This window comes from Thermodesulfovibrio sp., assembly GCF_049969575.1.
GTDB lineage: Bacteria > Nitrospirota > Thermodesulfovibrionia > Thermodesulfovibrionales > Thermodesulfovibrionaceae > Thermodesulfovibrio > Thermodesulfovibrio obliviosus.
Window position 1 is genome coordinate 1 of sequence record NZ_JBMFOO010000010.1, and the last position, 40,599, is coordinate 40,599.

Genomic DNA, 40,599 nt, shown 5'->3' on the forward strand with positions numbered 1-40,599 from the left:
CCGCAACTCATCTGATTGTCCAATCTTTTGAAACATTCTCTTTGATACCTCAGACACGAAGTCACGAACGGTTTCATTGCTTACACCTTGGACTGCTTTTTTCCCAATAGCAAATTCAAAAAGCTTTTGATAATCTTCGCTTATTGCTTTTCCTGACTGTGCCTCAACTTTTGATCTCCATATTCGTGAGGCTGCCTCCTTAATGCTAAATTGCCCAGTATCTACCCGAACAGGGATAAGACTACCATCCGGGCCTAATAAATACTCAGTATTTGAAGTTTTAAGCAACTCAATACCTGGAGCAATCTGTTGCATCTGAGCATTAAGCAACTGTCCCTGCATCACCCTGTCTTCAAAAGTAGGTCCCGAAGTAAGTCTACCAGACCTTGCGGCTGCCAATATACCCAGTACCCCTCCTGGTCTCATTCCTCCAGCACCCAGTACTCCCAAAGCCTCTTTAGTAGAAAGACCTGTAGAACGTGCTTGCCCAAATAGTTTGTTTCCTACTGTAGCAGTATATGCTATGTTACTTCCTTCGTTAAGAAACTTTGCTTGCGCGATGTCATCTGCTGAAAAAACATCTCCAACCAGCGCTTCTCCTGCTAAACCTCCTGTTCTTACATTAATAAGCCCTCTAACCAAATTCTTTTCACCTATCGCTTTTCCAACATTTGCCCATGCTTGCTTTGGAACCAAATCAGAGGACATCACATGTCCAGGATTGGTTAAAACTCCAGATCCAGCAGATGCACCTGATGCTTGTGGTGCTCCTGCTAGGGTACCTGCAAGCATTGCAAGTGCAGTGCCTCCAAATTTTATAAGCATAGCTGTCAGAATACTACTTAGCATTAATCCAAACCATCTCAGAGCACCAAACAATGCTGCTACTTTAGTTGTATATGATGGAAACATGAGCATTGCTGTAAGTCCTGAAGCACCATCAGCATCTTTAAGACTTTCACTACTGTTGAAAGCAAACTCCATTGCAAAACTATGAACCACTGCATCTATAATACCCCATGCAGTAAGCCAGATCAGCATTCCAGCCATGACTGAAAATGCTCTACCTGCCAAAGGGGTTATTACAAGTAAAGCAAACAAGGGAGTAAGCCCTATAGCAAGGGCTGTCAGTGTTTCTTTGATAACAGGAACCCATGAGTTAGCATGAGCTGCCATACCAATAAATGAAGACATGGATTGTGATGTAGCCAAAGTTTTTATGGCATTTTCAGGAGAAGTAGATGAAACTACTTCAAGTATATTTTGAGCCAGAATCTGCTGACTTAGGAAAGAATTACTACCTAATAGATTTGTTATCCCTCCGCCTAATGCATCCTTTGTAACATAAGGTAAAAGACTTTATGGAGAGTTAACACATGAACTGTAACTATTAACATCAGCTGTTGAGTAACCCGCAGCTTTACATGCTTGCTTAATAACATCTGAATGTCAATGATTTGCTTGAGATGTAAGTATCTTTTTAGCTTCATAGATAAGTCTGGTTTTTATTTATGCTGTTTTTTCATCTACTTTAAGGATGGAGAAACGATAAAAATCAACCCTGAACTGATAAAGTCAGGTTTAGCCTTTTCATAAAGAAGATATCCTATTTTGAGTAGATTTTTATATGAGGCAACGAAAATTTCAAATAGATTTTCAATGAGGCAATTCGCTGGATTGACAAAATTATAAAACTCATATAAAATTAATAAACTTTGGTCTGAAGACCGGTTTAACCTGATTTAGAAAGTAAAAAAAGTGGTCATGAAGGCCACAGTTTTGGGCAGAAGCCTGAAGCTGTGGCTTTTTTATTTGGATTATGATAGCAACTGAAATAAAGAAAATCTCATACTGGAATGAGTATGTAAGATGGTATAAGCTTTGGCGTGAGCACAACAGTTATCATGAGCCAATAAAAAACTTTATCTTCAAATTTATTCAGCCAAAAATAAAAATCCTTGATATTGGTGCAGGAGATGGAGTGTTAGCTTTTCCTTTAATAAAAATAGGCAATTATGTAACTGCCCTTGAACCTTCTCAAACTATGCAAGAGTATCTTTACGAAAACTCATTCAACCATGGAGTTAAACTAAAAATTGAACCGCGAAGGTTTGAAGATTTAGAAAGTAGTGAACTCAGAGAATTTGATCTTGCTTTAGCCTGTAACAGTCTTCATCTTACTGATTATGGAATTGAAGGCTCAATCGTCAAACTTTTTAGTTCTCAAATAAACAGTGTTTTCCTTGTTACTGAAAAAACTTTCAGTATTGATAAGATTAGCTCAAATTATCCTGAGTATTCATTGATTTTCAATCATTCCTATATCTGTGAAAGTTCCTTTGCCTATCACAGTCTTGATGAAGCTTTTGAACACTGGCAGTTCAAATACAAAAGAGAGCTTTTCAGCTGGGAAAAAGAAAACTTAATGAAATCACTTTGTTTTGAAAAAGACCATTTCTGGCTTAAAGACCATGCCTTTGTAAATATATTTTACTGGAGGAGGATAAAATGAGGAGATTGGAAAAGCAGACTCCTTTAGGTACACCAAGCTTTTTACTTCTATAAAAGTCTTTGAAAATTCATAGTCAATATGTCTTTGTCCTCTTTCAGTTTTAGCATGGGGAGACATTCTTTCTCCAAAAAGACTGTAGGGCTTAACCTCCAGATAAATTTTTTCTTCATTGCTTTTAGAGACCCTTACTTCCTTAGAGAATACTTGAAAATCCCTGTTTGTCAATTAAGTATGGAGTAAAACATATTTCCCTTCTTTTTACACGCCAAAACAGTAAATGGAAGCTTTTGGTCCAGAGGCAGAAGACTTTTTTGAGTAGCCGTTGATTTTTACGGCTTTAGCTGAGCCACTTTAACTATTAAAAATCTCTTGACAAATTTTTTTAAAGTGGATAAAATTAATCAACAATAAATTTTAGGAGGGAGGTATGGATACAGTTTTATTAAGTAGGCTTCAGTTTGCCATAACTGCAGGTTTTCATTTTATTTTTGTTCCTCTTACATTAGGACTTTCGGTTCTTACAGCTTACATGGAAAGCAGATATGTGGCAACAGGAGACAAGGATTATCTGAGAATGGCTAAGTTCTGGGGAAGGCTTTTTTTAATTAATTTTGCCTTAGGAGTTGTTACAGGAATTACTCTTGAGTTTCAGTTTGGAATGAACTGGGCAGAATACTCCCGTTATGTTGGTGATATTTTTGGTTCACCTCTTGCAATTGAGGCAACTCTGGCATTCTTCCTTGAATCAACATTTATTGGCGTGTGGATTTTTGGATGGAACAGAATCTCTCCAAAGCTTCATGCTCTTTCAATATGGCTTGTGGCAGCGGCAACAAACTTGTCTGCTTTGTGGATTTTGATTGCCAATGGCTGGATGCAACATCCTGTAGGATATGTTTTAAGAAATTCAAGAGCAGAGATGGTTGATTTCTGGGCAGTTGTAACTAATCCCTATGGAATATTGAAATTCTTTCATACTGTAATGTCAGGCTGGGTCGTAGCAGGATTTTTTGTTCTTGGAATATCAGCATATCATCTTTTGAGGAAAAATGAAACAGAGTTCTTCAAAAAATCTCTTAAAATAGGAGCCACCTTTGCTCTTATAAGTTCAATTTTAGTTGCTTTTGTTGGACATTTTCATGCCCATGAGGTTACTCGCACTCAACCTACGAAGATTGCTGCAATGGAATCTTTATGGGAAACAACTCAAGATGCACCAATGTATTTATTGCTTGTTCCAGATCCTAAAAATGAGAGGAATTCTATTGAGGCGATCAAAATTCCATCCATGTTAAGCATTCTGGCAGGTCAGAAGGAAATAAAAGGTTTAAAAGAGTTTCCTCCTTCTGAAAGACCTCCTGTAACTCTTACATTTGTAAGCTTCAGAGTTATGGTGGGGTTAGGTTTTCTTTTTATTCTACTGTCTCTATGGGCATTGATTACATTTAAAACCATTGAAAACAAGACAGCTCTTTTAAGAATTCTTCTGTGGTCAATTCCTCTTCCTTACATTGCAGCACAGCTTGGATGGATTGTTGCAGAGGTGGGACGGCAACCCTGGATTGTTTATGGATTGCTTAAAACCGCTAATGCTGTATCAAAGTCAGTTGAGCCTGCTCAGGTAGTGGCTTCTTTAATAGGATTTACATTATTTTATGGTGCTCTTGGAATAATTGATATTTACCTTCTTGCAAAATATGCAAGAAAAGGTCCTGAACCGAAGGAGGTGTAATCATGGAGTTTCAAATTATCTGGTTTATTTTATGGGGATTACTATGGGCAGTTTACTTTGCCCTTGATGGATTTGATTTAGGAGCTGGAGTGCTTTATCCATTTATTGGAAAAACTGAAGTGGACAAGAAAGCAGTATTACATGCAATTGGTCCTGTATGGAACGGCAATGAGGTATGGTTGATAACAGCTGGAGGTGCCACTTTTGCTGCTTTTCCTACAACCTATGCCTACATGTTCAGCTGGCTTTATACTCCGCTTTTAATTATACTTTTTGCCCTTATATTCAGAGGAGTAGCAGTAGAACTCAGAGGTAAGGCAACTTCAGAATCAATGAAAAAATTCTGGGATTTCTGGGTATTTGTAGGAAGTTTCATACCTGCTTTGCTCTTTGGTGTTGCCTTTGGAAACATATTTATGGGACTGCCCTTTGATGACTCTGGATACTATGGAACACTTTTCAGTTTACTTAATCCCTATGGCTTGCTTGTTGGCTTGCTCTTTTTATTTACCTTTATAGTTCATGGTGGATTGTGGGTTTCATTGAGAGTTCCTGATGAGCTTGCTGAAAGAGCATTATCAAAGGCAAAAAAATTCTGGTATCTACAGGTAACTGTAGCTGTGCTATTTTTAATTTTCACAGCTGTTTTTACAAATCTTTACAATAATTTCATAAAATTACCATTATGGTTTGTTGTTCTTGTAGTGAGTATAGTTTGTCTCCTTTTAACTGGTTTTTATATTATGAAAAAGAAAAATGGACGGGCTTTTGTATCTTCTGCCCTATTCATTATTACTCTTGTTTTTAACGGTATTATCGGTCTTTATCCAAATCTGATTCCATCATCAATTGATTCAAAATACAGTCTTACAATCTTTAATTCATCATCCAGTGTTTATACCCTTAAGGTTATGACAATTGTTGTGATAATCTTTATTCCTATTGTTCTTTTTTATCAGGCATGGACATATAAGACTTTTATGTACAAAATTACAGAAGAAGAACTTAAGGAGGAAGGCTATTAAGGGATTACAGATCACAAGAGAAACAGACTATGCAATAAGAACTGTGCTTTATCTTTCAGCACAAAACAACTATACTGCAAAAGCTGAGGATATTTCAAAACAGATGCAAATACCAAAGAGTTTTCTGATGAAAATACTAAAACAGCTTGACAGGGCAGGATTAGTCATACTTAAAAGAGGAGTTACAGGAGGAGTAACATTAAGTAAAAATCCAGAAAAAATAACTCTTTATGATGTGATTGTTGCAATAGAAAAAACAGTGGCACTTAATAGATGTGTTATTAATAAAAGAATTTGCGGGCTTGTCTCTCACTGCCCTGTTCACCCTGTATGGTTTAAAATAAAAGATAGGTTAATTCAGGAATTGAAAGAAATTAATTTTGCAAAAGTACTGGCACAGGAGACTGTCTCTTAGGCAGTCTCCTCAAAAAAAGAACCTCTTTGGTGCCCGCAGAGAGAGGCTTACCAAAGAGGTTCTTTACAAGATTAGCTTATTTGAGCAGAGCCTCTATATTCTGCTGGGTTCCATAGGGATCTTTAAACTCTTGTTCTGGCTTGAAATTGAGCTTCTTTTCACCACGATTATTCAGATACTTTTTAAGTTCAAGATCAATATTAACAGGAACCTGAACCTGTGCCTTTGCAAGCATTGTTCTTAAAACTGCCTCAGATTTTGATGCATAAGAGATAGCATCACCAAGTATTCTCATTGCTTCTGTTGGATTATGGAATCCAATAGAATTTTCAGCTCCTATGAAAACTACTCTGTAAAGAGCTTCAAGATATAGATCCTTTGCTTTATTGTAAAGAGTTTGGTCAAGCTGCTTTCCACCTTCTTGTGCTTTGTTGGCTATCTCAAATAATTTCGCAGTAACAGCTGTTTGATATCCTGCTCTTAGTAGCAGACTCATTGTTCTGTCCTGTATTGTTAACACTCTCTGTTTTAGCCATTCAGGAGTTTCACCGTGACATTGCAGACACGCTTTCATATCAGACTTAAGAGGACTCATTATTCTGTGTTCAGAGACTTTGAATCCTCCCATCTTTTTATAAGGCATATGGCAGTCTGCACAGGATACTCCAGCATTCCAGTGGGTTGAATTATTTGAAAAGAATTCAAACTCAGGATGCCTTATATAAGCCAGTTTAAATCCTGTAACAGCCTGCTTCCATTCGCCATATGAAGGATCACTTTTTAAAACTTTAATTATATTTTCAATAGTAATACCTCCCAGTTTGCTACCCTGCCAAGGGAAGAAAACACCTGTTGGTTTCATATCTTTATCTCTTGGAACAACATAGGTTACATGACACTGGGCACAAATTATGCTGCGCATCTGCTGATGGGATATGTTTGAAACATCAACTCCCATTGTCTGCAATGCCTTGACAAGAGTAAATCCTCTTCTTATCTGAAGAGAAGCATCTTTTGGATTGTGGCAGTCAATGCAGGAGTCACCAAGTTTCCTATGTTTCTCTGGTATCCAATTCAAAACTTCTTTATAAGGTCTATTATAGTAAGCAAGTCCATATTTTGCTTCAAGCTCTGGTGCATAGGAAGTTTTACAGGTAAGACAAACACCGCCAGGTTTTAATCTGGAAGGATCAATTTCAGACTGGTCAATTAATCTGTAAAAGTGAGCTCTCGGCTCATTGTATTCAATACCAAATCCCCATCCATTGTAAAGTAAAGCCATAAAAGGATATTCAGAAAGTTTGTCGTATATCACTTTGTCTGTATCCCATCCTCTTTTGTATTTACTTTTACCAGCAGGTGTTGGCTCCTGTGATTGTTTATACATCTCATAATGGATTGGATAAACTTTTCCCCATACCTCAGGGTCTACTTCATTTTCAGGAATAGCTGTTGCTCTGAATTCCTTTGGTTTTTCTGGTTGACATCCAAAGAGAAATATAATAAAAAGTAAACTTACGATTAAAAATAAACTATATCGTTTCATAAAAATACCTCCTTTAGATTGTTTCTCTTAATCCTGCCTGTTTATGAGATATTCTTTTATGACAATCCCAGCAGACTCTATCTGATACAGTAATTCTTGAAACCATCTCTCCATGACATCTCAAACAGTTTTGTTGAATTGTCTTTTTTGCATGAGCTGAAGCCTTGATTGGCTCAGGAACTGCTCCAGTATGAAAGGCTATAATATCCCTGCTCCCATCAACTGCTTTCCAGAAATAAAAGCTTACTTTTGAATCATTTGGAAGATGGCAATCCACACATTTAAGAGAATTATGCAGTCCCCCTTTCATTAAACTTAAATACTGCTCTTGCATTACATGACAACTGGCACAGTACTCTGCAGTGTTGGTTTTTGCAAGGATTTTAGGAGATAGAAGAACTACCATAAATAAAAGAAAAACTATACCAATTGCGTAAACTCCATATTTTGAAACTTTACTGTTCATGGTCACCTCCTTTCTCTTTTTGTCCTAAGTATAATATAATTCTTGAGGACTCTCAATAATCTTGTGTCCTATAGTTTCTTCAATATTCACTCTGTTAGGTGTAAAACAGGCACAATCAATTTTAAAGTATCTTGCTGAGATTTTTTGGATACCTTCTTCAACCGTTTCAAAGTTTGCATCAGTAAGTTCTCACCAATTTCTGCTTCCAACGCATGATTCTTCACCAACAACTTGGGGCTAAAGGCAATTGATAGCATGATTAACACACAGAATAAGGAATTTTTATTAACAAAAAAACAGTAAAAGAGATGCTAAAAATGCGTTCTCAAGAATTGGTAGAAGCACAATAAATTTTGTTAAGCTCCTGCTTTATTATTTCAAGGGCATTAATAACTTCTTGAAATGTAGTGAATTTACCAGTGCTGATTCTTATTGAAGAAAGAGCTTCTTGTTCAGACAATCCCATTGAAAGCAGAACATAACTCGGTTTTCTCACTCCTGCATGACAGGCTGAGCCTGCTGAAATTGCAACTTTCTGTGAAAGTCTTTCAACAAATTCATCAGCTAATATTCCTTTAATTGAGATATTCAGAGTATTGGGAAGTCTTGGTGAACCTGCTCCATTTAATTTAGCATTGGAAATTTCAAGGAGTCCTTTAAGCAAGGGCTCTGTTACTTCAAGAAGATGCTTGCTTATTTCATCAAACTCTTCATAGATTATTTCTGCTGCCTTCCCTACTCCTGCAATATATGGAGTATTTTCTGTCCCGGGTCTTAATCCTTTTTCATGGGATGCACCAAAAAGCAAAGGCTTTATAAAAAAATCTTTTCTCAGAAAAAGCGCTCCAATTCCCTTTGGTGCATAAAATTTGTGTCCAGCAATAGAGAGCATTGTAACAGGAAGTTCTCTAACAGAAACACGAACTTTTCCAATGCTCTGAGCACAGTCAGTATGAAAAGGTATTTCTTTCTCTGCAAGCATTTCGGCGATCTCCTTTACTGGCTGAATTACTCCAGTTTCATTATTTGAATGCATTATTGTTACAAGAATTGTATCCTTTTTTATTGCCTTTTTAACATCATCTGGATCAACCATTCCTTGAGAATTAACTGGCAGGAAAGTAACATCATAACCCATACGTGCAAGTTGTTTACATGGATTGACAACTGAAGGATGCTCAATCGAAGATGTAATTATATGTCCACCATTAAAACAAAGGGTTCTACCAAATATGGCAAGATTGTTTGATTCTGTTGCGCCTGATGTAAAAATTATTTCTTCTGGTTCTGCATCAATAAGTTTTGCTACTTTTACCCTTGCAGATTCAATAATCTCCTTTGCTTTTTTTCCAAATTTATGCGAACTTGAAGGATTCCCAAATTCTTCAAATGTTTTTATTATTTCTTCTTTTACTCTTGGCTCTACAGGAGTTGTTGCATTGTAATCAAGATAAATCATCTCTATTAAAATCCATATGCCCCCTGCAGGGATCGAACCTGCGACACCAGGTTTAGGAAACCTGTGCTCTATCCTACTGAGCTAAGGGGGCTAAAAAAATTATAGCAAAAAAATAAATGAAAATGCCAAATTTTACAGAACAAGAGGTTGAAAAAATAACATGTTTTAGGTTATAAAAAATAGTTATGAAAAAGATGGTGTTAATCATCCTTTTTATTTTTGCTCTTTCAAATCTGTGTTATTCTGAAGATAATAAAGATACTGCTTCTTTTAAACAGGACGAAAAAAATGAAGTAATATTTTCAGGTACTGAAGATTTTAAACTTTTACCAGATACAAAAGAAAGCTTTATTGGAAAGGTAGAGAAGCATATTAGTTTATTTTCAGAAAAATTAAAAGAAAAGTTTTCTGTATGGCTCAGTCGCTCTACAAAGTATATTGAAAAAATGAAAGAAATATTAGTTGAAAAAGGATTGCCTGAAGACCTTGTTTATTTGCCTTTAATAGAAAGCGGATTTAATATGAATGCTCGCTCAAGAGCAAAAGCAGTTGGTCCATGGCAGTTCATTGAAAGCACTGCAAAAAGGTATGGTTTAATAGTTGACTGGTGGAGAGATGAAAGAAAAGATCCAATTAAATCAACTGTTGCTGCTGCAGAATATCTTAAAGACCTTTACAAAATGTTTGGAGACTGGTCTTTAGCTCTGGCAGCTTATAATGCTGGTGAAGGCAGAATTTATAAAGCCGTAAATAGGGTTGGAGAGAATGACTACTGGATGCTTCTTAATACAAAGTATTTACCAAAGGAAACAAAAAATTATGTTCCCAAATACATTGCTGCGATAACAATTGCCAAACAACCTGAAAACTTTGGCTTTGAAAATATAAAAGAACATAAAGTGCTTACATATGATGAGGTTGTAATCCCTTCTCCTACTGATCTTGATGTAATTGCCAGGTGTGCAGAAGTTAATGTAAATACCATTAAAGAACTAAATCCAGAACTTAAAAGATGGTCTACTCCAATGAATGTTAAACAATACATTATCAGAATTCCTGAAGGCAAAAAAGATATTTTTCTTTCCAATTTTGAAAATATACCCGCTGAAAAAAGATTCAGTTATGATAAGTATATAACAAAAAAAGGTGATACGGTTTATAAAATTGCCAGGAAAACAGGTTACTCTACCACTGTTCTTTATGAAATGAACGGAACGGAAATTTTTAAAAATCTCAAACCTGGAACTGTAATAATGATTCCTCCAAATGACAAATTTACACGTTCAAAGGAAGATAAGTTTTACGAAAAAAAGCCTGTAAAAAATAAAAACAAAAAAATAAAAAATAAGAGTAAACAGGTCAAAAAAATTAAGAAAAAAGCATAAATTAGTTATTACTTTGTAATTTTTGCAATTCCTCTTTGGCAATTCCAATTAATTCAGAAGAAGGAAATTTGTTGATAATTTCTTCATAATACTTTTTTGCTTCTTCTTTGTTGTCAATTTTTGCCAATTCAAATAAAGCAACATCTTTCATTACAGTTGATCTGCTATTTACAATCTCCTTTAAAGTTTTAATTGCCTGCTGTTTTTCATTATTTTTAAGATAAATCATTGCAATTTTAAATTTTGCAAGATTTGAAAAACTCTCATCATCAGAGTTTGCTACTTTATTTAAATACTCAATAGCTTTTCTCTGGTCTTCTGCTAAGGAGTAAGAATATCCAGCATTCAAAAGATAAATGATTTTTTTCTTTTTTTCATAGGCTTTTGCAAATAAATCACCTGCCTGAGAAAATTTCTTTTGAAACAATGCTTTATATGCTTCATATTCAAGCTCTTTTGCATCGCTTTCCTGTTTAATATTGTAAATATAAAAACCTGCTATTAAAACAGCTATTCCAAGAAATATAAACATTCCTATTACAAGCTTCTTTTTTTGAGCAAATAATTTTTCCTTAAGGGTTTCTACATCTTCTACCTTTTGTTTCATGAAACTTTCCTCCTTACGATTTCTTCCATATTCTGAAATACTTTATGAATTTCTTTTTCTGTTAAGCCAGCACCTTTTAATACTTTTATAGCAAATTCTTTTGAAATAAGATCCATGGGCGAATGGGAATCAGTATTAATAACAAGTTTTGCTCCTTTGTCTAAGGCAATCCGTGCAACATGACCATTGCTCAAACTGTGACCTCTTCTTGATGTAATCTCAAGATATATATTTCGTTCTGCTGCCAGAGCTGCTTCTTGTTCAGTTATCAAACCAGGATGAGCGAGTATATCAATGTCTGACTGCAAAGCTGCCATGTTTGTTCCTTCTTTAACAGGTTCTACAAGAGTCTCACCATGAACAATAACTATTTTTGCACCAAGCATGCGTGCTTGTTTTACTAAATCAGGAATAATCTCAGGACAAACATGCGTGAGTTCTGCACCTGGAAGTAAAGTTAAAGCAGTAAAAGGCTGAATTTTCTCCATTACTTTTACAATTCTTGGAACAATAAAATCAATGTTTGATGGATCTACATGATCAGTGATTGCAAGAGCTCTGTAACCAATTGCTTCAGCTCTTCTGATGATTTCTGCTGGAATTAATTCTCCATCACTGAAAACACTGTGAATGTGAAGATCAATCATTTTATAAACTCCAGCATTTTTTTAAACTCATCTGTTCCGGCTTTTTTTAGAATTTGAAATACTAATGTTTCAGTGCATGTTATTACTGCTCCTGCATCTTTCATAAGGTTAATCCCGATTTCCCAGTCCTGTTTTTTTCTGCTACACACAGCATCACATGGTACAAAAACATAATAATGCCTTAAAAGAAAGTCAAGTGCTGTTTGACATACACATACATGGGTTTCCATTCCAGTAAGAATGATTTTTTGCCTGCCAAGTTCTCTTATTTTAATGGCAAATTTTTCTTCTCCAAAACAGCTAAAATATATTTTTTCAATAGCTTGTTCACTTAAAAGATTTCCTATTTGCTCAAGAGTTTTTCCTAATCCTTTAGGATACTGCTCAGTAAAAACAACAGGAATTTGATAAAGCTTGCAAAGCTCAATTAAAACAGTGATATTTTTTATTGTTCTCTCAATAATCTCTTCTTTCATAGCTCTGGCAAGCTTTTCCTGCATATCAACTATTACAAGTAAAGCCTCCTCAGCAGTTATAAAAAACTTTTCAGCAGTCAATTCATACCTCCTCTGCAAGTTCTCTTAAAAGTTTTATTATATCATCTATTCTAAATGGTTTGGTAACATACCACTTAACTCCTAATTCTTTAGCTGTTTGTTTGTCTACTTCTTGCCCCTTTGCTGTAAGCATAACAATTTTCATGTTCCATGAAGGAGGTTGTTTTTGTAAAACTCTGCAAACTTCAAACCCGCTCATCTTTGGCATCATAATGTCTAATAACACTATATCAGGTTTTTCCTTTTTTATTAATTCAAGACCTTCTTCTCCGTCACAGGCTTCTATTGCTTGAATATCAATGTCCTCTATTTCATCAATTATTTGAAGAATTAATTCTCTTATGATAGGTTCATCATCAACTATTAATATTTTCAATGCCTTCCTCCTTTCTTTTTAAAGGGATCGTAAAATAAAAGATGCTACCTTTGCCCAATTGACTTTCAACCCAGATTTCTCCTCCATGAGCTTCTACAATCTGTTTTGAAATTGGAAGTCCTAATCCTGTTCCTTTTGGTTTGCCTCTTATCAGGTCTCCAACTTGTTTAAATTTCTCAAAAATCCTGTCTTTTTCTTCTTCAGGAATTCCTATGCCAGTGTCTTCCACAGATACAAGGATCTCATCTCCATTAAGCTGTGCTTTGCATTTTACATATCCTTTCTCAGTAAATTTTAATGCATTTGATAGCAGATTAATAACAACCTGAATAAGTCTTTCTTTATCAGCATTTATCTCTGGAAGGCCTGGTTGAATCTCCATATAGAAGGGAAGTCCTTTCTGTTCAAAAAGTGATGAAACAGCCTTGTATGCATCTGTTATGACTTCATTTAATGAAATCTCTGTGAAATTCCATATAGCCTTACCTGACTCAAGTTTTGAAATGTCAAGAACATCATTTATCAATGAAGTTATCCTCTCTCCTTCAGAAAAAATGATGTTAAAATTTTTGTTAATCTTGCTTACTGCTTTGGATAACTTTGAATCATTAAGATCAAGATGGGGGAGAATATTTTCAACAAATTTTTTATTTATCATCTCAATAAACCCAAGTATTGAAGTAAGAGGAGTTCTTAATTCATGGCTTACCACTGTGATAAACTCAGTTTTAAGTCTATCAACTTCTTTTTCCTGAGTAATATCTCTTATTAAGATAACAGAACCAAGAATTCCTTTTGCCTCTGATTCTTCAGAAAAATACTCTTTTTTAATGCTTTTTGCAACCGCCTTTCCAATTCTTTGATTAACAAGATTTATTTCAGTGGAGACAACTTCTTCAGTATTAAGTGATTTTTTTGCCAATTTATCAAGCTCCTTTCCAAGAATTTCTACATTTTTACCTATCATTTCAAACTCTGCTTTACCAAACATCTCTGAAGCAGCAGGATTAATGTGATTAATTACTCCATCTTTGTCAACAACAATAAGTCCATCTGCCATGTTGTCAATTATAGTAGTCAGATAGGCAAGAGTATCCTGAAGCTCAACAACAGCATCTTTAAGAGCAAACTCATATCTGTCAAATACTTCGTTTATATTATTCGCCATTGATTGCATTGTATTGGCAAGAAGGCCTATCTCATCTTTTGATTTAATATCTACCTTAGCGTCAAAATCATGGGCAAGTAGTTTTTTGGCATATTCAGTCAACTGATTAAGTGGCTGGGATATTTTGTTTACCATAAAATATGCAAGAAAAACACTGAAAATAAAAATTAAAGAAAGAAGTGTAAGCTGCTTGCCAAGCACAGCCCACATTTTTTGATTAATGTTGTTTTTATTCATGCCCACATGAACATAACCCACAGCTCCTTCTGTGATTGGAGATACTATATCTAAAAAATCTCCTGCCCCATAAATACTTACATCTTTTATGCCTCTTTTGTGTATCTGAGCAATTTTTTTAATCTCTTCAGGAATTGCTGGAATAAATGTATGGGAAATTATTTCACCTGTTGAGTCAACAACGAAAACATATGAAACTCCTTCAATTTCAAGAAATTGGTCTATCATAGCCTGAACAGTGGCTGAATCAAGATTGAGAATGGTTTCAGCAGAAGATGAGGCAATGCTGCTTGCAATAGCAGTTCCTTTTGATTTGTATTCTTCAGTGAGATTATTATAAAGATGCCAGCCAGAAAAAATACTTATAGTGACAAATATGATAGCAAAGAGAAATATTATTCCTAAGAGAGTTTTCTGAAAAAGCTTTGACATTCTCATTTTTTCCATTCACTCCAGTCTTTTATTGGAACAAACTTACCATTTTTGTAAGTTGTATAATATACTCTATCCAGTGCTTGATGCTTGGTTTTAGAAAAACTTATTTTTTCATCAATGCCTATATCAAGATTTTTAATGTGTTCTACCACTGTTTTAATATTTTGTCTTTTTGGTGTTTTACCAAGTCTTTTAAGAACTTCAACAATGACTTTTGCATTGAGAAAGCCTTCAAAGCTTACAAAGCTATATTTAAGAGGTTTATAGTCTACTTCCATCAATTCTGGAGGTGGCATTGGATTATACTTATCCATAAAAGCTCTATACTGCCTTACAGCTGGCAAACTCATATCTTCATAGCTTGGCACTACCTGAGAGTTTATTAAATTATAAGTGTACTTTTTACCTGTTTTTTTCTCTTCCTCAAGAAGAAGATTTATCATAAATTCACTGCCTACAAAAGATACATTTGCAATAGGAACATCCCATCCCATGTCTCGTGCATCTCTTATAAATCCTGCACAGGCTGCATAGGCACCAACAGATATTACAGCATCTGCTCCAGCATTTTTCAGAATCTCAACCTGTTTTTTAAAGCTCTCTGAATATTTAGCACCTCTTTTATATGTTGCCTCTGCCACTATTTTATAACCATACTTTGCAAGGGTTTTTCTCACACCATCCCATCCACTTCTTCCATAGGCATCAGCTTGATAGAAAATTCCTATTTTTTTTCTTCCAATCTTTATAAAATTTTCAACAAGTCCACCTGTTTCCTGCTCATAGGATGCTCTTAAATTAAATACATATTCATCATAGGGAGGCTTTCTGTGAGGAAGAGCTCCTGTAAAAGGGAAAAATAAATAAATATTTTTGTTGCTATAACTTTTTAATATTGGAAGTATTCTTGTTACAGTTGGAGTTCCAACATAGTTAAAAAGCGTAAACACTCTATCTTCTTCAACAAGTTTTATAGTGTTTTTTATTGTAGGAATCGGGTTGTATCCATCATCATATGCTTTAATAACGATTTTTTTTCCGTAAATACCACCATTTCTGTTAATATGTTCAAAATATGCCATTGCTCCTCTGTAAAGCTCTATTCCAAGCCCTCTTGTAGGACCTTTAAAGGCAGCAGACATACCAAGGTCTATAGTATCACTGTGGTGTTCTGCAAATACAAAGGATGGAATTAATAAAAGGACAATGATAATTGAAAGAGTTTTTAAAACTGAACCTGACATCTTTTTACTCCATTGCCTTCATCCTTTATCCATAAAAGAGTTTTATTATTTCTTCTACACCAATTTTTAACATCATTTTCAAAAGTTGGGCAGTCTGCAATAACCTCAAGAATATCCCCTTTTTTCATTTTCAATGCTTTGATTGTCATCTGAATTGTTGGCTGTGGACATTTCAGCCCCCGAGCATCAAGCAAAATCACTGCCATCGTTTACCTCCTCAAGTGCTTTCAATATTCCGTCTATTTCAGCTAAAAATTCTTCAGAAGTATAGCCATCAAGCTCGATTGCTTTTGAAGCACAGGCAGGTACACATATTCCACATCCTTCACATAAAACTTCAACAATTTTTGGTCTATTTTTTTCAAGTTCAATTGCTCCATAGGGACATAGAGATAAACATATTCCACAACTGCTACATTTATTATAGTCTATTTTTGCTATAAATGGCTGTTTTATTATTTTGTTGTCTTTCAAAGATGAAATAAGCTTTCCAACCTGAGCCATTGCATCAGTTATTGCTTCCTCTGTTGTCATTGGTTCTTTAACAGAACCAGTTAAAAATACTCCTGAGGGTTCTTCTAAGTTTTTATCTGAAACAACTGCAGGGCATAAAACAACAATATCACAGGGAAATTTTTTCTTTTTTAAAGAGACAATCAACAAGTTTTTTCTGTTAATTTTTAAATTTTTCAAATTTTCATATCTAAAAATTTTTGTTAAAGGATCTTTTATCGCCTGCTGATAAAGTTTGTATGCCTTTTTGCCTGGTAGCACTATCTCCTTAACAAAATGAATTATTTCAGCATCTGGCAAAGTATGTCTAATGATTCTGTTAAATTTAAAAGCATACTGACAGCATATTTTACTACAGTAAGGATAATAATTTTCATCAAGACTTCCAACACAATGAATTATGGCAATCCTTTGAGGTGACTGCCCTGAACTTGTTATTATTTCTCCTTTTGTGGGTCCTTCAGAATTTAAAATTTCTTCAAATTCCAGTGCATTGTAAATATCTTTGAATTTTCCATAGCCAAGCTCAGGAATGGCTTTACAATCCATAAGCTCAAATCCTGTTGCCCATAGTATGGCATTGATTTTTATATTTTCTTCCTTTTCTGATTCATGGAAATTTATTGCATCTACAGGACATTCCTTTATGCATAAGTTACAGTCCTCTCCTTTAAGCGCAAGACACTTCTCAGGATTTATTCTTGCCACTGCTGGAAGCTTCATTGGTTCTACTCTGATAGCATTTACTGGACAGACTTCTTCACATTGCGAGCAACCAATACATTTTTCAGGATTAACATAAACTGGCTTTGATATCACTTTTGCAAAAAAACTTCCAAAAAATCCTTTTAATTCTTTTAATTCTGAATTTAATCTCAGTTCTATATTAGAATTTAAAACCTCCTCAATCATTGGATGAACCATACAGGGTCCGCAGGAAAGGTCTGGAAAGAGTTTTTCATACTTAACGATTTTACCGCCGAGGGAGTCTTCCTTTTCAATTAGATAAACTTTCCGACCAGCTTTTGAAAGAGCAAGTGCTGCTTTGAGCCCTGCTATACCTCCTCCAACAACCATTATGTCTTTTGAAACTGGAAATTCTTTTTCAAAAAGCGGTCTTTGTTTTTTCAGTCTTTCCAGTGCTCCATTGAAAAGTGCATATGTTTTTTTAAGTGCTCCTTGTTTATCTTTAGTAGCCCATGCAACCTGTTCCCTGATATTAACGAAATTTATCATGTATGGATTAATTCCTGATTCTGCTACAATGCTCTGAAATAGAGATTCTTTATTTTTTGGAGAACAAGCAAGGATAATTAAGCCATCAGGTTTTTTTAGAGTTAATAAATTTTTAATTTCTTTTTGAGTTTCCTCAGAGCAAGCTAATTCAAATTTTTCAAGCCATTCAACTTTATTAATTATTAGCTGATTAAGTTTTTCAAAATCAATCTTTTCAGTTATCTGCCCTGCACAGGCACAAAAAATAGCCCCGATTTTCAACACTGCCCTCTTACTGGAATAAATTTAAGATTATTTTACCACAAAAGAGTCAATCTTCTACGAATACTTCTATGGCTATTTCAGGGCAAACAACTGCGCACATTGCACATCCTATGCAACTTTCAGGGTTTGAAAATTTGGCAGGGAAATAACCTGAGGAATTAAACTCTGATAATATTTCAATGCATCCCTTAGGACATGTTAAAATGCAGTATTTACAGCCTTTACATCTTTCTGAATCAATAACGATTAAACCTTTTTTAACCTTTGTTTGCATGGATTTAATTTTAAATGTTTTAATGTTTTAATGTCAAATGTAAGGAGGAAGGACGGAAAGCACCTTCCTCCTTGATTTGATTAACAGCCTTCAACAGCTTTTTTCTTCTTTGGTGCAGGTGTTGCTTCTTTACCCTTTTCCTTTTTTACAACACCATCTTTTACTGTAACTTTGTCTCCCACTTTAATACCTTTTACATTTTTAACTTCTACTGTAACTTCCTTGCCATCAGCCTGCTTGATTGTAAGTTTTTTTCCTTCAATCTTTGTAACCGTTCCCTGTACTGCCTCAGTTTTCTTTACATCTGCAGCAAAAGATGTAAAAGCTACTGCAAATACAAATGTTAAAACCAATAGTAATGCTACCGCTTTTTTCATTCTGTCACCTCCTTTCTTTTCAGAATTTGTTAAATTATATCAATAAGAAGACAGTTTTGTTAACTGTCCAGCATAAACTATTGCTGCTCTTAAAATTAAAGTTCCAGCAAGAACTAAAATAGCTGCAAAATTCATTCTAAAAATTTGAGCCTTTGTAAACTCACCATGAATGCCATCTTCAAACTCTTTTAATTCACCGAGTTTTATTCTCAATGCCAATGGAAGGAGTAGAAAAATAGCAATCAAAGCAATTGTAAATATGAAGTGTTCACTTGTAAGAGAAAAAAATGGTGCAATAGCTTTTTTATACGGTGCGGTGGAAGTGTAAAGTCCATAGAAAAACAATGCTATCACCACAAGCTCTGCAACAATTAACCATATATCAATTTTTGTAAATAAAAATTTTATCTCTGCTTTTTTAGCTATTATAACAACCATTGCAGCACCTGATGAAAGAGCTGAAACAAGAAACAGAATTGGCAGTGTTGCATTATTCCATAGAGGAATTGCTGCAAAGGAACTTAAAAGCACACCGGTGTATATTCCAAGAAATATTCCAAGAGCAAAATTGAGTTTTGCAATAGGTCTCATTTTTGGTGCAAGCTTTTCAGAAATTTTTATAAGAAAAGACAATTTTAAACGATGTCTCTGCTCTTTTGGAATAACAGCTAAAATGTAAAGAACATTAGCAAAAAGCACTACTGGCACTCCCCAGGTACCCCAGGACATAAGAGATAGTGGCTGAAATGTCAAATAACCCCAGAAAAGATGTAAAGGAGAGCCAAGATCAAAAATTATAAACTGCGCACCAACAGCAAGAACTATAAAGGCAATTAATGGAGCTCTAACACATTGAGCAAGTTCTTCAACAGGTTGTTTCGGAATTCTTAAGTTTGCAATTGAGCACATCACAAGCATTCCAGCAGAAAGACCTCCAAGAAATAAATAAATGATAATTCTCCAATCCCATACTTCTAAGTGAGGAAAGGTTATTGTATTTGTTCCTGTTATACTGAGTTCTATCATCATAGACCTCCTGCAAATTTTTTATTAATGTAAAATACTCTTGGACGAGTCCCTGCAAATTCAAGTCTAACAGTGGCATCATGCTTTTTAAGAAGTTGAGACACTTCACTGTTTGGATCATCAAGATCGCCAAATATTCTTGATTTACCAAGACATGTTTCTACACAGGCAGGTTTTTTCCCTACTTGAAGTCTGTGCTCACAGAAAGTGCATTTGTCAGCCACTCCCTCTGGAGTTGAATATCTTGCATCATATGGACAGGCTAAAATGCAGGCTTTGCATCCAATGCATTTTTTCTTGTCAATCTGAACTGTTCCATCCTCTGCTCTGTGGGATGCTCTTGTTGGACAGGCATCTATACAGGGCGCATTTTCGCAGTGATTGCAAAGTTCTGATCTTAACTCCATTCTTAAATATGGGAATTCTCCCCTTGTCTCTTCAACGACTCTCGTTCTAAAATATCCATCTGCAACATTATTTTCTTTTTTACATGCAATAACGCATGCCATGCATCCAATACATCTTTCAACATCTATAACCATGGCATATCTTGGCATATCAGACCTCCTTAGCAATTTTTACAAAATTAACTCTCATACCAACACTTCCAGAAATCGAGTCAATATCATATCTCGTTATCAACTGCTGATCATCAGCACCCCTAAGGTATGCTCTATGTAGAAGTTTTGATGTAGTGCTAAATCCATGAACAAGATAAATACAATCTGGTCTGATTCTCTCTGTAATTTTTATCCGAACTTTATTGGATTTCACACCATCTTGATTTATCAATATAATGTATTCTCCATTTTTAAGTCCCATTTTCTTTGCAACCTTTGCATTTACCCAGGCAACATTTTCCTTCATTAGTTCCCAAAGAGATGGATTATTCGTTGTTCTTGAAAAAGTATGAACTGGAGCTCTTCCATATATTAATCTAAACCAGCCTTCTGCTGGCTGAGGATGCTTTGTATACTTTGGAACAGGATCAAATCCTTTTTCTTTTAATTCTTTACTGTAAAGTTCAATCTTTCCTGAGGGTGTTTTGAATTTTGGCTGATTATCAGCTGTTATGTAAGGCTTTTCACTTTCTGGAAAACTTATGTATCCATTTTTTACAAGCTCACTATAATCTATCCCCCAGGTTTGACACTTCATTTTTAAGAAATCTTCAAAGGTATTCCATGGGAAGTATTCTTCAAGACCAAGTCTTTTACCGAGTTCCTTTGCTATCCACCAGCCTGGCTTGGTATCATACATTGGCTGTACAACAGGCTGGCGAATTGAAACTCCAAAAGCTCTTTCCTTAACAGTGAATAAATCATCGTGACGCTCAAGATAGGTGCATTCAGGAAGCACGACATCAGCAAGCATTACTCCATCATAGGGCATCATGTCAACTGCTACAAGAAGGTCAAGTTTCTGAACAGCTTGCAATGTATCCCTTTGATTTGGCATTGCTTTCATTATGTTTGTTCCTGTAATAAACCAAGCTTTTATTGGATAGGGTTGTTCTGTTAATGTAGATTTAACAATTGCATGGGTTACTCCTTCTTCTCCTGCAAAAGGATAATTGCCTTTGTTTATTGCTGGTTTTTGTGGTGCTGGATAATCTTTTTCTGAAAGAAACACTGGTTCAAGTTTTTTCTTTGGACTGAGATATATTCCACCAGGTCTTCCATAGGCTCCAAGAAGTGCTGTTAATATGGCAACAGCACGCTGACGCTGAACATTGTCTGAATACCAGGCAGTGTGTCTTCCAGGATGTATCAAAACATGAGGTTTATTTTTCCCGATTATTCTTGCTGTCTGAACAATTAAGCTAACTGGAATCTCCGTTTCCTTCTCTGCCCATTCTGGCGTATATTCCTTTACAGCCTGGGCAACTTCATTAAAACCTACAGTGTATTTTGCTACATATTCTTTATCATAAAGTTCTTCCTGAATTATCAAGTTTATCCAGCTAAGTAAAAGTGCCAGATCAGTGGCTGGTTTTATTGGTAACCAGTATTTTGCCTTACTAGCAGCAGTTGAAAATCTTGGATCTACAACTATTACAGTAGCCCCCTCACCCACTGCCTCAGCAAATTCCTGACACTGAGAGTTATGAGCATTTTCTCCGAGATGACTACCTATGAGCACCACTACTTTGCTGTTTTGAATATCGAGTCTTTCAGGATTGCCAACATCTTCTCCATAGGTGACTTCAAAGGCAACACCTCGAGCTCCTCTACACAAAGCAAAGGAAGGCATTGCAAAATTTGGCGAACCAAAAGCCTGAAGAAGATGCATAAAATAGGTTGATATTGTTCCATGTGTAAGAAGAGCTATTGATTCTGCTCCATACTGTGCTTTAATTTTCTGCATTTTATCTGCCACAAATCCAAGTGCTTCATCCCATGAAACTTTTTTAAACTTTGCCTCTCCTCTTTTGCCTGTGTTTATAAGTGGAGTTTTTAATCTGTCTGAGTCATAAAGAAGGCCTATTCCACCATGACCTCTTGCACATAATTTACCACGAGAATTTGGATGAAGCGGATTTCCATCAAGCTTTACAACTTTACCATCCACAACCTTTGCAATAACGCCACACCGCCAAAAACACATCTCACATGTAGTGGGCACATATTGGGGTAATGAGACAGGCTTTTTACCAAGACCTAAAACAGAAGTTACCACTGAAGTTCCAGCTACAGCTACACCACCTGTTGCAGCTGCAATTTTTAGAAAATCTCTTCGGGTAATGGTCATACCTTCACCCCCTTATTTTTGTTATACTATGTATAAATAATAGTAGCTAAAAAATTTTTTGTCAATAGATTTTTTAAATAGGATATATGGGTATGGAAAAAATTGCTTTAAATGATAATAATTTGCATAACCAAAAAAGAAGGCTTTTTTTAAAAAAGATAATAAACTTTATTTTTTTAATTGCTGGGCTTTTATTTGCAGTTACTGGTTTAATTTTTTTAAAGCCTAAAAAACCAAAAAATAGACCTCTCAATTTTTTTGAAATCTCAGAGGATAAAATTCCTAAGGAAGGTGTAAAAAAAGTAGACATTGCTGTGGAGGAAGGAAAGTTAATAAAAATATTTCTGGTTAATAAAAATAATTCAATTATCGCTATTAGCCCTGTATGCACCCATCTTGGCTGTTTTGTAAATTTTGACAGAACCGTAAATGAATTCATATGTCCATGCCATGGTGGTAGATATGATATAGAAGGGAAGGTAATTGATGGTCCTCCGAAAAATGCTCTTCATAGACTTCCTATTAAGATGGAAAACGGTAAAATTTTTATAGGGATAAAACTATGAAAGTTGTTGATTGGTTTCTTGACAGATTCAGATTAAAATCAGCCCATAGAGGAATTTTTGAAAGAGATATTCCAGAGGGAATTAATTATTTTTACTGTTTTGGTGGAATTGCCTTTACAGCATTTTTAATATGTTTGCTCTCCGGGCTTTTTCTATCATTTTACTATACTCCTTCTGAAAAAGAAGCTTATTTAAGCATTCAGAAAATTCATGAAGAAGTATATCTTGGAAAACTAATGCGGGGAATTCATAAATGGTCTGCTAATGTGCTTATTGTAAGCCTTATAATTCACTCAATAAGAGTTTTTATTACCAGGAGTTATAGGCCTCCCCGGGAATTAAACTGGATTGTTGGAGTTATTATATTCATAATTGTGATGTTTGAAGGCTTTACTGGTTATCTTCTTCCATGGGATCAGAAAGCCTATTGGGCAACTGTTGTAGGAACAAACATTATTGGAAGCATACCAATAGTGGGAGAGACTCTTTTACTAATTGTAAGAGGCGGATATGATGTAACAGCAACTACTCTTTCAAGGTTTTACAGTTTTCATGTGCTGTGGTTTCCCATGATTATAATTCTTCTTTTATGGGCACATTTTCATATGATTAAAAAACTTGGCATATCAAAGCCTTTATGAAAAAGAAATTTTACCCTGATTATCTTATTGAAATTCTGTTCTTTGCAATTATTACTTTTGAAATAATTCTTATACTGGCATTCCTTTTTCCTCCTGTGATTGGCAGAGAAATTGATTTCACAGCAGCCTATCAACCTCGTCCTGAGTGGTATTATCTCTGGCTGTTTTATCTGTTAAAATTTTTCTCAACTGATAAAATTTTCATCGGTGGAGTTTTACTGCCTTTTACATTAATAGCCTTTCTCATGTTAATTCCATGGCTTGAGAAAAAAATTGGATGGAAATTAACATCATTTATCGGACTAATTTTTCTACTTCTATTTATTGTAACCACCATAATTCAAGCTTTATCATAATAGCCCATAGGGGTATATTGAAGCTGCTTAGTCATCTCTCTCGAACAAATTAAGCCATTCTTTAAAAATTTTTACCTTTTCCTCACCGTATCTTGAAAGGTCTTTTATTATTTCCTCCACAGTTCTTACTCTTACAGATCCGTCAGATTCTTTTGAAAAGAATTTGTCTGCATAGGCAATTATTTTTTCTTCCATTGTAACAGGAACCATGTCTCTATGAGGCAGGGGAAGATTTTTTTTGATTATCTCTTCCATTGTTATTCCAACTCCTGTATGTCTTTCACAGACAAGAGCATGCTTTTGAAATCTCTCTTTTTCAAGAATTTCCCGACCAAGATATCCATGAGCAATATAGGGAAATCTTCCATGACAGTCAAGTTTTGGAGTATTTGTCATAAAAATCCCAATATCATGAAGCATCGCTGCTTCATAAATAAACTGTTTGTCTACATTAAATTTTTCTGCGATTTTTAAAGCCTTTTCTGCAACTGCTTTTGAATGATTTATGAGTATTTTATATGCCATGCTCTGAGGATTGTAGTATTTTTTTATGATTTCAAAAGGATCCATAAAATTTATTATATCATGAACTTTTTAATTGAGCTGGTAAGATTTTAAGAAAAATAACTCCTCCTGCGAGGCATATCAAAGAGTAAATTTCAAGCACTGTCTTAACTCCAAATTTTTCAACTAATGCTCCAACAAGAAGATTGCCTATAGGTGTAAATCCAAGAAAAACAAAGGCAAAAAAGCTCATTACTCTCCCTCTAAGTCTTTGCTCTGTTAGATGTTGAATAAAACTGTTACTTACAGTAAAAAAATTAACAAAAGCAACGCCAAGTAAAAATGCAAATCCAATTGTTAAATAAATATTATGAGAGAGGGTAACTCCAAAAAGTCCTATTGGAAACAAAAGAGAAGCTCTGAAAATATGGTTCAATTTCTCCGGTATGTCTCGCCTTAAAGCTATGAAAATACCTGACAGAAGCGAACCTACGCCAACGGATGACACTATCATACTAAATCCCTTTGCTTCCACTTTTAATATCTCTCCAGCTATTATCGGCAGTATAGTCATAAAAGAAAGTCCGAATAATGTAAAAATTCCCACAGAGCAAATTATATTTAAAATTTGTCTGTTTTTAAGAATAAAATACAATCCCTCTTTTAAACTCTCTTTAAAGGAAACATGGATTGAGGAAGTTGAAAAATTTAATTTAATACTGAAAAGAATAAAAATAAGTGGAAGAAAGCTTAATGCATTTAAATAAAAACACATGTAAAAATTTAAGTGAGCTACAATAAATCCTGCAAGCATTGGTCCTACGATTCTTGCAATATTAAAAGATATTGACTGCATTGCTACAGCAGAAGTAATCATGTCCGGATAGACTATTTCAGTTATAAAAGCCTGCCTTGCTGGCATATCAAAAGCTGTAGCTATTCCGAGAACACAAGAAGCAATAGCAATATGCCAGATATTTATAAGGTTTAAATGAATTAGTACTCCAATTACCACAGCAGGCAGAGCTGAGAAAGTCTGAGTGACAATTAAAATATTTCTTCGTGGATATCTATCAGCTACCACACCTCCAAATAAAGTAAAAAGCAGTGTGGGAAATGAAGCAAGAAAGGAAATCAAACCAAGATAAAAGGCAGATTTTGTAAGAACATAAACAAGCCAGCTCTGTGCTATATGCTGCATCCATGTGCCACTTAGAGATATGACCTGACCTATCCAGTAGGCTCTAAATTCTTTAATTTTCAAAGGATGGGACATTTTTTATTATATCATTTTAATAAAAAAGAACCTCTTCGGTGCCTAAGAGAGGCTTACCAAAGAGATTCTTGACAGGATAAGTTTACTCTATCCTTTCACCACGATGTTGACCAGCTTGCCTTTTACAGGGATTACTTTAAGGATTTCTTTACCATTTATCCATTGCTTTACTTTTTCATCATCAAGGGCAATTTTTACCACTTCTTCATCACTTAATCCTTGTGGAATCATTATCTTTGAACGAACCTTGCCATTTATCTGAACAACAAGCTCTACCATTTGCTCTTTTGCAAGCTCTTCATCATAGGAAGGCCATGATTCATTGAGGATAAAACCTTTTTCTCCCATTTCATGCCAGAGTTCCTCAGCAATGTGAGGTGCAAATGGGCTTAGAAGAAGGAGGAAGTTTTTAAGGGCGAATTTAAATACTTTGCGGTCTTCATCAGTTTTTGGTTCATAGTTGTAAACCTCATTAACAAACTCCATGAGCCTTGCAATGGCTGTGTTAAACTGGTATTCCTTTTCTATGTCAAGGGTAACACGCTTTATTGTGCGATGAATAAGGCTTAAGAGACTGAAAGCTGAAGGCTGAAGGCTAAAGGGATCAATGCTTTCAGTATGAGTCTCCTCTTTAAGCCATCCATGATTTTTATAAAACAGGGCATACACTCTCTTTAAAAATCTATGTGCACCTTCAACGCCCTGGGAAGACCATTCAAGGTCTTTTTCAGGCGGTGCTGCAAAGAGTGTGAAAACCCTTACTGTATCTGTTCCGTAAGTTTCAATCATCTCATCAGGATCAACAATGTTTTTCTTTGACTTTGACATCTTCTCCACTCTTCCTGTTTGCACATGTTTTCCACAGTGGATGCATTTTCCATCTTTCACTTCCTTTGGAAAAAGCCAGTCATGCTCCGGGCAGCGGTAACTTTCCATGCAGACCATTCCCTGTGTAAGAAGTCTTTGAAATGGTTCATCAAAGGGAACAATTCCTAAATCACGAAGCACCTTTGTGAAAAATCTCGCATAAAGAAGATGTAGCACAGCATGCTCCACTCCACCGATGTACTGATCAACAGGCATCCAGTATTTTATTTTTTCTTTATGAAAAGCCTCCTCATCTTGCAAAGAGCAGTATCGGACAAAATACCATGAAGAGTCAACAAAGGTATCCATTGTATCTGTTTCTCTGCGAGCATCTCCCCCACAACGAGGACAGCGTGTTTTATAAAATTCTTCAACATATTTAAGAGGAGACTCGCCCTTCCCTGTAAGATTCACATTTTCAGGAAGTATCACTGGAAGGTCTTTCTCAGGTACAGGAATAATGCCACAGTTGTCACAATAGATTATGGGAATTGGTGTTCCCCAGTAACGCTGCCTCGAGATTCCCCAGTCACGAAGCCTGTAATTAACAGTTTTTTTACCAAGCCCTTTGTCCTCAATGTAGTCTGCAACTGCTTTTTTACCCTCTGCTGATGGAAGCCCTGAAAAAGCTCCTGAATTAACCATAACTCCTTGTTCTTCGTATGCCTCTTTTAAAGGCTCAGGCAAATCTTTATCAACAGGCTTTATGACGACTTTTATAGGAAGCCCGTATCTTACAGCAAATTCAAAATCCCTCTGGTCGTGGGCTGGAACGCTCATTATTGCTCCTGTTCCGTATTCCATCAAAACAAAGTTGGCAATCCATATGGGAACTTTTTCTCCGTTAAGGGGATTTATTGCATATTTTCCAGTGAATAAACCTTCTTTAATCTCAGGCTCACGCTGAAGCCTTCTTATTCTCTTTAAAGCTTCCCTGTCCTCGCAGAGCCTCTCTGCAAAGGGATGCTCTGGTGATATACACATGAATGTTACACCGAATATTGTATCAGGACGGGTTGTAAAAATTCTTAATGCATCATTCATTCCATCAATTGGAAAATCAACTTCAACACCTTCACTTTTCCCAATCCAGTTACGCTGCATTGTAAGAACCTTTTCAGGCCATCCAGTAAGTTTATCACAATCCTGAAGCAGTTCTTCTGCATAGGCAGTAATTCTTAAAAACCACTGCTCAAGCTCCTTCTGTTCAACCTGAGACTCACATCTCCAGCAGGTTCCATCAATTACCTGCTCATTGGCAAGCACTGTGGCACAGGAAGGACACCAGTTGACAAAGGATGATTTTCTGTATGCAAGCCCTTTTTCGTAAAGCTTGAGAAATATCCATTGATTCCATCTATAGTATTCAGGAGTGCATGTGGTAACTTCACGCCTCCAGTCATAGCTCAAGCCAAGTTTTATAAGCTGACTTTTCATGTAATCAATGTTTTCGTAAGTCCATTTTGCAGGATGTACTCCGTGCTTTATGGCAGCATTTTCTGCAGGAAGGCCAAAGGCATCCCATCCCATTGGATGAAGCACGCTGAAGCCTTTCATCCTTTTGTATCTTGCAATAACATCACCAATTGCATAGTTCCGGACATGACCCATATGAATTCTTCCACTTGGATAGGGAAACATCTCAAGACAATAAAATTTTGGTTTTGATTTTTCTTCATTTACTTCAAAAATTTTTTGTTCAAGCCATATTTTTTGCCATTTTGTCTCTATTTCGCCTGGATCATAATTCGATAGCATGCCTCTTCCTCCCCAGTTTTTTTGGTTATTATATAGAGAAAAATGCTAAAAATTCAAACATTTTACTGAAAAATCATGAATAAGCCTAAAAAAATTAGAATAAAGCCAATGGCATAATTCATCCATTTAAAAAATTTCATAAATCTTTTCAAATATTGCATCAGGGCATTGATTAATAAAGATAATACTAAAAAAGGAATTGCTATACCAAGTGAGTATGCTCCAAGCATCTTTAATCCTGTAATAACGCTGCCACTCATGCCTGAATAGATTAAAATACTTCCAAGCAAAGGTCCTATGCAGGGTGACCATCCTGCTGCAAAACCCAAACCTATAAGAAAGGCTCCCAATGGGCTACCAAATTTTTGAATTTTCAGATTTAATCTGAATTCTCTTAAAAAAATTCCTGATCTTATGAGTCCTAAAAGTAAAAAACCAAACAGAATAAGAAAAACTCCACCAATAATTTTCAAATAATATTGATAGTCAAAAAAAAGACTTCCGATAAGAGAACTTCCAGCACCAAGAGCAAGATATACAGTGGAAAAACCGGCAATAAATAAAAGAGTGTGAAATAAAATACGGAGTTTAGAACTACCCTGAGATATTTCAGTTATTGAGAGTCCTGAAAATAGTGAAATGTATACAGGGAGTAAAGGCAAAATACATGGAGAAAAAAAGCTTAAAAATCCACCTGCAAAAGCTGCAATCAGTGTTATCTCATTCATCTACCGCACTCAGAAGGGTCTCCCTTGAGTTTGTCAATTGCATGGGCAAGTGCATCCATTATTGTCTGCAGGGATTCTCTTACAGCTTTCGGGCTTCCAGGAAGATTTATTATTAAGGTTTTTTCTCTTATACCTGCAATTGCTCTTGAAAGGATTGCAGTCTTTGTTTTCTTGTATCCTTCCCATCTCATAGCCTCTGCAATTCCAGGAACCTCCTTTTCAATAATTTCACGGGTTGCATCAGGGGTTACATCTCTTGGGTGAAGCCCTGTTCCACCATTTGTGAAAACTAAATCTGCCTGAGTTGTTGCTTCAAGAATTGCCTTTTTTATTTCTTCCTTTTCATCAGGAACTATTTTGTAAAAAACAACATCTGCCCATGAATGAACCATCTCCTCAATAACTTTTCCGCTCATGTCTTGTCTTTCACCTTTTGAGCCTTTATCAGAAACAGTAATTATGGCAACTTTGTACTTCATAGCTTTAATATCTCATCTCCAACTTTAATTTTTCCTCCTTTTAAAACCCTTGCAAAAACTCCTTCTTTTGGCATAATGCAGTCACCAACAGTTTTAAAAATCTCACATTTACTATGACAGCTTTTACCGTGCTGAGTAATCTCAAGGATACATTCTCCGATCTTTATCTTTGTTCCTATAGGAAGGCTTATTAAATCAACTCCTTCAGTGGTAATGTTTTCTGCAAAATCTCCATAATTGAGATTTAAACCTTTTGCCCTCATTTTCTCAATACTTTCAACGGATAGAAGACTAATTTGCCTGTGCCAGTGGGAGCCTGCATGGGCATCTCCTTCAATTCCAGAGTTTTCAATAACAATTGCCTCTGAAACAGATTTTTTTGTTGTTCCTTTGTTTTTGCTTATGTTTATTGAAACAACTTTACCAATCATAATAGCATTATAAAACAAATTTAAGAAACAATCAAAACAGGTTTTACAGAATTTTTTATAATACTTTCAGCAACACTTCCAATTATTACCGACTCTGTGTAGGACCTTCCTTTAGAACCAATTACCACCAGATCTATGTCCTTTATTTTTTTTAGGATTTCTTCCGCCGGATTGCCTGAGACAACCTCATAATTCAGGCTTTTGTTTATTTTTTGAATCTCCTCACGAGCTTGTTGTTTTAGATATTCGATATATTTTTCTATCTCTAAAGGTTCTTCAATAATCCCTTTTATCTTCTGCTCTGGCACAACATGTAAAATCTTTAATTCAGAACCCCATTTATTTGCTATTTTCCTGGCAATCTCTAAAGCTTTTAATGAATAAGTAGAAAAATCTAAAGGGCATAGAATTTTTTTTATTTTTATAGCCTCAGGACTGATCTCTTTAAACTCCTCTGCCTTCACAATCAAAACAGGGACTTTCAATCCTTTAAGAATTCTTTCAGAAGTGGAAGGTCTTGTGATATGTGTTTTAAATCCCATTACTGCAAAAGCTTTTTCATCTTTTATAACTTCTTTTATGCTTTCAATTAGCCTTCCAAAAGCAACTTTAAAATCCACATTTAATCTGTATCTACCAAGCTCTTCAGCCAGTGATTTAAGTTTCTCTTCAATCTTCTTTCTTTCTCTGCTAATGTAAGGCATTAAATATGCAGGTGGAGTAAGAGTATACTCCATTATATGAAAGAGACAGATGCTTTCACAATCAAAAGTATCCTTAAGCCAGACTGCATATGAAAGCACGCTCGGGGTAGCAGGTTTAAAATCTATAGCAACATAAATTTTCTCTATATTCATTTTTTCACCGGTCTGCCAAGTTTTTCTTCAACTGACCTCACCTTTGCCTCAATTCTTCCTTTGGCAGCTTTCCTGTCATCAATTTTTATATCAATTACAATTCTTTCCACTTCCTGCATCAGTGCATCTCTACATTTTTTTATAAGACCCATTACTTCATCCCACTGTCCCTCTACAATTGTTCCCATTGCATGAAGTTTATAAGGAAGCCCGCTTTCATCAACAATTTTAATGACCTTTGCTACATAACTACTAACACTTACTCCAACTCCTAATGGAACTATGCTAAATTGTGCAATCATTTTATCCTCCAATTTTAATATACATCTCGAGCAATTTTTACTGTAAGATCACCAAGCATGTTTGTGTAACTGCCAAGCTCATTGTCATACCAGCCATAAATTACTGCCTGAGTTACAGGAATCTGCAATTTATCAACCTTTGGCGAACCAATACCGCACATTTTTGATATATCAAGAGTAATCATGGCTGTTCTTGTGTGAGTTTCACTTCCTTCAATTATTGCTGCAGGACCAAAAAATCCAATTATATCAGTAGATACTTTCTGATCATCTGTGAAAAGTAGATATCCTCTTTTTTCCCTTTCTGCAGCTTCCCTGTAAATGCTATTTATAAGTTCTCCATTAATGATATTGCTTTCTTCATCTCTAAAGGCAACAACAAGTATTATTAATGATCCTGTTACAACAGGCACTCTTACAGATTGAGCAATAAATCCTATATTTTTCATTTCTGGTAAAACAAGTGCAAGAGTTTTTGCTGCTCCTGTGCTTGTAAGAATTATGTTGTTCATTGCAGAACGAATCTTTCTTAAATCCTTCGCATCTGTTTTTGGAACTCTGTCAAGAACCTGTTGAGAGGCTGTTACTGCATGAACAGTTGCCATTGAAACACTGAGGATTCTTTCAGCTCCGAAATAATCAAGAAGAGGTTTCATCATATGGGCTAAACAGGTGGTAGTGCATGATGCACCTGAAATAATAATGTGTTTTTTACTGTCATACATCTCTTCATTAATTCCCATTATTACTGTAACAGAGTCTTCTGGAATGTCCTTGGCTTTGTCTTTGATTTTAAAAGGAGCGCTAACCAGTACTTTGTAGGCTCCTGATTCAAGATGTCCTCTTACTGAGCCATCTTTTGCATCAGAGGGCAATGTGGGATCAAGGAATTTTCCTGTTGTGTCAACAACAAGTCTTACTCCGTGTTTTTCCCATCCAATGTCTTTAGGATTTCTATTTTCAGTAAGAACTTTTACCGGGATTCCGTCAATAACAATTGTAGAATTTGCTTCATCAATTTTTTCTATAACTGATTTTGAACGATAACCGTAAAGATAATTATGAAGCCTGCCATAGGTGGAGTCATGCTCAATATAAAAAGCAACATCTTTTAAAGATTGACCAACTTTTCTACCAAGATTAACGACAATCTGAGAAAAATGTTTTCTTCCCACATGATGCCATAAAGTAAGCTTACCAATTCTTCCCAAACCATTAATCCCCAAAATCATTTTTAAACCTCCTTTTTAGTTTTAAAAATACTCTGTAGAAAGATAAATTGTTTGTCTTGGATGCTTTCCAAAATACACCAACCCATTTCTGCCATCAATGCTTATGAAATCCCCTTTTTTAAGTATCTTTTTACCAATTCTACATTTTTTCTCATTTTGATAAACAATCATCCTTGAAAAACCAACCACACAGGTTTTACCAAGTTTTGTGGCAATTATGGATGCATGTGATGTAGAGCCTCCTCTTGCTGTAAGTATTCCATCTGCTGAGGCAATGTGAACAATATCATCAGGAACAGTATCGGCTCGAACAAGTATAAGTGGTGTTTCTGGTTCTTTTTGTTTAAATTCTTTTATGTCTTCAATATCAAAAACAATCCTGCCAGAAAGAGCTCCACCGCTTACACCAATGCCTGTGCCAAGCTTACTTTCATTTAAAGATTCTCCTGGAATAAAAACTGTCATCAGCTGTCTTCTGGCATAACTCATTTCCCTTGTCTGAAGAATATACAGGTCATTTTTACCTCTTCCTTCAAAGGTAAACTCAATTTCCTGATGATCCCATCTTTCTCTGTAAATCAACTTTTCAGCGATTTCCTGCAGAGATTCATAAATTTCAGGGAAAGCTTCTTCAAGGGATTTTTCAGTTTCTCTTCCCTCAATAATTTTCTGCTGCACTGAAATAGGATAAGTTTTTACCAGTCCAGAAACAATGTCTTCACCCTGAGCTCCTGGAGTATAATCACCCCATAATATGAGCGTATCTGTGGATTCCTTAGGATTTCGTGTGAATAAAACACCAGAGCCAGAATTTGTATCAAGATTTCCAAATACCATCTTCTGAACAATGGCAGCTGTGCCCCAGTCTTCAGAAATTCCAAGAATTTCTCTGTAAGCCTTTGCCTTGTCTGAATACCAGGAATTAAAAACCTGTGAAATTGCTATTTCCAGTTGTCTCCATGGATCTTCTTCTATGTAAATACCTCTTGATAAGATAAACTCTTTGTATGCCATTGCCACTTCTTTCATCTGTGAAGGTGTAAACTGAATCTTAAATTCTGCTTTGTATTTCTTTTTAAAATCATTGATAATATTGTCAAAATCATCTCTATCCAGTCCAAAAGACATTCCCCAGCACTGTAAAAATCTTCTGTAACTATCCCAGACAAACCAGGGCTTGCCTGTGTGTTTTATAAGTCCTTCTATGATTTTTTCATTTATTCCCACATTTAAAAAAGAATTCATCATTCCAGGCATTGATATAGCCCCACCACTTCTTACAGAAACCAGTAAAGGATTTGCTGAATCTCCAAAGGTTTTCTTTGTAAACAATTCAAGCCTTTTCATGGCTGAATGAATTTCCCTTGTCAAATGTTCTTTAACAGGTTCAAAATTATTTATTGCTTCTCTGCAACGGAAGACCTCTGTTGTCAAAATAAATCCTGGAGGGACAGAGATTCCTTTATTTGTAAGCCTGATTAAATTATGCCCTTTATTCCCAAGATGAATCCTATCGTTGATTTCTTCTCTTGGATGATAGATATCACACAAAATTTTTTTCGGATCATATGTCATTAAAAGGTCAAGGTCTCTGTAAGTTAACTTTTCTGCCTGATTATAGGAAGCCTTGATAATTCTACTTATTAATCTGTCAAGCTGACTTAATCCAGGATACTGCATAACCATCTCTCTTAAGAATTTTTCTGAGAGAGCATTGACAAGTTCAAAGTCTTTTAGTTCTGTGTCTTCCATATTATTTGAAAATTTCATTATTATTTTTTTTAGCCATTTTTTATAAGGTGCCATGCAGTATGTATTTACAATGTCACTTACAGATTCTGCAAGAGTTCTGAAAATATCCATGTACTGTGAGAATGTAAATCTTCTTATTTCAAGAGCAACAGAAAGCATTGATAGAGTATTAATGTATTTCTGCGAGAAAATTCCATTGAGTTCAAGAATTCTGCCAAAAAGTTTAAGATACTTCTCTATCCTGAAAAGGGTTGCCCGTGTAATGAAACTCAGGTCTATGGATTGTTCAATTTCATCAAGAAGACTGTTAAGCAAGCTTTCTAATCTCAGGAAAAAAGAAAGAGCATTAAATTTTCTCTCACTATATCTTCCTGAAACAGATGGGATTCCAGCGACAATATGTCTTTTATGTGTTATATCTTCAATAGCTTCGTATTTTTCCTGTGAAAGTATGATATTTTTAAGACTCTCAAGATATGTTACAAGGGAGTCAACCTTTCTGGATAAGGAACTGTCTCGTAAAACATCAATTAAAAAACTTGCATCAGGCAAACCATAATAAAAAGCCTCTTTTAAAAAGCTTTCAATCTCAACAAGTTCTGTTTTATATTTTGCATGAAGTAGTTGATAGAGCCTTATTGTTAATATTGCCTTGTTTTTAACAGTCTTGCTGACAGGAAAGGATTCAACCTTACTTACCAGCATATTTAATTGAGTGAAAAGAATTCTCTCTAAGGTGGAATCCTGCACGAGCTTTTTAAATAAATACTGAAGCTCCTTTAAATGTTCCTCTATCAAATTAAGATCTTTCAAAATTTCTTCAGAGACATAAGGGGTGAGAATTTTTCTATCAGCAGTAATCCAGAATTGTATTGTTTTTTCCAGTAGCTCAAGCAAAAGGGGGCTGCTTTCTACATGAATCTGTTTTCTTATAAAATGCATAAGAGGGTCTTTTCTCTTAAAGATTTCATCAACCTCAGTTGAAACTGTTCTTAATTGACCTTCTGCATTTATTTCATTAAAGTAAACAGGGATTTTTCTGAGAAGTGGCTTTACAAGGTAAAATACTTGAGAAATATCAGAATTAAGAAGCTTTGTTATATCTCTCTGGAAAAGATCAGTATCCTTTATATGAATACCGCCAAAAAATAGATAAATACTTAGTGCTGCAATAAGTTCCTTTGACTCTGAAGGATTTTTTGAAATCAAATCAAAATATAACCTGAGGTTACTTACATGATATTGATTAACATTTATTGTGTAATCTTTATAAAATCCTTTAAACTGAGGAGTATAAAAACCTAAGGAGATTAAGTGCCCTATGTAGGAATTTAAGATTTCCGATGTTTTCAATTTATAAACAGCACTGCCAATCTCATTAAGACAAAAGATTACAGATGCAGGCATTAGATAAAAGAATTTATCAAATTTAGAAAAAACAGCGTCTAAAAAAGGCGTGAATTTTTTAATATCAATCTTTTTAAACTGCAATAAAAAATTCTTTAAAATACGCCCGATTTCTCTTAAAGAAAACTCATGAAGTTCTTTTAAATGTTCCGTATCCAGTATCCAGAAATGATAGTAAACAATAGTCTGCAGATTAATCCATGCATCACCAGAATCAGAGAAATTTTTTGGTAATTCTCTCAATTTGTTGAAAAATTCCGCCTCAGAAGGAATACTAATAAGTCTATTGATGTCATAGGTTTTTGAAATTTCTTGAGCCATTGACTCTACTTCATTAAGTAAAGCTTCATAAACATGCTTTATGAAGGTAATTCCTTGAGGAAAGAATTTTTTTAAATATTCATCAAGTGGCGGAATTGAAAGAAAGAATGAATAAAATGTGTAAAGATATTTCTGATAAAAAACTGCAAAAGAATTTATCAGTTGAGGCTCTTTAATTCCTTTTTTTATAATTTCTCTTCCTATGTTTTTCAGCACTCCAAGCTGGCAGATGTAGCGGTCAAGAGGGATTGCATAAAAATATTCAAAAACCTCTGAAATAGTGTTTACATAGAAATAATTTTCATTAGCTTTACCTTCTTCAAAAAGTTTCAGGATAATTTTAAAAATGCTCTTTAAAAATGCCTGTTTTTCCTCAGTCTGTTGAAAGCCTTCAATGAGATAGTGAATTAAGGCAGAGGTTGCCTCTTGTCCCTGAGGATCCTTAAAATAATAACTTGCATATTTTACATAATGACTTTCTATTTCCTGAGCTATCTCTGATGTGTAAGGAGAATATTTCAGTTTTTCAATCAGGGCAATAGTATTTTTTAAGACTCCGGGATAAGAGGAAAAAATAGCAGTGATTTTATCAAAATCTTTGTCCACAACTGGCTTCATTTACATTTTAATTATATCAAAATTTTATAGTAATCAGAAGCACTCCTGTGTTAAAATTAAGAAAGACCTTACATAAAGATGAACAAAAGCAACCTTTTTTATGAAATCCATGAAGAATGTGGAGTTTTTGGTATCTTCGGTCATCCTGAAGCTGCCAATCTTACCTATTTGGGTCTTTATGCTCTTCAGCATCGGGGACAGGAAGGTGCTGGAATTTGCTCATCCGATGGAACAAAGCTTTATCTTGAAAAATCTCTCGGACTTGTTGCTGAAATATTTAATGAAAAAGTTTTAAAAAATCTTCCAGGACATATTTCAATAGGACATAATAGATATTCAACAACAGGTTCAAGCACAATAGAAAATGTTCAACCATTGATGGCAACCTACTCTCTCGGAAGCATTGCAATTGCTCATAATGGAAATCTTGTGGATATAGATAAATTAAAAAGCAAACTTGAAAAGGATGGTGCAATATTTCAAACCACCTCGGATAGTGAGATAATTTTGCATCTTATTGCAAGAGCAAAGGATGGCGAAGTGCACGAAAGAATTGCAAATGCTGTAAGACAGGTAAGAGGCGCTTTTTCATTGCTTCTGATGAACGAAAAAGAACTAATTGCTATCAGAGATCCCTATGGAATTAGACCCCTGTCATTGGGACAGCTTAGAGATGCCTATGTAATAGCTTCAGAGACATGTGCCTTTGATTTAATTGGTGCCACATATATAAGAGACATTGAACCTGGAGAAATGCTGATAATAAGTGAAGAAGGAGTGAAATCCTTAAAAATATTTAATTCTGCTCCAAAAGCTCACTGTGTATTTGAATTTATTTACTTTGCAAGACCTGACAGCTATATATTTGACCATATCTGCGTAAACACAGTAAGAAAAGAGCTTGGCAGACAACTTGCGAGAGAAAACCCTGTTGAGGCTGATATAGTTATTCCGGTCCCAGACTCTGGAGTTCCTGCCGCGCTGGGATATGCTGAGCAAAGTGGAATTCCCTTTGAATTTGGCTTAATCAGAAATCACTATGTGGGAAGAACATTTATAGAGCCAAAACAGAGCATCCGACATTTTGGTGTTAAAATTAAGCTCAATCCTGTAAGAGAAGTTTTGCAGGGTAAAAGAGTTGTTGTAATTGATGACTCAATTGTAAGAGGCACAACTTCAAAAAAGATTGTAAAAATGATAAAAGAACTTGGTGGAGCAAAGGAAGTTCATATGAGAATAAGCTCACCTCCTACTGTAGGACCCTGTTTTTATGGAATTGATACACCAACAAGGCAGGAACTAATTGCTTCATCCCATAAAATTGAAGAGATAAGAAAATACATTACTGCAGACTCCCTTGGTTATCTGAGCCTTGAAGGATTAAAAAAAATTATTCCCAATTCAGAGTTTTACTGTATGGCATGTTTTAATTGCAAATATCCTATTGAGTTTGAATCTAAGAAATTAAGCCAGATTGAGCTTTTTTCATGAATACACAGCCTCTTATAAACATTTACAAGATAAATCTTAAAGTAAAAAAACATGAACGAGTTTTGATTTTTACTGATACTATAAGAGCAGATGAAGTTCTTCCTGAGAATGAAATTAAAAGAAGAGAAACTTTAAAAGAAATAGCAAAACATCTTGAAAAAATTGGCAAAAACTTTGCAAAAAAAATTATCTATGCAGAATATCCATCCTTAGGCAGTCATGGAACTGAGCCACCAGAACAGTTATGGAGGCTTGCTTTTGGGAACAAAGCTATAGATAGCCTTAAAAAAACTAATCTCTTTGAAAAACTTCTCAGCAAAAATATTTCAAAAAAAGAACTTTTTCAAGCAAGACAAATAATAAGACAATTTTGCAGTGAAGCTGTTAATGCTGTAATAGCTATTGCTAACTTTTCTACAAGTCATACAAATTTTAGAGACTTTCTTACAAAGCTATGCGGTGCAAGATATGCGAGTATGCCACTTTTTGATCCCTCAATGCTTGATGGAGCCATGTGCGCAGACTGGATAAAACTCAATAAAAGAGGGATTGCAATAAAAAAACTTCTTGACAGCATTTCGAAATTATATTTAGAAACACCAAATGGAACAGAAATTGTATTATTTAAAGGAAAAAGAAAAGTTCATATTGATTCAGGAATCTTGAGCAGAAAAGGTTCCTTTGGAAATTTACCTGCTGGAGAAGTATTTTTTGCACCTCTGGAAGGCTCAGCAGAAGGAAAACTCGTAATAGAATGGGCACCTACAAGGAAGCTCAATTTACCTTTGATTTTAAATGTTAAGCAAGGTAAAGTTGTTTCCATAGAAGGAAATGAGCCTTACAAGAGAGAACTTGAAGAAAAATTAAATAAAGTTGAGAATAAAAATATAGCAGAGCTTGGCATAGGCATTAATGACAGAGCAAGCAAGCCTGACAACATTCTTGAGTCAGAAAAAATTCTTGGCACAGTGCATATTGCCTTGGGTGACAATTCATCCTTTGGTGGCAAGATTAGAACGCCATTCCATCAGGATTTTATATTTTTCAATCCCACTTTATATACCATTGACGAAAAAGGACAAAAAATAAAAATTTTAGAAAAAGGTAAATTTCTGGTATAATATGTTTTTATGAAAGCCATTGTTGAAATAGAGTTTAAAGATTTGCCTGTAGAAAAAATTCAGAAAATACTTGTTGAGATACTACATGCTCTGAAGGTTTCTGAATATATTGAAAACAGTAAATTCCAGATATTTACACCTGATGGAGTTGTTACTGAAAAATGTATCCTTGAGGCGAGTAAAGTAATCGCCTGAAGAAGAAATCCTCTGCTGTAAGCAGAGCTAACTAAAAATGTCAATAAAAATCGTCTGCCAGAATAAAAAAGCCTATGCTGACTATTTTATTGATGAAACAATTGAAGCTGGAATTGTTCTTACAGGAACTGAGGTAAAGTCTTTAAGACAGGGAAAAGCAAATCTTAAAGATAGTTATGTAATTATAAAAGATGGTGAAGCCTGGCTCCTTAACTGTCACATAAGTCCTTACAGTCATGGAAACATTTACAATCATGATCCGTTGAGAACGAGAAAATTACTGCTTCATAAAAAAGAGATTGAAAGACTGAGAGGCAAAATCCAGCAACGTGGTTACACTCTTATCCCATTAAAGATATACTTCAAAGGTCCCTATGTAAAGGTTGAAATAGCCCTTGCAAGAGGTAGAAAAAAATATGAAAAAAGAGATATAATTAAGAAAAAAGAAGCTCAAAGAGAAATTGAACGTACTCTTAAAAATAAATGATCTTTAACAAGGGGGCGAAAGGACTCGACGGAGGTAGTGAGGGCTAAGCTGCATGCCGTGGTTCCTGCCACCACGTAAAACAGGTAGGAAAAACACAACTGCCAACACAGAATTGGCACTTGCTGCTTAATTAAAAGCAGCCGCCTTCCTGAGTTCTGCTCTGAGGCTCGGGAAAGGTGTCATAAATCAGAGCTACTCTTAAGTGTTTAACCCGACACTTAAGAGAAAATTTAAGGGTTGTAGGCTATGGGTAAGCCTGTGGAAGGGCGTGCCTTTAGCTGAAACTTAAAACTTCCACTAAGCATGTAGATGCTTAGCAGTAGCACCTTCGGACGCGGGTTCGATTCCCGCCGCCTCCACCATATTATACTCTATGATATTCCTTGTCCTTAATAAAATTAAAACATCCTGTATCAGAACTGAAGCTACTTTAGTAAACATAAACCAGGTTAAAGAAGAAAGGTTTCTCTTAGCATCCGATAGTTTATCGCTTATAAACGTCGTTTTTTCAGCTGAGATACCTCTTTTTCAATGTTTAATGCATCCTCTGTGGTTACTATATTAAAATATTGCTAAAAAATTTAAAATTCACATTAAACATAACCAATTGACAAATTACCATTGAATAAGTAAGTATTAATTATGCAAACAAAGCTTACAAAAGAGGAAATAAAGAGGATAATTATTACAGAGCTTCCTAAACTACTTAAGAGGGATGCTCTAACAAGGGAGTATATATCATCACTTTTTAAAGAGAAGTTTGCTGACAAAAAGCAGACTGAGGACAGATTTGAAAAACTGCTAAAAGAATTGCAGGAACAAAGACAGGAATGGAACAAGAGATTTGAACAAACCCAGGCTGAATGGAATAAAAAGTGGGAAGAAAATGAAAAAAAATGGGCTGAATGGAACAAGAGATTTGAACAAACCCAGGCTGAATGGAATAAAAAGTGGGAAG

The 40,599-nt window shown here is 35.2% G+C and carries 40 protein-coding genes, 1 tRNA gene, 1 other RNA gene and 1 pseudogene; 14 read left to right on the plus strand and 29 right to left on the minus strand.

The genetic code is table 11. The features are described from left to right. Window positions 1-1,317: conjugal transfer protein TraG N-terminal domain-containing protein (locus ACP5O9_RS03620; protein ID WP_428723461.1), on the minus strand; the 1,317-nt coding region annotated here is incomplete at its 3' end. Window positions 1,318-1,819: 502 nt separating this feature from the next. Between ACP5O9_RS03620 and ACP5O9_RS03625 the strand changes: the two genes are divergently transcribed. Continuing rightward, window positions 1,820-2,512, plus strand: a complete 693-nt coding sequence (locus ACP5O9_RS03625; protein ID WP_353685410.1) for a class I SAM-dependent methyltransferase — start codon at window positions 1,820-1,822, stop codon at window positions 2,510-2,512. On the opposite strand, the gene ACP5O9_RS03630 is transcribed toward ACP5O9_RS03625, so the two are convergent. Then, window positions 2,432-2,737, minus strand: a complete 306-nt coding sequence (locus tag ACP5O9_RS03630) for a DNA/RNA nuclease SfsA (RefSeq protein ID WP_428723446.1) — start codon at window positions 2,735-2,737, stop codon at window positions 2,432-2,434. The two genes, ACP5O9_RS03625 and ACP5O9_RS03630, sit on opposite strands and share 81 nt — an antisense overlap. A gap of 202 nt (window positions 2,738-2,939) precedes the next feature. Here ACP5O9_RS03630 and ACP5O9_RS03635 point away from each other — a divergent pair, with 202 nt between their 5' ends. Genes ACP5O9_RS03635 through ACP5O9_RS03645 form a run of 3 tightly spaced genes read left to right on the plus strand, consistent with a single transcriptional unit; the run spans window position 2,940 to window position 5,684 of the window. Further along, on the plus strand, window positions 2,940-4,244 hold the full coding sequence (locus ACP5O9_RS03635) for a cytochrome ubiquinol oxidase subunit I (RefSeq protein WP_353685412.1): 1,305 nt from the start codon (window positions 2,940-2,942) through the stop codon (window positions 4,242-4,244). A gap of 2 nt (window positions 4,245-4,246) precedes the next feature. Next, entirely contained in the window at window positions 4,247-5,269 is a 1,023-nt protein-coding gene (gene cydB / locus ACP5O9_RS03640; protein WP_353685413.1) for a cytochrome d ubiquinol oxidase subunit II, read from the plus strand. Then, window positions 5,187-5,684, plus strand: a complete 498-nt coding sequence (locus ACP5O9_RS03645; protein WP_353685414.1) for an RrF2 family transcriptional regulator — start codon at window positions 5,187-5,189, stop codon at window positions 5,682-5,684. The genes cydB and ACP5O9_RS03645 overlap by 83 nt, the downstream gene beginning before the upstream one ends. Window positions 5,685-5,760: 76 nt before the next feature. On the opposite strand, the gene ACP5O9_RS03650 is transcribed toward ACP5O9_RS03645, so the two are convergent. The 4 genes from ACP5O9_RS03650 to ACP5O9_RS03665 form a co-directional block, all read right to left on the minus strand. Continuing rightward, entirely contained in the window at window positions 5,761-7,230 is a 1,470-nt protein-coding gene (locus ACP5O9_RS03650; protein ID WP_353685415.1) for an ammonia-forming cytochrome c nitrite reductase subunit c552, read from the minus strand. Between the two features lie 13 nt (window positions 7,231-7,243). Further along, complete coding sequence (nrfH, locus tag ACP5O9_RS03655) at window positions 7,244-7,696, minus strand: cytochrome c nitrite reductase small subunit (RefSeq protein ID WP_353685416.1); 453 nt, start codon at window positions 7,694-7,696, stop codon at window positions 7,244-7,246. 325 nt (window positions 7,697-8,021) lie between these two features. After that, complete coding sequence (locus ACP5O9_RS03660; RefSeq protein ID WP_428723447.1) at window positions 8,022-9,155, minus strand: cysteine desulfurase family protein; 1,134 nt, start codon at window positions 9,153-9,155, stop codon at window positions 8,022-8,024. Window positions 9,156-9,172: 17 nt separating this feature from the next. Beyond that, window positions 9,173-9,246, minus strand: a tRNA-Arg gene (locus tag ACP5O9_RS03665). A gap of 94 nt (window positions 9,247-9,340) precedes the next feature. On the opposite strand from ACP5O9_RS03665, the gene ACP5O9_RS03670 reads away from it, so the two are divergent. Beyond that, on the plus strand, window positions 9,341-10,540 hold the full coding sequence (locus ACP5O9_RS03670) for a transglycosylase SLT domain-containing protein (RefSeq protein WP_428723448.1): 1,200 nt from the start codon (window positions 9,341-9,343) through the stop codon (window positions 10,538-10,540). Window position 10,541: 1 nt separating this feature from the next. On the opposite strand, the gene ACP5O9_RS03675 is transcribed toward ACP5O9_RS03670, so the two are convergent. From ACP5O9_RS03675 to ACP5O9_RS03735, 13 genes are all read right to left on the minus strand, one after another. Beyond that, window positions 10,542-11,147: a tetratricopeptide repeat protein gene (locus tag ACP5O9_RS03675; protein WP_353685436.1), complete on the minus strand. Its 606-nt coding sequence runs from the start codon at window positions 11,145-11,147 to the stop codon at window positions 10,542-10,544. Further along, window positions 11,144-11,794, minus strand: a complete 651-nt coding sequence (locus ACP5O9_RS03680; protein ID WP_353685437.1) for a histidinol phosphate phosphatase domain-containing protein — start codon at window positions 11,792-11,794, stop codon at window positions 11,144-11,146. The genes ACP5O9_RS03675 and ACP5O9_RS03680 overlap by 4 nt, the downstream gene beginning before the upstream one ends. After that, on the minus strand, window positions 11,791-12,351 hold the full coding sequence (locus ACP5O9_RS03685) for an isochorismatase family protein (RefSeq protein ID WP_353685438.1): 561 nt from the start codon (window positions 12,349-12,351) through the stop codon (window positions 11,791-11,793). Before ACP5O9_RS03685 ends, ACP5O9_RS03680 begins: the two co-directional genes overlap by 4 nt. 1 nt (window position 12,352) lies before the next feature. Continuing rightward, complete coding sequence (locus tag ACP5O9_RS03690) at window positions 12,353-12,727, minus strand: response regulator (protein WP_353685439.1); 375 nt, start codon at window positions 12,725-12,727, stop codon at window positions 12,353-12,355. Next, window positions 12,708-14,564 (minus strand): sensor histidine kinase, encoded by a 1,857-nt coding sequence (locus tag ACP5O9_RS03695; protein ID WP_353685440.1) that lies wholly within the window; start codon window positions 14,562-14,564, stop codon window positions 12,708-12,710. The genes ACP5O9_RS03690 and ACP5O9_RS03695 overlap by 20 nt, the downstream gene beginning before the upstream one ends. Window positions 14,565-14,566: 2 nt before the next feature. Then, on the minus strand, window positions 14,567-15,811 hold the full coding sequence (locus ACP5O9_RS03700) for an ABC transporter substrate-binding protein (RefSeq protein ID WP_424905205.1): 1,245 nt from the start codon (window positions 15,809-15,811) through the stop codon (window positions 14,567-14,569). Then, complete coding sequence (locus ACP5O9_RS03705) at window positions 15,793-16,017, minus strand: sulfurtransferase TusA family protein (RefSeq protein WP_353684635.1); 225 nt, start codon at window positions 16,015-16,017, stop codon at window positions 15,793-15,795. The genes ACP5O9_RS03700 and ACP5O9_RS03705 overlap by 19 nt, the downstream gene beginning before the upstream one ends. Further along, a complete protein-coding gene (locus tag ACP5O9_RS03710; RefSeq protein WP_428723449.1) occupies window positions 15,998-17,821 on the minus strand; it encodes an FAD-dependent oxidoreductase in 1,824 nt (607 codons plus the stop codon). Before ACP5O9_RS03710 ends, ACP5O9_RS03705 begins: the two co-directional genes overlap by 20 nt. 49 nt (window positions 17,822-17,870) lie before the next feature. Continuing rightward, window positions 17,871-18,098, minus strand: a complete 228-nt coding sequence (locus ACP5O9_RS03715) for a 4Fe-4S dicluster domain-containing protein (RefSeq protein WP_353685443.1) — start codon at window positions 18,096-18,098, stop codon at window positions 17,871-17,873. Window positions 18,099-18,178: 80 nt separating this feature from the next. Continuing rightward, the gene (extJ, locus tag ACP5O9_RS03720) at window positions 18,179-18,475 is read right to left on the minus strand and encodes a selenite/tellurite reduction operon protein ExtJ (RefSeq protein ID WP_353685444.1); all 297 of its coding nucleotides are present in this window, start codon (window positions 18,473-18,475) and stop codon (window positions 18,179-18,181) included. A gap of 39 nt (window positions 18,476-18,514) precedes the next feature. Further along, window positions 18,515-19,504, minus strand: a complete 990-nt coding sequence (gene nrfD / locus ACP5O9_RS03725) for an NrfD/PsrC family molybdoenzyme membrane anchor subunit (protein WP_424905209.1) — start codon at window positions 19,502-19,504, stop codon at window positions 18,515-18,517. After that, window positions 19,501-20,058: a 4Fe-4S dicluster domain-containing protein gene (locus ACP5O9_RS03730; protein ID WP_353685446.1), complete on the minus strand. Its 558-nt coding sequence runs from the start codon at window positions 20,056-20,058 to the stop codon at window positions 19,501-19,503. Before ACP5O9_RS03730 ends, nrfD begins: the two co-directional genes overlap by 4 nt. 1 nt (window position 20,059) lies before the next feature. Continuing rightward, a complete protein-coding gene (locus ACP5O9_RS03735) occupies window positions 20,060-22,252 on the minus strand; it encodes a molybdopterin-containing oxidoreductase family protein (RefSeq protein ID WP_428723450.1) in 2,193 nt (730 codons plus the stop codon). A 92-nt stretch (window positions 22,253-22,344) separates the two neighbouring features. On the opposite strand from ACP5O9_RS03735, the gene ACP5O9_RS03740 reads away from it, so the two are divergent. From ACP5O9_RS03740 to ACP5O9_RS03750, 3 genes are read left to right on the plus strand one after another with little or no spacing between them, the layout of a single operon-like run. Next, window positions 22,345-22,818 carry a ubiquinol-cytochrome c reductase iron-sulfur subunit gene (locus tag ACP5O9_RS03740; RefSeq protein ID WP_353685448.1) on the plus strand — a complete coding sequence of 158 codons (474 nt, stop codon included), beginning with the start codon at window positions 22,345-22,347 and terminating at the stop codon, window positions 22,816-22,818. Beyond that, complete coding sequence (locus ACP5O9_RS03745) at window positions 22,815-23,459, plus strand: cytochrome b N-terminal domain-containing protein (protein ID WP_428723451.1); 645 nt, start codon at window positions 22,815-22,817, stop codon at window positions 23,457-23,459. The genes ACP5O9_RS03740 and ACP5O9_RS03745 overlap by 4 nt, the downstream gene beginning before the upstream one ends. Then, the gene (locus ACP5O9_RS03750; protein WP_353685450.1) at window positions 23,456-23,815 is read left to right on the plus strand and encodes a hypothetical protein; all 360 of its coding nucleotides are present in this window, start codon (window positions 23,456-23,458) and stop codon (window positions 23,813-23,815) included. The genes ACP5O9_RS03745 and ACP5O9_RS03750 overlap by 4 nt, the downstream gene beginning before the upstream one ends. Before the next feature lie 27 nt (window positions 23,816-23,842). On the opposite strand, the gene ACP5O9_RS03755 is transcribed toward ACP5O9_RS03750, so the two are convergent. The 10 genes from ACP5O9_RS03755 to ACP5O9_RS03800 all read right to left on the minus strand — a co-directional run bounded on the left by ACP5O9_RS03755 (window position 23,843) and on the right by ACP5O9_RS03800 (window position 36,347). Continuing rightward, a complete protein-coding gene (locus tag ACP5O9_RS03755) occupies window positions 23,843-24,385 on the minus strand; it encodes an HD domain-containing protein (protein WP_428723452.1) in 543 nt (180 codons plus the stop codon). Window positions 24,386-24,398: 13 nt separating this feature from the next. Then, window positions 24,399-25,595 (minus strand): MFS transporter, encoded by a 1,197-nt coding sequence (locus tag ACP5O9_RS03760; RefSeq protein ID WP_428723453.1) that lies wholly within the window; start codon window positions 25,593-25,595, stop codon window positions 24,399-24,401. 87 nt (window positions 25,596-25,682) lie between these two features. Then, window positions 25,683-28,220, minus strand: a complete 2,538-nt coding sequence (gene leuS / locus ACP5O9_RS03765) for a leucine--tRNA ligase (RefSeq protein WP_428723454.1) — start codon at window positions 28,218-28,220, stop codon at window positions 25,683-25,685. Window positions 28,221-28,282: 62 nt separating this feature from the next. After that, a complete protein-coding gene (locus ACP5O9_RS03770; RefSeq protein ID WP_353685454.1) occupies window positions 28,283-28,948 on the minus strand; it encodes a cytochrome c biogenesis CcdA family protein in 666 nt (221 codons plus the stop codon). After that, window positions 28,945-29,427 (minus strand): MogA/MoaB family molybdenum cofactor biosynthesis protein, encoded by a 483-nt coding sequence (locus tag ACP5O9_RS03775; RefSeq protein WP_428723455.1) that lies wholly within the window; start codon window positions 29,425-29,427, stop codon window positions 28,945-28,947. Before ACP5O9_RS03775 ends, ACP5O9_RS03770 begins: the two co-directional genes overlap by 4 nt. After that, on the minus strand, window positions 29,424-29,858 hold the full coding sequence (locus tag ACP5O9_RS03780) for an MOSC domain-containing protein (protein ID WP_353685456.1): 435 nt from the start codon (window positions 29,856-29,858) through the stop codon (window positions 29,424-29,426). Before ACP5O9_RS03780 ends, ACP5O9_RS03775 begins: the two co-directional genes overlap by 4 nt. Before the next feature lie 20 nt (window positions 29,859-29,878). Then, the gene (locus tag ACP5O9_RS03785; protein WP_353685457.1) at window positions 29,879-30,715 is read right to left on the minus strand and encodes a universal stress protein; all 837 of its coding nucleotides are present in this window, start codon (window positions 30,713-30,715) and stop codon (window positions 29,879-29,881) included. After that, window positions 30,712-31,017, minus strand: a complete 306-nt coding sequence (locus tag ACP5O9_RS03790; RefSeq protein WP_353685458.1) for an MTH1187 family thiamine-binding protein — start codon at window positions 31,015-31,017, stop codon at window positions 30,712-30,714. Before ACP5O9_RS03790 ends, ACP5O9_RS03785 begins: the two co-directional genes overlap by 4 nt. 14 nt (window positions 31,018-31,031) lie before the next feature. After that, window positions 31,032-32,249 (minus strand): type I glyceraldehyde-3-phosphate dehydrogenase, encoded by a 1,218-nt coding sequence (locus ACP5O9_RS03795; protein WP_424905216.1) that lies wholly within the window; start codon window positions 32,247-32,249, stop codon window positions 31,032-31,034. A gap of 21 nt (window positions 32,250-32,270) precedes the next feature. Next, window positions 32,271-36,347: a PEP/pyruvate-binding domain-containing protein gene (locus ACP5O9_RS03800; protein WP_428723456.1), complete on the minus strand. Its 4,077-nt coding sequence runs from the start codon at window positions 36,345-36,347 to the stop codon at window positions 32,271-32,273. Between the two features lie 78 nt (window positions 36,348-36,425). Here ACP5O9_RS03800 and purF point away from each other — a divergent pair, with 78 nt between their 5' ends. The 6 genes and pseudogenes from purF to ACP5O9_RS03830 form a co-directional block, all read left to right on the plus strand. After that, on the plus strand, window positions 36,426-37,838 hold the full coding sequence (gene purF / locus ACP5O9_RS03805; protein WP_353685461.1) for an amidophosphoribosyltransferase: 1,413 nt from the start codon (window positions 36,426-36,428) through the stop codon (window positions 37,836-37,838). Continuing rightward, the gene (locus tag ACP5O9_RS03810) at window positions 37,835-38,959 is read left to right on the plus strand and encodes an aminopeptidase (protein ID WP_353685462.1); all 1,125 of its coding nucleotides are present in this window, start codon (window positions 37,835-37,837) and stop codon (window positions 38,957-38,959) included. Before purF ends, ACP5O9_RS03810 begins: the two co-directional genes overlap by 4 nt. Before the next feature lie 9 nt (window positions 38,960-38,968). After that, complete coding sequence (locus ACP5O9_RS03815) at window positions 38,969-39,154, plus strand: hypothetical protein (RefSeq protein ID WP_428723457.1); 186 nt, start codon at window positions 38,969-38,971, stop codon at window positions 39,152-39,154. A 37-nt stretch (window positions 39,155-39,191) separates the two neighbouring features. Beyond that, window positions 39,192-39,641 carry an SsrA-binding protein SmpB gene (smpB, locus tag ACP5O9_RS03820; RefSeq protein ID WP_353685464.1) on the plus strand — a complete coding sequence of 150 codons (450 nt, stop codon included), beginning with the start codon at window positions 39,192-39,194 and terminating at the stop codon, window positions 39,639-39,641. Between the two features lie 10 nt (window positions 39,642-39,651). Beyond that, window positions 39,652-40,003, plus strand: a transfer-messenger RNA (tmRNA) gene (gene ssrA / locus ACP5O9_RS03825). 280 nt (window positions 40,004-40,283) lie between these two features. Then, window positions 40,284-40,599: pseudogene (locus tag ACP5O9_RS03830) on the plus strand (hypothetical protein); the annotation flags it as partial.

What these genes read in the sequence shown, in the direction of transcription:
- ACP5O9_RS03670 (WP_428723448.1), top strand. Translation starts at nt 9,341, where the DNA reads ATGAAAAAGATGGTGTTAATCATCCTTTTTATTTTTGCTCTTTCAAAT.
- cydB (WP_353685413.1), top strand. Translation starts at nt 4,247, where the DNA reads ATGGAGTTTCAAATTATCTGGTTTATTTTATGGGGATTACTATGGGCA.
- leuS (WP_428723454.1), bottom strand. Translation starts at nt 28,220, where the DNA reads ATGCTATCGAATTATGATCCAGGCGAAATAGAGACAAAATGGCAAAAA.
- ACP5O9_RS03760 (WP_428723453.1), bottom strand. Translation starts at nt 25,595, where the DNA reads ATGTCCCATCCTTTGAAAATTAAAGAATTTAGAGCCTACTGGATAGGT.
- ACP5O9_RS03745 (WP_428723451.1), top strand. Translation starts at nt 22,815, where the DNA reads ATGAAAGTTGTTGATTGGTTTCTTGACAGATTCAGATTAAAATCAGCC.
- ACP5O9_RS03790 (WP_353685458.1), bottom strand. Translation starts at nt 31,017, where the DNA reads ATGATTGCACAATTTAGCATAGTTCCATTAGGAGTTGGAGTAAGTGTT.
- ACP5O9_RS03775 (WP_428723455.1), bottom strand. Translation starts at nt 29,427, where the DNA reads ATGAAGTACAAAGTTGCCATAATTACTGTTTCTGATAAAGGCTCAAAA.
- nrfD (WP_424905209.1), bottom strand. Translation starts at nt 19,504, where the DNA reads ATGATGATAGAACTCAGTATAACAGGAACAAATACAATAACCTTTCCT.
- ACP5O9_RS03705 (WP_353684635.1), bottom strand. Translation starts at nt 16,017, where the DNA reads ATGGCAGTGATTTTGCTTGATGCTCGGGGGCTGAAATGTCCACAGCCA.
- ACP5O9_RS03750 (WP_353685450.1), top strand. Translation starts at nt 23,456, where the DNA reads ATGAAAAAGAAATTTTACCCTGATTATCTTATTGAAATTCTGTTCTTT.
- extJ (WP_353685444.1), bottom strand. Translation starts at nt 18,475, where the DNA reads ATGAAAAAAGCGGTAGCATTACTATTGGTTTTAACATTTGTATTTGCA.
- ACP5O9_RS03780 (WP_353685456.1), bottom strand. Translation starts at nt 29,858, where the DNA reads ATGATTGGTAAAGTTGTTTCAATAAACATAAGCAAAAACAAAGGAACA.
- ACP5O9_RS03680 (WP_353685437.1), bottom strand. Translation starts at nt 11,794, where the DNA reads ATGATTGATCTTCACATTCACAGTGTTTTCAGTGATGGAGAATTAATT.
- nrfH (WP_353685416.1), bottom strand. Translation starts at nt 7,696, where the DNA reads ATGAACAGTAAAGTTTCAAAATATGGAGTTTACGCAATTGGTATAGTT.
- ACP5O9_RS03735 (WP_428723450.1), bottom strand. Translation starts at nt 22,252, where the DNA reads ATGACCATTACCCGAAGAGATTTTCTAAAAATTGCAGCTGCAACAGGT.
- ACP5O9_RS03700 (WP_424905205.1), bottom strand. Translation starts at nt 15,811, where the DNA reads ATGTCAGGTTCAGTTTTAAAAACTCTTTCAATTATCATTGTCCTTTTA.
- ACP5O9_RS03675 (WP_353685436.1), bottom strand. Translation starts at nt 11,147, where the DNA reads ATGAAACAAAAGGTAGAAGATGTAGAAACCCTTAAGGAAAAATTATTT.
- ACP5O9_RS03810 (WP_353685462.1), top strand. Translation starts at nt 37,835, where the DNA reads ATGAATACACAGCCTCTTATAAACATTTACAAGATAAATCTTAAAGTA.
- ACP5O9_RS03815 (WP_428723457.1), top strand. Translation starts at nt 38,969, where the DNA reads ATGAAAGCCATTGTTGAAATAGAGTTTAAAGATTTGCCTGTAGAAAAA.
- ACP5O9_RS03730 (WP_353685446.1), bottom strand. Translation starts at nt 20,058, where the DNA reads ATGCCAAGATATGCCATGGTTATAGATGTTGAAAGATGTATTGGATGC.
- ACP5O9_RS03800 (WP_428723456.1), bottom strand. Translation starts at nt 36,347, where the DNA reads ATGAAGCCAGTTGTGGACAAAGATTTTGATAAAATCACTGCTATTTTT.
- purF (WP_353685461.1), top strand. Translation starts at nt 36,426, where the DNA reads ATGAACAAAAGCAACCTTTTTTATGAAATCCATGAAGAATGTGGAGTT.
- ACP5O9_RS03795 (WP_424905216.1), bottom strand. Translation starts at nt 32,249, where the DNA reads ATGATTTTGGGGATTAATGGTTTGGGAAGAATTGGTAAGCTTACTTTA.
- ACP5O9_RS03650 (WP_353685415.1), bottom strand. Translation starts at nt 7,230, where the DNA reads ATGAAACGATATAGTTTATTTTTAATCGTAAGTTTACTTTTTATTATA.
- ACP5O9_RS03635 (WP_353685412.1), top strand. Translation starts at nt 2,940, where the DNA reads ATGGATACAGTTTTATTAAGTAGGCTTCAGTTTGCCATAACTGCAGGT.
- ACP5O9_RS03695 (WP_353685440.1), bottom strand. Translation starts at nt 14,564, where the DNA reads ATGTCAAAGCTTTTTCAGAAAACTCTCTTAGGAATAATATTTCTCTTT.
- ACP5O9_RS03740 (WP_353685448.1), top strand. Translation starts at nt 22,345, where the DNA reads ATGGAAAAAATTGCTTTAAATGATAATAATTTGCATAACCAAAAAAGA.
- ACP5O9_RS03660 (WP_428723447.1), bottom strand. Translation starts at nt 9,155, where the DNA reads ATGATTTATCTTGATTACAATGCAACAACTCCTGTAGAGCCAAGAGTA.
- ACP5O9_RS03715 (WP_353685443.1), bottom strand. Translation starts at nt 18,098, where the DNA reads ATGCAAACAAAGGTTAAAAAAGGTTTAATCGTTATTGATTCAGAAAGA.
- ACP5O9_RS03770 (WP_353685454.1), bottom strand. Translation starts at nt 28,948, where the DNA reads ATGAATGAGATAACACTGATTGCAGCTTTTGCAGGTGGATTTTTAAGC.
- ACP5O9_RS03625 (WP_353685410.1), top strand. Translation starts at nt 1,820, where the DNA reads ATGATAGCAACTGAAATAAAGAAAATCTCATACTGGAATGAGTATGTA.
- ACP5O9_RS03785 (WP_353685457.1), bottom strand. Translation starts at nt 30,715, where the DNA reads ATGAATATAGAGAAAATTTATGTTGCTATAGATTTTAAACCTGCTACC.
- ACP5O9_RS03755 (WP_428723452.1), bottom strand. Translation starts at nt 24,385, where the DNA reads ATGGATCCTTTTGAAATCATAAAAAAATACTACAATCCTCAGAGCATG.
- smpB (WP_353685464.1), top strand. Translation starts at nt 39,192, where the DNA reads ATGTCAATAAAAATCGTCTGCCAGAATAAAAAAGCCTATGCTGACTAT.